The sequence below is a fragment of the Pseudoruegeria sp. SK021 genome, assembly GCF_002119405.1.
Classification (GTDB): domain Bacteria; phylum Pseudomonadota; class Alphaproteobacteria; order Rhodobacterales; family Rhodobacteraceae; genus Meridianimarinicoccus.
In genome coordinates this window covers 54,954-102,635 of sequence record NZ_MTBG01000011.1, presented here as the reverse complement: position 1 = coordinate 102,635, position 47,682 = coordinate 54,954, and the positions used below count along the sequence as shown (strand labels likewise).

50 protein-coding genes (1 of these 50 cut by a window edge) are annotated in these 47,682 nt (G+C 61.3%); 19 read left to right on the top strand and 31 right to left on the bottom strand.

The window, feature by feature from the left end; genetic code table 11:
- Positions 1–281: 281 nt before the first annotated feature.
- Genes BV911_RS09240 through ruvC form a run of 4 tightly spaced genes read right to left on the bottom strand, consistent with a single transcriptional unit; the run spans position 282 to position 3,303 of the window.
- Complete coding sequence (locus BV911_RS09240) at positions 282–1,043, bottom strand: hypothetical protein (RefSeq protein WP_086053318.1); 762 nt, start codon at positions 1,041–1,043, stop codon at positions 282–284.
- Positions 1,044–1,071: 28 nt separating this feature from the next.
- Complete coding sequence (gene ruvB, locus BV911_RS09235; protein WP_086053317.1) at positions 1,072–2,115, bottom strand: Holliday junction branch migration DNA helicase RuvB; 1,044 nt, start codon at positions 2,113–2,115, stop codon at positions 1,072–1,074.
- Between the two features lie 4 nt (positions 2,116–2,119).
- Positions 2,120–2,791: a Holliday junction branch migration protein RuvA gene (gene ruvA / locus BV911_RS09230; protein ID WP_086053316.1), complete on the bottom strand. Its 672-nt coding sequence runs from the start codon at positions 2,789–2,791 to the stop codon at positions 2,120–2,122.
- The gene (ruvC, locus tag BV911_RS09225; RefSeq protein ID WP_086053315.1) at positions 2,788–3,303 is read right to left on the bottom strand and encodes a crossover junction endodeoxyribonuclease RuvC; all 516 of its coding nucleotides are present in this window, start codon (positions 3,301–3,303) and stop codon (positions 2,788–2,790) included. Before ruvC ends, ruvA begins: the two co-directional genes overlap by 4 nt.
- Positions 3,304–3,780: 477 nt before the next feature.
- Here ruvC and BV911_RS09220 point away from each other — a divergent pair, with 477 nt between their 5' ends.
- Positions 3,781–3,987, top strand: a complete 207-nt coding sequence (locus BV911_RS09220) for a DUF1127 domain-containing protein (protein ID WP_086053314.1) — start codon at positions 3,781–3,783, stop codon at positions 3,985–3,987.
- 230 nt (positions 3,988–4,217) lie between these two features.
- Positions 4,218–4,655, top strand: coding sequence for an OsmC family protein (locus BV911_RS09215; RefSeq protein WP_086053313.1), 438 nt, complete (start codon positions 4,218–4,220; stop codon positions 4,653–4,655).
- A 153-nt stretch (positions 4,656–4,808) separates the two neighbouring features.
- Here the strand turns inward: BV911_RS09215 and BV911_RS09210 are convergent, their stop codons facing one another.
- The 3 genes from BV911_RS09210 to BV911_RS09200 form a co-directional block, all read right to left on the bottom strand.
- The gene (locus BV911_RS09210; RefSeq protein WP_086053312.1) at positions 4,809–5,678 is read right to left on the bottom strand and encodes a 50S ribosomal protein L11 methyltransferase; all 870 of its coding nucleotides are present in this window, start codon (positions 5,676–5,678) and stop codon (positions 4,809–4,811) included.
- Positions 5,679–5,913: 235 nt separating this feature from the next.
- On the bottom strand, positions 5,914–6,567 hold the full coding sequence (gene msrA / locus BV911_RS09205) for a peptide-methionine (S)-S-oxide reductase MsrA (RefSeq protein ID WP_086053311.1): 654 nt from the start codon (positions 6,565–6,567) through the stop codon (positions 5,914–5,916).
- Between the two features lie 120 nt (positions 6,568–6,687).
- Positions 6,688–8,883, bottom strand: a complete 2,196-nt coding sequence (locus BV911_RS09200) for a primosomal protein N' (protein ID WP_086053310.1) — start codon at positions 8,881–8,883, stop codon at positions 6,688–6,690.
- Between the two features lie 147 nt (positions 8,884–9,030).
- Here BV911_RS09200 and fsa point away from each other — a divergent pair, with 147 nt between their 5' ends.
- The 4 genes from fsa (at position 9,031) to BV911_RS09180 (ending at position 12,211) form a co-directional block, all read left to right on the top strand.
- Positions 9,031–9,684, top strand: coding sequence for a fructose-6-phosphate aldolase (fsa, locus tag BV911_RS09195; RefSeq protein ID WP_086053309.1), 654 nt, complete (start codon positions 9,031–9,033; stop codon positions 9,682–9,684).
- Between the two features lie 120 nt (positions 9,685–9,804).
- Entirely contained in the window at positions 9,805–10,518 is a 714-nt protein-coding gene (locus tag BV911_RS09190) for a DUF484 family protein (protein WP_086053308.1), read from the top strand.
- On the top strand, positions 10,515–11,435 hold the full coding sequence (locus BV911_RS09185) for a tyrosine recombinase XerC (RefSeq protein WP_086053307.1): 921 nt from the start codon (positions 10,515–10,517) through the stop codon (positions 11,433–11,435). Before BV911_RS09190 ends, BV911_RS09185 begins: the two co-directional genes overlap by 4 nt.
- Positions 11,436–11,500: 65 nt before the next feature.
- Positions 11,501–12,211 (top strand): phosphatidylcholine/phosphatidylserine synthase, encoded by a 711-nt coding sequence (locus BV911_RS09180; RefSeq protein WP_086053306.1) that lies wholly within the window; start codon positions 11,501–11,503, stop codon positions 12,209–12,211.
- Here the strand turns inward: BV911_RS09180 and BV911_RS09175 are convergent.
- From BV911_RS09175 to rpoZ, 4 genes are read right to left on the bottom strand one after another with little or no spacing between them, the layout of a single operon-like run.
- Complete coding sequence (locus BV911_RS09175; RefSeq protein ID WP_086053305.1) at positions 12,208–12,963, bottom strand: pyridoxine 5'-phosphate synthase; 756 nt, start codon at positions 12,961–12,963, stop codon at positions 12,208–12,210. The genes BV911_RS09180 and BV911_RS09175 overlap by 4 nt on opposite strands.
- A gap of 44 nt (positions 12,964–13,007) precedes the next feature.
- On the bottom strand, positions 13,008–13,643 hold the full coding sequence (locus tag BV911_RS09170) for a DUF2062 domain-containing protein (protein ID WP_240512205.1): 636 nt from the start codon (positions 13,641–13,643) through the stop codon (positions 13,008–13,010).
- A gap of 32 nt (positions 13,644–13,675) precedes the next feature.
- On the bottom strand, positions 13,676–15,805 hold the full coding sequence (locus BV911_RS09165) for a bifunctional (p)ppGpp synthetase/guanosine-3',5'-bis(diphosphate) 3'-pyrophosphohydrolase (RefSeq protein ID WP_086053303.1): 2,130 nt from the start codon (positions 15,803–15,805) through the stop codon (positions 13,676–13,678).
- 37 nt (positions 15,806–15,842) lie between these two features.
- The gene (rpoZ, locus tag BV911_RS09160; RefSeq protein ID WP_086053302.1) at positions 15,843–16,196 is read right to left on the bottom strand and encodes a DNA-directed RNA polymerase subunit omega; all 354 of its coding nucleotides are present in this window, start codon (positions 16,194–16,196) and stop codon (positions 15,843–15,845) included.
- A gap of 479 nt (positions 16,197–16,675) precedes the next feature.
- Between rpoZ and BV911_RS09155 the strand changes: the two genes are divergently transcribed.
- The 4 genes from BV911_RS09155 to BV911_RS09140 all read left to right on the top strand — a co-directional run bounded on the left by BV911_RS09155 (position 16,676) and on the right by BV911_RS09140 (position 19,527).
- Positions 16,676–17,245 carry an NYN domain-containing protein gene (locus BV911_RS09155; protein WP_086053301.1) on the top strand — a complete coding sequence of 190 codons (570 nt, stop codon included), beginning with the start codon at positions 16,676–16,678 and terminating at the stop codon, positions 17,243–17,245.
- Positions 17,246–17,385: 140 nt separating this feature from the next.
- Entirely contained in the window at positions 17,386–18,336 is a 951-nt protein-coding gene (gene ispH, locus BV911_RS09150) for a 4-hydroxy-3-methylbut-2-enyl diphosphate reductase (RefSeq protein WP_086053300.1), read from the top strand.
- Between the two features lie 88 nt (positions 18,337–18,424).
- On the top strand, positions 18,425–18,895 hold the full coding sequence (gene rnhA / locus BV911_RS09145) for a ribonuclease HI (protein ID WP_086053299.1): 471 nt from the start codon (positions 18,425–18,427) through the stop codon (positions 18,893–18,895).
- Positions 18,892–19,527: a trimeric intracellular cation channel family protein gene (locus BV911_RS09140; protein WP_086053298.1), complete on the top strand. Its 636-nt coding sequence runs from the start codon at positions 18,892–18,894 to the stop codon at positions 19,525–19,527. The genes rnhA and BV911_RS09140 overlap by 4 nt, the downstream gene beginning before the upstream one ends.
- A gap of 10 nt (positions 19,528–19,537) precedes the next feature.
- Here the strand turns inward: BV911_RS09140 and BV911_RS09135 are convergent, their stop codons facing one another.
- The 4 genes from BV911_RS09135 to def (BV911_RS09120) all read right to left on the bottom strand — a co-directional run bounded on the left by BV911_RS09135 (position 19,538) and on the right by def (BV911_RS09120) (position 22,229).
- Complete coding sequence (locus tag BV911_RS09135; RefSeq protein ID WP_168184026.1) at positions 19,538–20,131, bottom strand: L,D-transpeptidase; 594 nt, start codon at positions 20,129–20,131, stop codon at positions 19,538–19,540.
- 98 nt (positions 20,132–20,229) lie between these two features.
- On the bottom strand, positions 20,230–21,129 hold the full coding sequence (fmt, locus tag BV911_RS09130) for a methionyl-tRNA formyltransferase (RefSeq protein ID WP_086053297.1): 900 nt from the start codon (positions 21,127–21,129) through the stop codon (positions 20,230–20,232).
- Positions 21,130–21,204: 75 nt separating this feature from the next.
- Entirely contained in the window at positions 21,205–21,705 is a 501-nt protein-coding gene (gene def, locus BV911_RS09125) for a peptide deformylase (RefSeq protein WP_086053296.1), read from the bottom strand.
- Positions 21,706–21,707: 2 nt separating this feature from the next.
- Positions 21,708–22,229, bottom strand: a complete 522-nt coding sequence (gene def / locus BV911_RS09120) for a peptide deformylase (protein ID WP_086053295.1) — start codon at positions 22,227–22,229, stop codon at positions 21,708–21,710.
- A gap of 98 nt (positions 22,230–22,327) precedes the next feature.
- On the opposite strand from def (BV911_RS09120), the gene BV911_RS09115 reads away from it, so the two are divergent.
- The gene (locus BV911_RS09115) at positions 22,328–23,500 is read left to right on the top strand and encodes a MalY/PatB family protein (RefSeq protein ID WP_086053294.1); all 1,173 of its coding nucleotides are present in this window, start codon (positions 22,328–22,330) and stop codon (positions 23,498–23,500) included.
- Positions 23,501–23,512: 12 nt separating this feature from the next.
- On the opposite strand, the gene cobM is transcribed toward BV911_RS09115, so the two are convergent.
- The 4 genes from cobM to dgcN all read right to left on the bottom strand — a co-directional run bounded on the left by cobM (position 23,513) and on the right by dgcN (position 27,341).
- Positions 23,513–24,286 carry a precorrin-4 C(11)-methyltransferase gene (gene cobM / locus BV911_RS09110; protein WP_086053293.1) on the bottom strand — a complete coding sequence of 258 codons (774 nt, stop codon included), beginning with the start codon at positions 24,284–24,286 and terminating at the stop codon, positions 23,513–23,515.
- 131 nt (positions 24,287–24,417) lie between these two features.
- The gene (locus BV911_RS09105; protein ID WP_086053292.1) at positions 24,418–25,272 is read right to left on the bottom strand and encodes a D-amino-acid transaminase; all 855 of its coding nucleotides are present in this window, start codon (positions 25,270–25,272) and stop codon (positions 24,418–24,420) included.
- 98 nt (positions 25,273–25,370) lie between these two features.
- Positions 25,371–26,336 (bottom strand): N-acetyl-D-Glu racemase DgcA, encoded by a 966-nt coding sequence (gene dgcA / locus BV911_RS09100; RefSeq protein WP_086053291.1) that lies wholly within the window; start codon positions 26,334–26,336, stop codon positions 25,371–25,373.
- Between the two features lie 3 nt (positions 26,337–26,339).
- Positions 26,340–27,341, bottom strand: coding sequence for an N-acetyltransferase DgcN (gene dgcN, locus BV911_RS09095; protein WP_086053290.1), 1,002 nt, complete (start codon positions 27,339–27,341; stop codon positions 26,340–26,342).
- Positions 27,342–27,523: 182 nt separating this feature from the next.
- On the opposite strand from dgcN, the gene BV911_RS09090 reads away from it, so the two are divergent.
- Complete coding sequence (locus BV911_RS09090) at positions 27,524–28,486, top strand: L-malyl-CoA/beta-methylmalyl-CoA lyase (protein WP_086053289.1); 963 nt, start codon at positions 27,524–27,526, stop codon at positions 28,484–28,486.
- A gap of 54 nt (positions 28,487–28,540) precedes the next feature.
- Here the strand turns inward: BV911_RS09090 and BV911_RS09085 are convergent, their stop codons facing one another.
- Entirely contained in the window at positions 28,541–29,005 is a 465-nt protein-coding gene (locus tag BV911_RS09085) for a GyrI-like domain-containing protein (protein ID WP_086053288.1), read from the bottom strand.
- Between the two features lie 139 nt (positions 29,006–29,144).
- Between BV911_RS09085 and BV911_RS09080 the strand changes: the two genes are divergently transcribed.
- Positions 29,145–30,107, top strand: a complete 963-nt coding sequence (locus BV911_RS09080; protein ID WP_086053287.1) for an acetyl-CoA carboxylase carboxyltransferase subunit alpha — start codon at positions 29,145–29,147, stop codon at positions 30,105–30,107.
- On the opposite strand, the gene BV911_RS09075 is transcribed toward BV911_RS09080, so the two are convergent.
- From BV911_RS09075 to ttcA, 3 genes are all read right to left on the bottom strand, one after another.
- A complete protein-coding gene (locus BV911_RS09075) occupies positions 30,104–30,868 on the bottom strand; it encodes a lysophospholipid acyltransferase family protein (protein ID WP_371588018.1) in 765 nt (254 codons plus the stop codon). The two genes, BV911_RS09080 and BV911_RS09075, sit on opposite strands and share 4 nt — an antisense overlap.
- Before the next feature lie 134 nt (positions 30,869–31,002).
- Complete coding sequence (locus BV911_RS09070) at positions 31,003–31,980, bottom strand: alpha/beta hydrolase (protein WP_086053286.1); 978 nt, start codon at positions 31,978–31,980, stop codon at positions 31,003–31,005.
- Between the two features lie 246 nt (positions 31,981–32,226).
- Positions 32,227–33,090: a tRNA 2-thiocytidine(32) synthetase TtcA gene (ttcA, locus tag BV911_RS09065; protein ID WP_086053323.1), complete on the bottom strand. Its 864-nt coding sequence runs from the start codon at positions 33,088–33,090 to the stop codon at positions 32,227–32,229.
- A gap of 254 nt (positions 33,091–33,344) precedes the next feature.
- On the opposite strand from ttcA, the gene BV911_RS09060 reads away from it, so the two are divergent.
- From BV911_RS09060 to BV911_RS09035, 6 genes are all read left to right on the top strand, one after another.
- The gene (locus BV911_RS09060; protein WP_240512204.1) at positions 33,345–34,889 is read left to right on the top strand and encodes a bifunctional diguanylate cyclase/phosphodiesterase; all 1,545 of its coding nucleotides are present in this window, start codon (positions 33,345–33,347) and stop codon (positions 34,887–34,889) included.
- Between the two features lie 194 nt (positions 34,890–35,083).
- Complete coding sequence (yidC, locus tag BV911_RS09055) at positions 35,084–36,901, top strand: membrane protein insertase YidC (RefSeq protein ID WP_086053285.1); 1,818 nt, start codon at positions 35,084–35,086, stop codon at positions 36,899–36,901.
- Complete coding sequence (locus BV911_RS09050) at positions 36,898–37,647, top strand: MOSC domain-containing protein (protein ID WP_086053284.1); 750 nt, start codon at positions 36,898–36,900, stop codon at positions 37,645–37,647. The genes yidC and BV911_RS09050 overlap by 4 nt, the downstream gene beginning before the upstream one ends.
- On the top strand, positions 37,644–38,300 hold the full coding sequence (gene yihA, locus BV911_RS09045; RefSeq protein WP_086053283.1) for a ribosome biogenesis GTP-binding protein YihA/YsxC: 657 nt from the start codon (positions 37,644–37,646) through the stop codon (positions 38,298–38,300). The genes BV911_RS09050 and yihA overlap by 4 nt, the downstream gene beginning before the upstream one ends.
- Positions 38,301–38,388: 88 nt before the next feature.
- Positions 38,389–39,255: an acetylglutamate kinase gene (argB, locus tag BV911_RS09040; protein WP_205963825.1), complete on the top strand. Its 867-nt coding sequence runs from the start codon at positions 38,389–38,391 to the stop codon at positions 39,253–39,255.
- Positions 39,252–39,761: a histidine phosphatase family protein gene (locus tag BV911_RS09035; RefSeq protein WP_086053281.1), complete on the top strand. Its 510-nt coding sequence runs from the start codon at positions 39,252–39,254 to the stop codon at positions 39,759–39,761. The genes argB and BV911_RS09035 overlap by 4 nt, the downstream gene beginning before the upstream one ends.
- Positions 39,762–39,771: 10 nt before the next feature.
- Here the strand turns inward: BV911_RS09035 and BV911_RS09030 are convergent, their stop codons facing one another.
- The 8 genes from BV911_RS09030 to BV911_RS08995 form a co-directional block, all read right to left on the bottom strand.
- Positions 39,772–40,557, bottom strand: coding sequence for an amino acid ABC transporter ATP-binding protein (locus BV911_RS09030; RefSeq protein WP_086053280.1), 786 nt, complete (start codon positions 40,555–40,557; stop codon positions 39,772–39,774).
- A 14-nt stretch (positions 40,558–40,571) separates the two neighbouring features.
- The gene (locus BV911_RS09025; RefSeq protein ID WP_086053279.1) at positions 40,572–41,876 is read right to left on the bottom strand and encodes an amino acid ABC transporter permease; all 1,305 of its coding nucleotides are present in this window, start codon (positions 41,874–41,876) and stop codon (positions 40,572–40,574) included.
- Between the two features lies 1 nt (position 41,877).
- Entirely contained in the window at positions 41,878–43,092 is a 1,215-nt protein-coding gene (locus BV911_RS09020) for an amino acid ABC transporter permease (protein WP_086053278.1), read from the bottom strand.
- A gap of 167 nt (positions 43,093–43,259) precedes the next feature.
- Positions 43,260–44,276 carry an amino acid ABC transporter substrate-binding protein gene (locus BV911_RS09015; protein WP_086053277.1) on the bottom strand — a complete coding sequence of 339 codons (1,017 nt, stop codon included), beginning with the start codon at positions 44,274–44,276 and terminating at the stop codon, positions 43,260–43,262.
- A gap of 201 nt (positions 44,277–44,477) precedes the next feature.
- Positions 44,478–45,188: an ATP12 family chaperone protein gene (locus BV911_RS09010; protein ID WP_086053276.1), complete on the bottom strand. Its 711-nt coding sequence runs from the start codon at positions 45,186–45,188 to the stop codon at positions 44,478–44,480.
- Positions 45,181–45,870, bottom strand: coding sequence for an HAD-IA family hydrolase (locus BV911_RS09005; RefSeq protein ID WP_086053275.1), 690 nt, complete (start codon positions 45,868–45,870; stop codon positions 45,181–45,183). Before BV911_RS09005 ends, BV911_RS09010 begins: the two co-directional genes overlap by 8 nt.
- Complete coding sequence (locus BV911_RS09000) at positions 45,867–46,913, bottom strand: RluA family pseudouridine synthase (protein WP_086053274.1); 1,047 nt, start codon at positions 46,911–46,913, stop codon at positions 45,867–45,869. The genes BV911_RS09005 and BV911_RS09000 overlap by 4 nt, the downstream gene beginning before the upstream one ends.
- 192 nt (positions 46,914–47,105) lie before the next feature.
- On the bottom strand, positions 47,106–47,682 hold the final stretch of the coding sequence (locus BV911_RS08995; protein ID WP_086053273.1) for a replication-associated recombination protein A. 731 nt of this gene lie beyond the right edge of the window; the window shows 577 of its 1,308 coding nt (coding positions 732–1,308); the start codon falls outside the window, past its right edge; its stop codon occupies positions 47,106–47,108.

The window sequence follows — 47,682 nt, the reverse complement described above, 5'->3', positions numbered from 1 at the left end:
AACAACTGGAGCTATTCGACACCCTGAATCTGCCAAAACCCGCCTGATCATGCTCGTGTAGTTACATTTTGGCCCATTCGGCTATAACGATATCAATTACTTACTCGTTTTGCTGTCGAACTTGGGGGCGCTGCGTCCCGCCGGGTTCGCCGTGCCCATCGCCGCCCGGAGGCCGTCTGTTCGGGGGTAAAGAGGGGGCCAACAAGTTTCGGACTTTTATTGGACTTTGCCAACCCTAAAAGATAGCGGCTCCTATCCAAAAGAAAACAGAAAAACCTACATTATTTATCGAGATCATTAGAGCGCATTCCAAAACCAATATAATCGGAAACGAATGAGTTTCCCTTTAGAGTCGTCAACTCAATCGAAGCACACACACTCAATGTATGAATCATATACACCATACAATCACCACCATACGTTACATACATAGGGTAATCAGAAAGAAAATTCGCTACCGGATGATTGTCGCCATCAAATGTTAGCCCCTTCGAAAAAAGACTATCTTGCACGGCTTGAATTGAGTACGACTCAAATTCATCTTGAAACACCTGCCTACCATTTTCTCTTAATCTTGAATCAAGACTATCGTATGGCACCGCGACATGATCAATAGAATCAAATACGTAGCGGTATGGGTCTCTGACACGCTGCCCCATCTTTGCCTCACGCCACTCCTTGGTGTTGTTCGAATTAAAGTCTCGGATCGCCAAGAATCTGAATGAGAAAATGGCATTCCCATTAATTTCAAATGGTCGTCCGTCCCAGAAATCTCCTTCGATCAAAATTGGAGCCGGAACCAAATTATTAGGCGAAAAGTCGACACGCGTAACAATAACTGGCTCCGAGCCTTCATTGACGACAGTAAACTCAACCTCCTGAGCAACCCCGCGCGGGGTTAAATGAAACCCGCCATACGTTCCTGTCGCAGAAAAAATCGTAAGCTTTTCCGGCAAGTCAAAGAATTGCCAATAGAGCGAAAGACCAGACATAACCAAAGCAGCTACAACGCCAAAAGCCTGAATTTCTTCTCCGAATTTCATTCACTTCCTACCATATATCAAAGCCCCCTCACCCCTCAAACAACTCCCCCTGCCCCGGCTCCCGTGGGGCCTCCAGACCCAGATGTTGCCACGCCTTGCGGGCCAGCATCCGGCCTCTCGGGGTGCGTTGGATCAGGCCTTGTTGCAGCAGGTAGGGCTCGATGACTTCCTCCAGCGCGTCGCGGCTTTCGGACAGGGCGGCGGAGAGGGTCTCGATCCCGACCGGACCGCCGCCATAGTGGTCGGCGATCAGGCCGAGGTAGCGGCGGTCGGCGCTGTCCAGCCCGAGGTGATCGACGCCCATCCGGGTCAGGGCGGAGTCGGCGATGGCGCGGTCGAGCCGCCCGTTGCCCTCGATCAGCGCGAAATCGACGACGCGGCGCAGCAGGCGGCCGGCGATGCGCGGGGTGCCCCGGGCGCGGCGGGCGATCTCGCGGCAGCCATCGGGGTCTGACGGGATGCCCATCAGGCGCGCGCCGCGGGTGACGATCTCGTGCAGTTCATCAATGTCGTAGAATTGCAGCCGGACCGGGATGCCGAAGCGGTCGCGCAGCGGCGTGGTCAGCAGGCCAAGGCGGGTGGTCGCGCCGACAAGGGTGAAGGGTTGCAGTTCGATTCGCACGGTGCGGGCGGCGGGGCCTTCGCCGATCACCAGGTCCAGCTCGTAGTCTTCGAGGGCGGGATAGAGCACCTCTTCGACGGCGGGGTTGAGGCGGTGAATCTCGTCGATGAACAGCACGTCGCGGGCATCAAGGTTGGTCAGGATCGCGGCAAGATCCCCGGCCTTGGCAAGGACGGGCCCAGAGGTCATGCGGAAATTGACGCCCAATTCCCGGGCGATGATCTGCGCGAGGGTGGTTTTGCCCAAGCCGGGCGGGCCGTGGAACAGGGTGTGATCCATGGCTTCGCCGCGCTGGCGGGCCGAGGCGATGAAGACACGGAGGTTGGCGCGGGCTTCGGCCTGACCGATGAATTCCGGCAGGGTTTGTGGGCGCAGGGCACGGTCCCGGTCGCCGGGTTGCAGGTCCGGGCGAAGATCGGGGTCAGGGGTGGACGGGTCTTGGGCGGTCACGGCGTCACTCCTTCGGCGCGAGCAGGCGCAGGGCGGCGCGGATCAGGGCGGGGGTGCCCAGGCCCGGGGTATCAGAGGCGGCTTGCAACACGGCAGTGGCCGCATCCGAGGGCGCGTAGCCAAGATTGGCCAGCGCCGACAGCGCGTCAGCTTGGGCGGTGGCATCGGGGGGCGGGGCAGAGGGGGCCTCGATCACCGCCTCAAGGTCGATGGGTGCCGTGGGTGCGCCGGATGGCAGCGTCAGGTCGGGCGCCTGCCCCGCCATGGCCATCACTGCCGGGGCCTTGTCCTTCAATTCGTTCACGACGCGGAGGGCGATTTTCGGCCCGACCCCGGGGGCGGCCTTGACGGAATTGGTGTCACCCAGCGCAATGGCCCGGCTGACGCCCTCGGGGCCAAGGGCGCCAAGGATGGCCAGCGCGGCTTTCGAGCCGACCCCCTGCACGGTGCAGAGCAGGCGGTACCATTCCTTTTCCGCCATGGTCTGAAAGCCGAAAAGTTGCAGCAGGTCCTCGCGCACCAACAGGTCGGTATAGAGCGAGACAAGACTGCCCTTGGCGGGCAGGTTGGCGAGGGTGCGCGACGAACAGGTCACCAGATAGCCGACACCGCCGACATCAATCAGCACGTGATCCGGGCCGCGAAACGCCAGTTGACCGGTGAGACGCCCGATCATGACGCGGCCCTCGTGGCACGGTGAACTGCGGCCTGCATCCGGCCCGCCGATTGCAGGTGGTGGGCGTGGCAAAGGGCAATGGCAAGGGCGTCGGCAGCGTCGGGGCCGGCGATCTCGACGCCGGGAAAATGGAGGCGCATCATGTATCCGATCTGGGATTTGTCGGCATGGCCCGCACCGACCACTGCCTTCTTGACCGCGTTAGGGGCGTATTCACCGATGGGAAGCCCGGCTTGGGCGGGCACCAACATGGCGATGCCCCGGGCCTGCCCCAGCTTCAGGGTGCCGACAGGGTCACGGTTGACGAAAGTTTGCTCGACCGCGGCATGGGTGGGGGCGTGGGTTTGCAGGACCTGCGTCAGGGCATCATGCAGAACCAGCAGGCGGTCGGCCAGCGTGCCTTTGCCGGACAGACAGGTGCCGTGGGCAATATGGGTGATGCGGTTGCCTGCGACAGCGATCATGCCCCAGCCACAGCGCACCAGTCCCGGGTCGATCCCCATTATCCGCATGGCCTGTCCTGCTCTTTGTTGTTTTGCCAAAGGGATAGCACGAAACGCGAACATCGGGCAATTGCAAAGCAGACAGGGGGTCCTTGCGTCGACCACACGACAACCTATCACGCAAGAACTTGGCCCCAAACCCGCCTCAGTGGTCTTGAACCGCTTGGGGGCGGGGACCAGCCGCGCCACGGCGCGCCACCCGCCATCTGTCAGGCGACCATCAGGTCCGCAAAGGGCATCTCTAGCCATGCAAGGCGCTCCCAGCGCCTTCACATGGTGCTCATCCTTGACGGTCCAAGATTGCCCGCAGCAATCACCGGCAACCTTCTGAAAATTCGCTAGAAATGTCACGGCACCGTTACAAATGCTGCCATGCAGCAATCGCATGGCGAGGTTGCAAAAACGATCATTGAACGGGCACATCTGCCCATATACGTGGCGGTTTATAAACTGCCCAATCATTGATCACGAAAGAAGTGCTCTGCCATGACGAGCTATGCAAACCCCATCCACACCTCTTATGCGCCCGCGCGTCATACCTCGGTTCTGCGCACCATTTATCGCGCTGCCCTGAACTGGCGCGATGTCCGGGAAACCCGCAAGGTTCTCTCGCGCCTGACCGACCGCGAATTGAACGATATTGGCCTCGACCGCAGCCAGATCGACGACGTGGCACAATTCCCCTACCGCTAATGGGATGCCGACCTGTGCAGCCATCCTGCGCCAGTCCACATTACGGCCGCCAGCCTTAGCTGAGCGGCCTTTTTGTTGTCTGGGCTTTACGCCCGTCGCGCCGATCAGATCCAAGGCTGGATGACGGGCGGGGGAACTTTGGCTCTGCAAAGCAGTTGTTCCTGCGACTGGTCCAAGTAAGGTCGCCCCGTGGTGCGCGATCTAAGGCCACAAGTTTGAAAGGAATTAACATGAAACGACACGCTACAGCGATCTGGGAAGGCTCTCTTGTCGAGGGCAAGGGTGTACTGTCGACGCAATCCGGCGCGTTTGACGGCGTTCCGTATTCCTTCAAGGGTCGGTTTCAGGACGAAAGCGGCAAATCGGGCACCAACCCGGAAGAATTGATCGGCGCGGCCCATGCTGGATGCTTTGTCATGCAACTGGCGCATATGTTGGCGGGCAACGACACCCCCGCAGACCAATTGGATGCCACGGCGAACATCGATATGGGCGAAGCGCCCGGCGGCGGCTTTCAGATCAATTCCAGCACCATTACCTTGAAAGCCAAGGTCCCCGGCATTGACGACGCCAAGTTTCAGGAAATCGCGACCAAAGCCAAGGACGGCTGCCCGGTCAGCAAAGCCCTGACCGGCATTGAGATCAAACTGGACGCAACGCTGGTCTAAGCCGGATCAGCCTGCCTTATGCGCACGGCCGCCAGCCCTCTCGGGGTTGCGCGGCCGTTTCGCTGTTTGCGGCGTACTCAACCATTCAAAGCGGACGCCAATCGTTCTGCGGGCGGGCCTCGGCCTGCCCGCGCTCGCCCCCCTCTGTCCGACTTAGGTACGGATCATGGTCAAGGTGGACCAGTCGCCGACGATATCGGCCTGCTCCAGCGTGAACCCGGCGGCGAGATAAGCCGCGGATACGTCCTCGGCCTGATCGTTCAGCAGGCCGGACAGGATGATCCGCCCGCCCGCGCGGGTCGCCCCGGCCATAGAGGGGGCCAGATCAATCAGCGGCCCCTTCAGGATGTTGGCGAAGATCAGGTCATAAGGCGCATTGGCGGCCAAATCCGGGTGATCCAGACCCGTAGCTTCCAGACAGACGACACGATCTTGCAGGCCATTGGCGATGACATTGGCCTCGGCAACTTCGACCGCCACCGGATCAATGTCGGATGCCAGCACCGTGATCGGCCAGCCATGCGCCGCCGCCATGCCCAGAACGGCGGTGCCGCAGCCGATATCGGCGACGGTTTCGGCCTGCATTCCGGCGCTGAGCAACCGGTCCAGCGCATTCAGGCATCCCAGCGTGGTGCCGTGATGACCGGTTCCGAACGCCATTGCGGCTTCGATCAACAGGCCGGTGCGGCCCGCAGGCAGCTTGTCGGCATCATGGCTGCCATAGACGAAAAAGCGCCCGGCCTCGACCGGTGACAGATCGCGGCGGACCTTGGCGACCCAATCGGTCTCGGGCAGTTCGGACACCGCGAAGGGGCGCGCACCATGGGCTGCGGCCAGCAGATCAAGGGCGATCTCATCGGGGCCTTCGGTGAAGTAACAGCCGACCTCCCACAAACCGGAGCCGTCTTCGATTTCGAACACGCCAATACCGGTGGGTTCGGGCGTGATGTCTTCCAGTGCGAGGGCGAGAGCATCAGCCGGGGCGTTGCCCGGCAAGGTGGTCAAAGCGGAATAGGTGGGCATCGGGCGGATCCTTTCGGCGCGAGGCTGTTAGCGGCCTATAGCGACCGGGCGGCCCCTCCTGCAAGCCGGGATCGGCCCGAATGTTGGTGGGGACGACGGGCCCTGCCCCACCCTTGATGGTGACACCGTTTCCGTGGCCCAAGCCGGGCGCACGATCATGGCGCACTTGGCCGGAATTTTCACGTGCAGACGGGCTCCCCTGCGCAATGACATGGCGCAGGGGAGCCCCCCGAGGTTATGCCGTGACGCCGGTGCCGATCGGACAGGTCACGCCGGTCCCGCCAAGACCGCAATAGCCGTCCGGATTCTTGGCGAGGTATTGCTGGTGATAGTCCTCGGCGTAGTAGAAGGTCGGCGCTGGCAGGATCTCGGTCGTGGGGGCGGGCAGACCGGCCGCTTGCAGGCGGGGGGTCATGGCCCCTAGACTGGAGGTGGCCGCAGCCGCCTGCGCGTCCGAAAACGTGTAGATGCCCGAGCGGTACTGGGTGCCGCGATCATTGCCCTGCTGCATGCCTTGGGTCGGGTCATGACCTTCCCAGAACACTTTCAGTAGTGCGTCGTAGCTTGTGACGCTGGGATCATAGATCACCCGGACCACTTCATTATGGCCGGTCTGGCCGCTACACACCTCTTGATAGGTGGGGTTTGGGGTGTGGCCCGCCGCATAGCCCACCATGGTCAACCAGACGCCGGGCTGGGACCAGAACATCCGCTCGACCCCCCAGAAACACCCCATACCAAAGATCGCTTCTTCCATCCCCTCGGGGATGGCGGATTTCAGCGGTCGATCCGACAGGAAATGCCGCTCTGCGGTCGCGATCGCGGTGGTGCGACCCGGCAAAGCCTCGGCCTCTGGGATCATCGTGGTTTTCTTGGACAGTCCGAACATCGTGATAGCCTCCGTCAGTGGGACAGAAAGGATATAGGCAGGCGCAGCGCGTTCGTCTACGGGGCTGGGATCAAAGGATCGTGCGCAAAGCTGCAAGTCAGCAACCGGGGCGCACCCCGATCAAAGAAAGCTCTGCGGGTCAATGTCGATGCTCATTCGCACCCCGCCGGTCAGTTTGAATTGCCCGGCCCATTGCGCCAGCGCCGCTTGCAGCGGGACGGTGCGCGCCGCCTTAACCAACAGCCGGACCCGGTGCCGCCCGCGCACCCGCGCAATCGGAGCGGGCGCCGGACCGTAGACCTCGGCCCCGATGGCGCGCAACGGGCCGGCCTGCTGCGCCATGGCATTGCCCAGATCGAACACCTGCGCCACATCCGGCCCCGACAGAATAACCCCGGCCAACCGCCCATAGGGCGGCATCCCCAGCGCCTGCCGTTCTGCGGCCTCGGCACGCCAGAAGTCTTCTTCTTCGCCCGACAGGATCGCCCGGATCACGCCATGTTCGGGCTGAAAGGTCTGAAGCAGCGCTTGGCCCGGACGTTCGGCCCGCCCGGCCCGGCCTGCCACCTGCCGCATCAGTTGGAACGTCCGTTCGGCGGCGCGCAGATCGGCCCCTTGCAGCCCGAGATCAGCATCGATCACCCCCACAAGGGTCAGCAACGGAAAGTTGTGCCCCTTGGCCACCAGTTGGGTGCCGATGATGATATCGGCGCCGCCCGCCGCAATCGCCTCAATCTGCTCTTTCAACGCCCGGGACGAGCCGTAAAGATCCGACGACAGCACTGCCACCCGAGCCTCAGGAAACGCCGCCGCGGCCTCTTCGGCCAGCCGTTCGACGCCGGGACCGACCGCCGCCAGCTTGCCCGCGACCTGACAGGACGGGCAGGCCTCGGGCATTGGACAGCTTTCGCCGCATTGGTGACACACCAGCCGCTTTTGGAAGCGGTGCTCGACCATACGCGCATCGCATTGGGTGCAGCCGATCTGTTCACCGCAAGCCCGGCACAGGGTCACCGGCGCATAGCCGCGCCGGTTGATGAACAGCAGCGCCTGCTCGCCGCGCTGCATCCGGTCGGACACGGCCCGGCGTAAGGTCGGCGACAGCCAGGTCATCGACGGCAGGGTCTCTGCCCGCATGTCGATCGCCCCCATCTGCGGCAGGTTGGCGGTGCCAAAGCGCGACCGCAGGATCAGCCGGGTGTATTTCCCCGCCTCGGCATTGGCCCAACTTTCCAGACTGGGCGTTGCCGAGGCCAGCACCACATGCGCCCCGCAGATCGAGGCCCGCAGCACCGCCATATCGCGGGCGTTATACAGCACCCCGTCTTCTTGTTTGTACGACGTGTCATGTTCTTCATCGACAACGATCAGGCCGAGATCCTGAAACGGCAAGAACAGGGCCGAGCGCGCGCCGACCACCAAGGACGCCTCTCCGCGCCCGACCATCTTCCAGCAGCGCCGCCGTTCGGTCATGGTCACGCCAGAATGCCATTCGGCTGGACGGGCCCCAAAGCGGGCCTCCACCCTCTTCAGGAACTCACCGGTCAGGGCGATCTCGGGCAACAGCACCAGCACCTGACGCCCGGCTGCAAGGGCGGCGGCGACGGCCTCCATATACACCTCGGTCTTGCCTGATCCGGTCACCCCTTGCAGCAGGGTGGTGCCATAAGTGCCCGCGGTGACCGCGCGGCGCAGGGCCTCGGCGGCAGCGATCTGATCCTCGGCCAAGGGCAAACCCGGCAGGCTTGGGTCCAGCGCCGGAAAGGGCGTGTCGCGCGGCGCTTCGATCTCGTCCACCGCGCCTTGGTTGACCAGCCCCTTGATGACGGGGCCAGACACCCCGGCGGCATCGCTGAGTTCTTTCAGGGTCACGGCAACGCCGTCGAAAGCATCAAGCGCATCCAGCACCCGGCTGCGGGCGTCGGTCATCCGCGACGGTTCGGTCAGGCCGCGGCGATACAGGCGGCTCATTGACGGCGGATCGCCCAAGCCCGGCGCGCGCAGGGCCAGCCGCAACATCGACGACAGCGGCGTCAGGGTATAGTCGGCGGCGCGCGTCAGGAATTGCACCATGCTCGGGGTCATCGCCGGCACATCGATCCGGCGCCCGATCCGGCGCGCCTTTGACAGATCAAAGCCGCCAAGCCCCGGCCCCCAGACCACGCCGGGCACTTTGCGCGGCCCCAGCGGCACCTCGACCAGATCGCCGGTCCGGCACCCGCCCTCCGGGGCGCGATAATCAAGGCAGCGGTCCAGCGGCTGGGTCGTCAGGACCGCCACAAGATCGTCTTCCAGAAACTCTTCCGCGTGCTGCATCCTGCCGGGATACGCGCCACGACCCGGCGGGGAAAGACCCCAAATGCACCGCCCCTTCCCGCAGCCGCGCCCGGCTGTTTCGCTTTGCCTGTGACGCCAGTTCCGGTATGGGAACAGCAACACCCAAATCTTGCTTAGGAGGCACCTATGAAATTCTTCGTCGACACCGCCGACATCGATGCAATCGCCGAACTGAATGACCTTGGAATGGTGGACGGCGTCACCACCAACCCGTCGCTGATCCTGAAATCCGGCCGCGACATTCTGGAAGTCACCAAGGAAATCTGCGCTCTCGTCAGCGGCCCGGTCAGCGCCGAAGTTGTTGCGCTGAAGGCCGAAGACATGATCGCAGAAGGCCGCAAACTGGCCGAGATCGCCCCGAACATCACCGTCAAAGTGCCGCTGACTTGGGACGGTTTGAAGACCTGTAAGGTGCTCTCGGGCGAAGGCAAGATGGTCAACGTCACCTTGTGCTTCTCGGCCAATCAGGCGCTGCTGGCGGCGAAAGCCGGGGCCACCTTCATCTCGCCGTTTGTCGGTCGTTTGGACGACATCAACATCGACGGCATGGACCTGATCGCGGACATCCGCGAGATCTATGACAACTTCGATTTCCAGACCGAAATCCTTGCCGCGTCGATCCGTACCGTCAACCACGTGACCGAAGCTGCCAAGATCGGCGCTGACGTCATCACCGCACCCCCCGCCGTGATCAAAGCGCTGGCGACCCACCCGCTGACCGACAAGGGTCTTGAAACGTTCATGGCCGATTGGGCCAAGACCGGTCAGAAGATCCTGTAAACCGCTTGGCCGGGGTGTTGCGCCTCTGCGGCAGCCCCGGCCATTCCGACCCAAAACCCTGAGACAGCCTGTTGCGGCCTGTGCTAGGGTGCCTCAAAACACTAAATCCGAGGCACAAGAATGAGCAGTCCTTCCGTCGCCAGTGTCCCCGAGACACTGCGCAGCCAGATTCTGGCAGACCCCGACCTGATCCTGCAAGACACCCAAATCATCAAGGCTCTGCTTGGGGCCGAGGATAGCGCCCGTGGCCGCAAGGTTGTCGACTTGCGCGGCGCGGCGATCTCGCGCTTGGAAACCCGGCTGGATCAGCTCGAGAACACCCATCAGAACGTGATCTCTGCCGCCTATGACAATGTCTCGACCACCAGTCAGGTGCATCGTGCGATCCTGACCATGATCGCGCCGATGGAGTTCGACGCGTTTCTGGAAACCCTCGGGACTGCTGTGCCTGACTGCCTGCGCATTCGGGCGGTCCGGTTGGTGCTAGAGGCGGAAGACAGCCAACCCGACATGACCCTGAACCCGGTGTCCGGCACGCTGAGCCTGCTGCCCGCCGGTTTTGTGCATGGCTTTGTCACCGAGGGGCGGCGCGCCCGGTCCAATCCGGTGATTCTGCGCCGGATCGCCCAAGGCAGCGCATTGGTCTATGGCACCGCTGCGGCCGACATCCGATCCGAGGCGGTGGTGCGGCTGGATCTGGGGCCAAAGCGCGCGCCCGGCTTACTGGTGCTGGGGGCCGACAAGCCGGAGCATTTCGCGCCCGGTCAGGCTACCGACCTGCTAGAGCTGTTCTGCCGGGTCTGCGAGCGGCTGGTGCGCAGCTGGCTGAAATGAGCCTGATCAGCCCGGCCATGGCCGACCGGCTGCAGAACTGGCTGATTTCTCTGTCGGCGCTGGACGATGCCTCGCCCCGGACCCTCACCGCTTATCGGGACGACCTGACAGGGTTCTTGTCCTTTATGGGCAGCTATGGCGGCGCACCGGCCAGCCCGGACAGCCTGAAGGCCCTCAGCGTCACCGACATGCGGGCATGGATGGCCCGAGAGCGGGATCGCGGCCTGTCGGCGCGGTCGCTGGCCCGGTCCCTGTCGGCGGTCAAAAGCTTTTATCGTTGGTGGTCGGATCGGGACGACTTTGATCCGACGCCGATCTTGGCAACACGCAGCCCCCGGTTTTCCCGCAAGCTGCCCCGGCCTTTGGACGAGGCGGCGGCGGTTGCGATGCTGGAGACCGTGGAATTGCAGGCCCGGCAAGACTGGGTCGCGGCCCGGGATGTGGCGGTGGTGACCTTGCTCTATGGCTGCGGCCTGCGCATCTCAGAGGCCCTTGGCCTGACCGGAGCCGACGCCCCCCTGCCCGACATGCTGCGGATCAAGGGCAAGGGCGGCAAAGAGCGACAAGTGCCGGTGCTTCCCGTGGCGCGCACCGCCGTCGCCACCTATTGCCGGATGTGCCCGCATGATCTGACCGCCGATGCGCCGCTGTTTCGCGGCGTACGCGGCGGCGCGCTGTCACCCTCGATCTTGCAGCAAGCGGTCCGGCAGGCGCGGCAGCAGCTTGGCCTGCCCGCCACGGCAACCCCGCACGCCCTGCGCCATTCCTTCGCCACGCATCTGCTGAACCGGGGCGGCGATTTGCGCAGCATACAAGAGTTACTCGGCCACGCATCGCTTGGCACGACCGAGGCCTATACCTCGGTCGACGCAGCGCGGTTGATGGAGGTCTACTCGAAGTCCCACCCCCGGGCCTGAGCCACCCGTCAGCGTTGTCCTGCCAAAAGGTTGCCAAGCGCGGCCGCCGCTGGCATGACGGCAATATGACATCTTTGCGCCTGAAAGCCCTTTGCGTTCACCTGCTCACCGCGACCGGTGCGGTCTTTGCCATGCTGGCATTATTGGCCGCCGCCTCATCGGATTGGTCGCTGATGTTCCTCTGGCTGGTGCTGGCCTTTCTGGTCGACGGCATTGATGGTCCGCTGGCGCGGCGCTATGATGTGCAGCGCAATGCAGGCATGCTGGACGGCGTGCTGCTGGACCTGATTATCGACTATCTGACCTATGTGTTCATCCCAGCCTATGCGCTGTTTGCCTCGGGCCTGATGCCGGGCTGGACCGGATGGGTCACCTTGCTGATCCTTACCTATTCAAGCGTGATCTATTTCGCCAAAACCGGGATGAAGACCCGCGACAATTCCTTTGCCGGGTTTCCCGGCTGCTGGAACATGGTTGTGCTGGTGTTCTTCGCGCTGACCCCGCCAGTCTGGGCCATGCTGCTGATCGTCTCAGGATTGGCGGTGGCGATGTTCCTGCCGCTGAAATTCGTCCATCCGGTGCGGACCCAGCGCTGGCGGTGCCTCACCCTACCCATGGCCTTGGCCTGGACCTTTTGCGCAGCGTGGGCAGCATGGGTCCAGTTCGATAGCCAGAGCTGGGCCCATTGGGGCCTGACCCTGACCAGCGTTTACCTGATCCTCGCCGGGATCGCGCAGCAGGTCATCCCGTCCCGCCACGCGCCAGACAACGCTTAGGCCTGCGGCGCGCGGGCCACATCCATCAGACGGCGCATTTCGCGGATCGCCGGATCGAGGCCCAAAAAGATCGCCTCGCCGATCAGGAAATGGCCGATATTCAATTCGCGCAATTCCGGGAAAGCGGCGATCGGCTGCACCGTGTCATAGGTCAGACCATGACCGGCATGCACCTCTAGCCCCAGATCCCGCGCCAAGGTTGCCATCGCGCCCAGACGCGCCAGTTCGGCATCCCGGGCCGCGAACTGTCCCTCGGCGTGAAAATCGCAATAAGCCCCGGTGTGCAGTTCAATGACCTGCGCACCGATGCGATGCGCCGACCGGATCTGCGCCTCGTCTGCCGCAATGAAGATCGACACCCGGCACCCGGCCTCGGCCAGCGGCGCAATAAAATGCGCCAGCCGATTTTCATCGCGCGCAACGTCTAGCCCGCCCTCGGTTGTCCGTTCCTCGCGCTTTTCCGGCACGATGCAGACCGCGTGCGGTTTGTGGCGCAGGGCAATAGCCTGCATTTCCGGCGTCGCGGCCATTTCGAAATTCAGCGGCACCGTCAGACCTTCGATCAGGGCATCAATATCGGCGTCCGAAATATGGCGGCGATCTTCGCGCAAGTGGGCGGTAATGCCATCGGCACCAGCCGCCTCGGCAATCTTCGCGGCACGCAAAGGATCGGGATAGGCACTGCCCCGGGCGTTGCGGACGGTGGCGACGTGATCAATGTTAACGCCGAGGCGCAGAGGAGATAAGGGCATGGCTGCCTCCATGAACGACAGAAATAGGGTCTGATGGCGCGCCGTCAGTCCGACCGAAGCGGCTGATCCGGCTTCGCGTGCAGCTTGGCCTTTAGCCGGGTCTTGCCCGCCCTGCGCTTTTGATAGGCGGCCATGATCGGGCGGGAAATCAGATAGGCCAGCGTCGCCGCCAGAAGCCCGGGAATGATCCCGCCGACAAGATACGGCAAAAAGACCCCGCGAAAGAACACATCCAGCAGGTTCCAATGGGCCACGTCACTGGTCACCAGACTGGTGACGTTGTGCCAAAGCTGGGTCGAGGCGCGCGAAAACGCCTGAAAAACCTGCGACAGCGGCACCGGCGAGTCCACGTGCAGAATGCGTTCGCCGGTTTTGATCGAGATAGCGGCGATGAAGGGAAAAGTCAAAGGGTTGCCAACAAAGGTCGACAAAAGCGCGGCCAGTAAATTGCCCCGGATCACCAGAGCAAACAATCCCGCGGCGATGAAATGCAAGCCAAACAACGGTGTGAAAGACGCGAACACTCCGGCAGCAATGCCCCGGGCGATTTTCGCCGGCGGGTCAGGAAGCCGCTGCAATCGATGCGAGATGTAGCTAACCGCCCGCCCCCATCCGCCGCGCGGGTAAACTATGTTCTGGAGCGTCTCCAGAGAGCTTCGTTTTTCGCGCCGCTTGAACACCACCTGCGGTTTCCTTTATGCCACCTCACCGCTTACGTCTCGTACCCGGCTTTGACCCGGGAAATCGACGCAACGTTGTTGTCAGCCTCAAGGGCCGTCATGATCCTGTGTAGATGCTCGGCATCCCTAAGGTCCACTTCTATTATAAGCCGATAATAGTCCGGCTTTCGATCCACGAAATTCAGGTCAGATATGTTGGCCTTCTGTTCGCCGATCAACGTACACAGACGACCCAACACACCAGCATCATTGCTGATTGTGACATTGAATCCAACCGTATGCACGGCCGAATGGGTGCCGCTATGCCAGTGCAGATCGATCCAGCGATCCATCTGATCTTCAAATTCTGCCAGACACGGGCAATCAATGGCATGCACCACGACACCGCTGCCCGGATCTGTGATGCCGACGATCCGTTCCCCCGGCACTGGACGACAGCATTCGCCGCGATCCCATTTCTGGTCCGAGCTGAGGCCGATCACGGCGCGTCCAGCGTCGATCTCGTCGCCGCGCCGGGCCACCAGTTCGGGATAGAGCACGTCCACCACCGTCCGGGCTGCCAACTGGCTGCTCCCGAGACGGGCCAACAGTTCTTCGGGGTCCTTGCCAAGGCCAAGCTGCTTGGCGGCGGTGGTCAGGGCTTTGTCCGTGGCGCGCTTGTCCACATGCTCAAACGCGTAGCGGGCCAATTCCCGGCCCAATTTGATAAACCGCGACCGGTTCTGTGCCTTCAAGGCCCGGCGAATGGCGGATTTCGCCTTGCCCGTCACGGCGATGTCGATCCACGTCGCTTGCGGGCTTTGGCCTTCGGCTGTCAGGATCTCGACCGATTGGCCGTTGCGCACCTGCGTCCAAAGCGGCACCCGCCGCCCGTCAATCTTGGCACCGACACAGGCCGACCCGATCCGGGTGTGAATGGCAAAGGCGAAGTCCAGCGGAGTCGCCCCGCGCGGCAGTTTGACCACGTCGCCCTTGGGGGTAAAGCAGAACACCTTGTCGGTGTACATTTCTAGCTTCACCGCCTCAAAGAACTCATCGTCATCGGACGAGGCTTCGAAATGCTCGGCCAGACCGGCAATCCACGACGCGGGGTCGACGGCAAAGGGGTTCTCGGACCGCTCACCATCCTTATAGGCCCAGTGTGCCGCCACCCCGGCCTCGGCGACCTCGTCCATCTCACGGGTGCGGATCTGAACCTCGACGCGTTTGCCGTCGCGCCCCAGAACCGCGGTATGGACCGAGCGATAGCCGTTCTGCTTCGGCTGGCTGATATAATCTTTGAACCGGGTCGGCACCGCCCGCCACCGCCGGTGGATCACCCCCAAGGCGCGGTAGCAATCCATCTGGGTGTCGGTGATGATCCGGAAGCCGTAGATGTCGGACAGGCGCGAAAAGGCGATGTCCTTCTGTTCCATCTTGCGCCAGATGGAATAGGGCTTTTTGGCCCGGCCAATCACCCTGCCATGGATGCCTTCGGCAGCCAGTTCTTTCTCAATATCAACTTTGATCCGGCCGATGACGTCGCCCGCTTCGCCCTGCAGCTTGACGAACCGGCGCATGATCGAGGTGCGGCCTTCGGGGTTGAGCACCTGAAAGGACAGGTCCTCCAACTCCTCCCGCATCCATTGCATCCCCATGCGTCCGGCCAGCGGCGCATAGACATCCATGGTTTCCCGGGCTTTGCGCGCCTGCTTTTCGGGCTGCAACGATTTGATCGTGCGCATGTTGTGCAAGCGGTCGAACAGCTTGACCAAAATCACCCGAAGGTCCTTGGACATTGCCATGAACAGCTTGCGAAAGTTTTCGGCCTGTCGGGTTTCAGTATTGCCCAGTTGCAGGTTGGTCAGCTTGGTGACGCCATCCACCAGTTCAGCAATCTCGCGCCCGAACAATTGGGTAATGTCGCCATAGGTCGCTTCGGTATCCTCGACCGTATCATGGAGGATAGCCGTGATCAGCGTCGCGTCATCCAGCCGCTGTTCTGCCAGCAGCGCGGCGACGGCGACGGGATGGGTAAAATACGGCTCGCCGGAACGACGCCGCTGACCGGCGTGCACCTTCTTGGCGTAATCATACGCGAGATGCAGCCGTTCGACATCTGTACGCGGATTATAAACTTGGACCCGGGAAACCAGATCGTTGATCGGAATGAGGTGTTCCATCTGGCGCCCGGAGAATCCTGTAATCTGACTGGCGCGCTTATCGCGGCTCTTGGGCCTGCATCAGTTCGCGCAGCAACCGTTCCTCGGACATGTCGTCTTGCGCAGGACGGTCGGCTTCGACCCCCATCAACAGCGACATCTGATCGTCTTCGGGTTCGTCCACTTCGATCTGGGTCTGGTTCGACTCGATCATCCGCTCCCGCAAGTCGGCGGCCGATTGGGTCTCTTCCGCGATCTCACGCAGACTGACGACCGGGTTCTTATCGTTGTCCCGATCCACCGTCAGCGGCGATCCAGCGGTGATTTCCCGCGCCCGATGCGCGGCCAGCATGACCAGCTCAAACCGGTTGGGGACTTTATCCACGCAATCTTCAACGGTGACACGAGCCATGATTCGAATCCTTAGCAGTATTTGCAGAAACCGACCGCATAGAGTACGCTGAACCGGAACGCAAGGCGCACCGGCGCTGACGGGGCCGAACGACGTCGGCAAACGCAGCCGGTTTCGTGGTCATCAAACCGCCTTTTCCACGCCTTGGTGCGGACAGGACGGCGGGTGAAGAACTGACAGATTAAGACAGACCAAGACTGATTTTTCAGTGCCACTCGGGCAAGAAGCCGCCGATAAAGATAGGGGAACTTCATAATTGTAGAATTTTAATGGATATTTTTCTACACTTCTTCATATGCGGCACTAGTTCATCCCAAAGTCAGACACGTTTCCGAACAGATTATGTAACGTAATTATTTCTGCGAGTTGCCATCTGGGTAGGTATGCAGTACCTCCTTCAGATCGCATTTGTGATCGTTACCAAAAAATGTATTCGGCGTACGTTTTTGTCACTTCGATCGTTTATAGGGGAAGATTATATGTTCTACAAAGACGAACGGCTCGCGCTGTTCATTGATGGTTCGAATCTCTACGCTGCCGCCAAGGCGCTGGGATTCGACATCGACTACAAATTGCTGCGCCAAGAATTTATGCGCCGCGGCAAGCTCTTGCGGGCGTTCTATTATACAGCGCTGCTTGAGAATGATGAATATTCGCCCATCCGTCCGTTGGTAGACTGGCTGAATTATAACGGCTTCACCATGGTGACCAAGCCCGCCAAGGAATACACCGACGCGCAAGGCCGGCGCAAAGTCAAAGGCAACATGGACATCGAACTGACCGTCGATGCGCTGGAACTTGCCCCCCGCCTTGATCATATCGTGTTGTTTTCCGGCGACGGCGATTTCCGCCCATTGGTGGAAAGTCTTCAGCGCAAAGGCGTTCGGGTTTCGGTGGTATCGACGATCCGCTCGCAACCGCCGATGATTTCCGATGATCTGCGCCGTCAGGCCGACAACTTTATCGAATTGGACGAATTGAAAGACGTGATCGGACGCCCGCCGCGCGATCACGACGCGGCACCGTCGACGGCTGACACGCCCACCTAAGGCAACAGCCCCGCTGCCTGCGATCCGATATCTCAGGCAGAAACTGGATAGAATGATGTCGCGGTACCGATGGTGCCGTGACATCGCGCGTTTTTCGACCTATTTGAACAGACGTACTGAAGGTTCCGAAAGAGACGCTTATGTCGCTCCCCCCGCTTACCCTTTACCTTGCCGCACCACGTGGATTTTGCGCCGGAGTCGACCGGGCGATCAAGATCGTCGAAATGGCGCTGGAAAAATGGGGCGCTCCGGTTTTTGTCCGCCATGAAATCGTCCATAACCGTTTTGTGGTGGATGGGTTGCGGGCAAAGGGTGCGGTGTTTGTCGAAGAACTGGATGAATGCCCCACCGACCGCCCCGTGATCTTTTCGGCCCACGGGGTACCGAAATCGGTCCCGAACGAAGCGGCCCGGCGCGAGATGCTGTTCGTGGATGCCACCTGCCCTTTGGTGTCAAAAGTCCATATCGAAGCGGGCCGTCACCATGACGCCGGACTGCAGATCGTGATGATTGGACATGCTGGGCACCCGGAAACCATCGGGACCATGGGCCAGTTGCCCGATGGCGAAGTGCTGCTGGTGGAAACCGCGGCGGATGTGGCCCACCTGACGCCCCGCGATCCTGAGCGGCTGGCCTTTGTCACCCAAACCACCCTGTCGGTGGATGACACCGCCGATATTGTCGTGGCGTTGAAGGCACGGTTCCCCGCGGTGATTGGCCCCCACAAAGAAGACATCTGCTACGCCACCACCAACCGCCAAGAAGCGGTGAAAGCCGTGGCACCCAAGGCAGATGCCCTGCTGGTGGTTGGCGCACCGAACTCGTCCAATTCGAGGCGCTTGGTTGATGTTGGGGCCAAGGCCGGATGTGCCTATGCCCAACTGGTGCAACGTGCCGCCGACATCGATTGGCGGGCGCTGGACGGCATTCGCAGCATCGCGATTACGGCAGGTGCCTCGGCCCCCGAGGTTCTGGTCAACGAAGTCGTGGATGCGTTTCGCAGCCGCTATGATGTGACCATTGAACCGGTGGAAACCGCGCAGGAAAATGTCGAATTCAAAGTGCCGCGCGTGTTGCGGCAACCGGCCTGAGGCCACGCGTCCGTACGGGCGACACACTGATACAACCTGCCGTCGACCCGGATTGTCGGCAGCCTGACCTTGGGACGGGTGCGTTATTATGGCCGATCTTTTTGCTTACACTGATGGCGCTTGCTCGGGAAATCCCGGCCCGGGCGGCTGGGGCGCACTGCTGATCGCGCGCGACGGCGACACCGTGGTCCGCACCCGCGAATTGAACGGCGGCGAAGCCGATACGACGAACAACCGGATGGAGCTGATGGCCGCGATCAGCGCCCTTGAGGCCCTGACCCGCCCCACCAGCCTGACCATCGTCACCGACAGCGCCTATGTGAAGGGCGGCATCACCCAATGGATGGCCGGCTGGAAGCGCAACGGCTGGAAAACCTCCAGCAAGTCCGCGGTCAAGAACGAAGACCTGTGGCGCAGGTTAGATGCAGCCCACGCCCAGCACAAAGTGCGCTGGGAATGGGTCAAAGGCCATGCCGGACATCCCGAAAACGAACGCGCCGATGAACTGGCCCGGACCGGAATGGCCCCCTACAAACCGGCGCGGAACCGGTCGGCGTGAGCCTTGCGGCCTTACCGACCCTGCTGGATTACGCGGCGGTGGTGGTCTTTGCCTGGACCGGCGCGTTGGTCGCCAGTCGGGCACAGCTAGACGTCATCGGCTTCTTGTTTCTGGCGTGCCTGACGGCGGTAGGCGGTGGCACCGTTCGCGACCTTCTGCTAGGTCGCGACCCTGTGTTCTGGATCGACGATCCGCTCTATATCTTATTGGCGTGCATCGCCGCGATCGTGGTGTTTTTCACCGCGCATCTATTAACCGATCGCTATCGCCTGTTGGTCTGGCTGGATGCCCTTGCCCTTGCTATGGCAGCCTCTGTCGGCATCGCTGTCGCGCAGCAAATGGGGCAATCTGCGTTTATTCAAGTGTTGATGGGGGTCATCACCGGCTGTCTTGGCGGCTTGATGCGCGATGTCGTCGCCAACGAAGTGCCCATGATCCTGAAACAGGGTGAGTTCTATGTCACCGCTGCCTTTGCCGGTGCCTTGGCGGAAATCGCGGCGCAAGCCCTGTCCGGCAGCGAAAACATCGGCTTGATCGCCTGTGTCTGCGTCACCTTTGGGCTGCGAGCCGGGTCGCTGCTGCGCGGTTGGCATCTGCCAACCTACAAAGCCTACCCGCCCCGCACCAAATAACGCGCGCCGCTTAGATCAAGCGTACGCGGGTGCCAACTTCGGCCACTTCAAACAATTGCGCGATCTGCTCATTGTAAAGCCCGATGCAGCCATCCGACGACGGCCGGCCGATCTTGCGCGTGTCATGGGTGCCGTGGATGCGGTAATACTGCCACGACAGGTACAAGGCGTGGCTGCCCAAGGGATTGTCGGGACCGGGCAGAACCACGGCGGGCCAGTCCGGATTGCGTTCGCGCATGCTGGGGGTGGGTCGCCAGCTGGGACCATTCACCTTTTGGGTCACTTCAGTATAGCCCAGACGCGTCAGCTCGGGCGAGATTGGCACCGAGGTCGGGAACACCAGCGGCGGCGTGCCGCCACCCTTTTGCCAGAAATGCAGGGTCCGCGATGTGGTGTCCGCGACGATGACACTGGTGCTGAGATCATCGAAATGGTCCTCCCAGCGTTGGGCGCGGAAACCGCCAATGTTGCGACGGGTGGCGGCTTCTTCCATGGAATCGGGGGCGACAACCGGGGCCGCTTGCGCCCAGATTTTCGTGCTGCTCAGGGCCAGCGATGCTGCCCCGCCTGCCAACACGCCGCGACGTGAAAACTTCATGCTCATCAGATTTCCTGACTGTGATTATTGATTGCCTCAATCTTCGAGGTTTGCCGATACACCGCCGCGATGTCAAAGCACAGCGTGGTCACAGATGCGTGTGGTCAGCCCAGCACTGGCGGCAAGGTGATCCCGCGCAGGAAGTCGGCTGCGTCCATCGCCCGCTTACCGGGCCGCTGGGCAAGGGTCACCTCAATGGCCCCGGTCCCGCAGGCCACAGTGAAGCCCGACAGCACTTGGCCGGGGGTGCCCTGCCCGGCACCGATCCGGGCGCGCAGTAGCTTGACCCGCTCGCCCGCGATCTCGCACCACGCACCCGGAAATGCCGACAATCCCCGGATCTGGCGATCCACCTCGGTCGCGGGCTTGGTCCAATCAATCCGCGCTTCGGCCTTATCGATCTTATGGGCATAGGTTGTCCCGGCCGCAGGTTGCGGCGTCGGCACCAGATGGCTGAGCCCGGCAATCGCCGCCACGATCAGGCGAGCGCCCATCCCGGCCAGACGATCATGCAGATCGTCGGTGGTGTCTTCAGCTTCAATAGGAAGCGCCTCGCGCATCAGCACCGGCCCCGTGTCCAAACCGGCCTCCATCTGCATGATGCAGACGCCAGTTTGCGCATCCCCGGCCAGAATGGCCCGATGGATCGGTGCCGCGCCGCGCCAACGGGGCAGCAATGAGGCGTGAATGTTCAAACATCCCTGTGTCGGGGCATCCAGTATGGCTTGCGGTAAGATCAGACCATAGGCGACCACCACGGCCAGATCCGCCTTCAGCGCCGCGAAGTCGGCCTGCGCGTCGGGATGGCGTAGGCTGACCGGATGGCGCACCGGCAGGCCCAAAGCCTCGGCCCGGGCCTGAACCGGCGTGGGTCGATCCTTCTTGCCCCGTCCCGCAGGGCGCGGCGGCTGGCAATAGACGCAGGCGATCTCGTGCCCGGCATCGACCAGCGCCTCTAGCACCGGCACCGAAAATTCGGGGGTCCCCATGAAAATGATGCGCATGTCTGATCTCCGGGCTGGGCTGTTCCGCTCGGATATACCTGAGGCCCGGACCGACTTCCAGCCGGGCGGCGCGCCTCAGCCGCGCTGCAACTTTGCCGCTTTGGCGATCAGCATTGACCGTTTCACCCGGCTCAACCGGTCAAAATACATCCGTCCGGCCAAATGGTCGATCTGGTGCTGAACGCTGGTCGCCCACAGGCCGACGAAATCGCGATCTTCCTGTTCGCCTTCGGCATTCAGGAACCGCACCGTGACGGCGCGCGGGCGGGTGATTCTGGCGGAAACGCCGGGCAGGTTCGGGCTGGCTTCGTCGTGATCGCGCGGCTCGACACTGGCATGCAGCACTTCGGGGTTGGCCATCAGCACCGCTTGCCCCCGGGCATCGGAACAATCGACTACGGCCAGCCGCCGCATCACCCCGATCTGACAGGCCGCCAAACCAACCCCCGGCATCGCCTCCATGGTGTCGATCATATCTGCCCAGATCGCGCGAACAGCGTCATCCACCGCCACCACATCTTCACAGGCTGTCCGCAACCGCCGATCCGGCCACATCACAAATGGGCGCACAGTCATCCTCAGCCCCGCGCCATATCGCGCTTGAGCTTGGTCATGCGCCGGGTGATCAACTGCCGCTTCAGCGGTGTCAGGTAATCGATAAACAGCTTGCCGTTCAGATGGTCGATTTCATGCTGGACACAGGTGGCCCACAGACCCGCAAAATCGCGGCTCTGCTCAGCCCCGTTCGGATCGATCCAGCGCACAGTGACTTCGGCAGGGCGGGTGACCTCGGCATATTGATCCGGGATCGACAAGCAACCCTCTTCATAGACGTTGGTGACGTCCGAGGCGGCCAGTATCTCTGGATTGAACATCGCCAGCGGCTCGGGCGGCGCGCCCTCGTCCTTGACGCAATCCATCACGATCAGGCGGGTTGAAATGCCAATTTGGGGCGCAGCAAGGCCGATGCCGGGCGCGTCATACATGGTTTCAAGCATGTCGTCGGCCAGTTGGCGCAAGTCATCACTGAGGTCAGCCACCGGGGCGGCAACCTTTTTCAGACGCGGGTCGGGATGGATCAGGATCGGGCGCAGGGTCATGCCGACGATTTAGGCGATGCAACGGCGCGGTGCAATCGCCCTTGCGCCTGCCTCTGCAATGAATAGCGTGCGAGACGTAAATTTTGCCGGAGTATCCCATGAATTTCGATGCCATGATCGACCGCCGCCACACGCTCAGTTCCAAATGGTCGCAACTGGAGCCGCTCTATGGCCTGTCCGCCGAGGATGGTCTGGCCATGTGGGTCGCCGACATGGATTTTCGGGCGCCCGACTGCGTGCGCGATGCGCTACGCGCCTTCGCCGATCAGGGCGACTTTGGCTATCAGGCCAAGAACCAGCCCTATCTCGATGCGATCAGCGGCTGGATGGACCGCCGTCATGGCTGGCGCGTCGATCCGGACAGCATCTTCACCACCTCCGGTCTGGTCAACGCGGTCGCCCTTTGCCTCGAGACGTGGACTGCTCCGGGGGATGGCGTAGTCTTGATGACCCCGGTCTACCACGCCTTTGCCCGGGTGATCCGCGCCAACGATCGCACCGTGGTGGAATGCCCACTGGCACAGTCAGATGGCCGCTATGAGATGGATTTCGACGCGTGGGACGCGCAGATGACCGGCACCGAGAAAATGATCATTCTGTGTTCGCCGCATAATCCCGGCGGGCGGGTCTGGACCCGGGAAGAGTTGCAGGGCATCGCGAATTTTGCCAAACGGCACAACCTGATCCTGATCTCGGACGAGATACACCACGATCTGGTGTATCCCGGGCACCAGCATAGTCCTATGGCGTTGGTCGACCCCGACATCTCTGACCGGCTGGTGATGCTCACCGCCGCCAGCAAGACCTTCAGCATCGCCGGCCCCCATGTGGGCAATGTCATCTTACCCGATCCCGACTTGCGCCGCGCCTTTGCGACCCGGCTTGCGGCGGTGGGAAATCCGGCAAGCACCGTGGGCATGGCCATGGTCACCGCCGCCTATTCCACCGACGGTGCCGCGTGGCTGGATGCCTTGTTGGCCTATCTGGATGACAACCGCAAAACCTTTGACGCCGGGATCAACGCCATTCCCGGGCTCAGGTCCATGCCGCTCGAGGCGACCTATCTGTCTTGGGTCGACTTCTCCGGCACCGGGATGAGCGCCGAAGAAATCACCCGCCGCGTCGTTCAGGGCGCCCGCATCGCACCCAATTATGGTCAGACCTTTGGCACCGGCGGCGAAACCTACCTGCGCTTCAATATTGGCACCCAACGGGCCCGGATCACCGAGGCTGTCAGCCGGTTACAGGCCGCCTTCGCCGATCTGCAATAATCGGCCCCACGCCTAATTGGCGGGGCGCACCCGAGGCCGCAGCACATGCGGCACCGCAGGATCATACAGGGCGGAGTCGCGGAAATCGCGGACCTCTCCCAGAACCGGGCCGACCAAGATCAACGCTGTGCGGGTGATCTTCTCGGCCCGGACCTTTTCGCGAATGTCCGACAGGGTGCCGCGCAGGAACATCTGATCCGGCCAGCCCACCCGATAGGCCACCACCACCGGGCATTCGGCACCATAATAGGGCGTCAGAACCCGCTCGATCTCGCGCAAGGCCCGGATCCCCAGATGGATCGCCAAAGTGGCTCCGCTGCGGGCGAAGTTTTCCAGCGTCTCGCCCGACGGCATCGAGGTCGATTTCATCGACACCCGGGTCAGGATGATGGATTGCGCCAGTTCCGGCACCGTCAACTCTTGCCCCAGCGCCGCCGCCGCCGCCGCATAGGCCGGCACGCCGGGGATGATTTCGTACGGGATGCCATCCGCCCGCAACCGGCGGATCTGTTCAGCAATCGCGCCGTAAAGCGACGGATCCCCCGAATGCACCCGCGCCACATCCTGCCCGCGCGCTGTCGCCGCCTGAATCTCGCCGTGGGTGTCGTCCAAGGTCATCGGGGCCGTATCCAGCACCCGGGCTCCATCCGGCGCCCCCGCAACCACCTCAGCCGGGACCAGCGACCCGGCATACAGGCAAACCGGACAGGCCGCGATCAGCCGCTGTGCCTTCAAGGTCAAAAGTTCGGGATCGCCCGGGCCCGCCCCGATAAAATAGACCGTCATGATGTCCTTCCGACGCCCGCCACAAGCACCCGCCCGAGCGCGCCGGCTTTCTTCAAGCCGGGGCGCGAGAGATAGGCGTGGCGCGGGACGCGCCTCAATTTAACAACAGAAATTCGCGATACGCCGGGTCGTTACGACGCCATGGACCGGGTTTCTTCCAGATAGATTTCGCGCAAGCGTTTCGCCACCGGACCCGGGCGTCCATCGCCCAGCGCGGCGCCGTCCACTTCCACCACCGGCATCACGAATGTTGTGGCCGAGGTGATGAACGCTTCCGCCGCGTTTTGCGCTTCGGCAATGGTAAACGGCCGTTCTTCCACCACCATCTGCGCCTCGCGGGCAAACCGTAGTACCGCCGTCCGGGTGATCCCGTTCAAAATTTCAGGGCCGATCTGCCGGGTGACGATCTTGCCATCCTTGGTCACGATATAGGCGTTGTTCGAGGTACCTTCGGTCACGAAACCGTCCTCGACCATCCACGCATCATCCTTGCCAGCGGCTTTTGCCATCATCTTGCCCATCGACGGATACAACAGTTGCACCGTCTTGATGTCCCGGCGGCCCCAGCGCTGATCCTCGATGGCAATCACCTTGATGCCCTGATCCGCCTTGCCCGGACCGGTCAATTTCATCGCCATGGTGAACAGAACCAAAGTCGGCGTAGCGTCGGCGGGGTAGATGAAATCCCGGTCTGCCGCGCCACGCGTCACCTGCAGGTAAATGCCGCCCTCGTGCAGATCATTGCGCGCGATCAATTCATGATGAATGGCGCGCAAGTCCTCGGCTGTCACCGGGTTCGGCATCTCCAGCGCCGCCAGCGACCGCGCCAGCCGCGCCACGTGGCCGTCGAAATCGATCAACTTGCCATCCAGAACCGAGGTCACCTCATAGACCCCATCCGCGAACAGGAACCCCCGATCGAAGATCGAGACCTTGGCCTCTTCCTCGGCAAGATACTCTCCGTTGACAAAGACGGTGCGGGACATGGCGCTCTCCAGAGGTGACAGGTTCGGGTCTGGGACGTAGCTTGCCGGGCGCCAGCCGTCCAGTTTCATTTCTCGCAACGGGGCCGCGCCTGGCGGCGTCAGCCCCACAATTCAGGATCGCTGGGATGGACACCGCGCTCGTTGTACATCAGCGGATGGGCCCGGTCCTCGGCCAACAGCAACGGGCCATCAAGGTCAACCACCATCGCCCCCTGCGCCACCAGAACCGCTGGCGCCATCGCCAGTGACGAGCCGACCATGCAGCCGACCATCACCCCAAATCCCTCGGCCCGCGCCGCATCACGCAGCGCCAGCGCCTCGGTCAGGCCTCCGGTCTTATCGAGCTTGATGTTGATCACATCATACTTGCCCCGCAATTCTGCCAGCGAGGCCCGGTCATGGCACGACTCGTCGGCGCAGACCGGCACCGGCCGCTCCATTCCGATCAGGGCGTCGTCTGCGCCCGCAGGCAGCGGCTGCTCCACCAAAACCACGCCCAATCGCAACAGATGCGGCACCAGATCGGCATAGATGTCCGCGCTCCAGCCCTCGTTCGCATCAATGATGATCCGGGATTTCGGCGCACCGGCCCGAACCGCCTCAAGCCGGGGCATGTCGTCTGGGGTGCCTAGCTTGATTTTCAACAGTGGCCGATGCTTGTGCCGGTCAGCCGCGTCCCGCATGTTGATCGGGGTATCAAGCGACAGGGTGAAGGCGGTGATCTGTGGCCCGGGGGCGGTAAGCCCGGCCAGTTCCCACACCCGGCGTCCGGCCTGCCGCGCCTCCAGATCCCATAGCGCGCAATCCACGGCATTGCGGGCCGCGCCTGCGGGCAACAGGCCGGGCAGATCAGCGCGGCGCACCCCCTCTGGCAGGCCCTTGATCTGCGCCTTGACCGATGCCCGGCTTTCGCCATAGCGCGCGTAAGGCACGCATTCGCCGTTGCCGGTCAGCGCGCCCGAGCGCACCGTGGCGGTGACCACCTCGGCCGCAGTTTTGGTCCCGCGCGAGATGGTAAAGGCCTCGGCCAGTTGAAAATCGTCATAGTGAACGGCAATCGACATGGCTTAGATCCCGGCCAGCGCGTCAACCAACCGGTCCGCGCCCTGCCGGAACGGATCAACCGTTGGCAGCCCCATCCGGTCTTCGACCGCCGCCAGATGGGCCAGCGCATCGGTTTCGTTGAAATGCTGGGTGTTGACCGAAATGCCCACCACCTGACAGGCGGGATTGGCCACCCGGGCCATCGCCAGCGTGGTCTCGCGCAGCACCTCTAGCGACGGGGCCTTGTAGTCCGGCAAGCCACGCATATGCGGGCGGGTCGGCTCGTCGCACAGCACCAGCGCATCGGGCTGGCCGCCATGGATCAGCGCCAAGGTCACCCCGGAATAGCTGACATGGAACAGACTGCCCTGCCCTTCGATCAGATCCCAGTGATCCGGGTCATTATCCGGGGTCAGCCACTCCACCGAGCCGGCCATGAAATCGGCGATCACCGCATCCAGCGGCACCCCCCCGCCAGTGATCAGAATGCCGGTCTGCCCGGTGGGCCGGAACGTGGCCTTCATCCCGCGGGCCCGCATGGTCGCATCCATCGCCAGCGCGGTGTACATCTTGCCGACGGAACAGTCGGTGCCTACCGCCAGACAGCGCTTGCCGGTGCGCGGCACCCCATTGGCAATTGGGTAATTGACCGTGGGCACCCGCACATCATGCAGCACCCGGCCATGCGACTGGGCCACCTCGACCAGATCGGGATAGCTGCGCAGCAACGTGTGCAACCCCGAGGCCAGATCGAACCCCGCCACCAGCGCCTCAAGCAAGCAATCCCGCCACAGGTCGGACAGAACCCCGCCGCGATTGGCAACCCCGATCACCAGCGTCTCGGCCCCAGCGGCGCGGGCTTCCTCAAGCGTCATGTCCGGCAGACCCATATCCGCCTTGCATCCGGCCAACCGCAGCTGACCGATGGCATTTTCAGGACGCCAGTCCTTGATACCTTGGGCCACCTTCGCCGCCAGCGCATCGGGCGCGTCACCGAGAAACAAAAGATAGGGGGTCTTGATCATGACTGATACTCCGTCGCGTTGCCGCCCTGTGGCGGACCGTCCTGATCCCCCGAGCCTAGGGGATCCGCCGTCCAGCGACAACACATCCCACACCGGGTCCGGCTTTTCGCTTGCGCAGCATTTCGCAACTATATACCGATTAATAGACGAATTTTGGAATATTATAACCGCAAGGATCCCAGATGAGCTTTCGCCTTCAGCCCGCGCCCGTCGCCCGCCCGAACCGATGCCAATTGTTTGGTCCCGGTTCTAACACCAAACTCTTCGCTAAGATGGCCGCCAGCGCGGCGGATGTGATCAATCTTGATCTGGAGGATTCGGTTGCGCCTTCGGATAAGGATGCGGCCCGCGCCAATGTGATTGCGGCGATTGATGCGGTCGATTGGAACACCAAGACCCTGAGCGTGCGGATCAACGGCCTCGACACCCCCTATTGGTATCGCGACGTGGTCGACCTGCTGGAACAGGCCGGCGACCGGCTGGACCAGATCATGATCCCCAAGGTCGGCTGTGCCGCAGATGTATATGCCGTCGACGCCTTGGTGACAGCCATTGAGCGCGCCAAAGGCCGGACCAAGCCGATCGCCTTTGAGGTCATCATCGAAAGCGCCGCCGGGATTGCCCATGTGGAAGAGATCGCCGCCGCCTCGCCGCGCCTGCAAGCCATGAGCCTTGGCGCCGCCGATTTCGCGGCCTCCATGGGCATGCAAACCACTGGCATCGGTGGGACGCAAGACAACTATTACATGCTGCAAAACGGTGCAAAGCACTGGTCCGACCCGTGGCACTGGGCACAGGCCGCGATTGTCGCCGCCTGCCGCACCCACGGGGTGCTGCCGGTTGACGGCCCGTTCGGCGATTTCAGCGATGATGACGGCTATCGGGCGCAGGCATGGCGCTCGGCCACACTGGGTATGGTCGGCAAATGGGCGATCCACCCCAAGCAAATCGCATTGGCCAACGAGGTCTTCACGCCATCAGAGGCCGCCGTGGCCGAGGCGCGCGCGATCCTTGCCGCCATGGAAGCCGCCAAGGCCAATGGCGAAGGGGCCACGGTCTACAAGGGCCGTCTGGTGGACATTGCCAGCATCAAACAGGCCGAAGTGGTGGTCCGCCAATCCGACATGATCGCCTCCAGCGCCTGAGCCATGACCAAAGCCTGCCTCGGACGATCCGCGCCCGGCGCAGGCTGCCCCGCCTTAAGCCAGTGGCACACAAATCTCTGTCACCAGATCCTTGGCCGGCGTTTTCATCGGGCTGTTGAGATAGACCTCGAACGGATCGCCCCGCCCCGGATGCTCGCCCGATGCCGGAAACCATTTGTCGAATAAAACCCGGTAGCAATCTGCTAACGCATCATAGGGCCCGACGTGGCGCAGGACAGCGTGCCGACCACCGGGCAACAGCATCTCGTCCAGCGGCGGTTGTATCGGCAAATCCTCGGGGACCACGAACCCGGCCACGCTGCGCCGTGCGCCCTCAGGAACCAGATCGGGATTGTCCAGAAACACCCCCACCATCGGCCCTGCCAAGCCCAAATCGCCCCACTTTTCCAAGGTCGCCGCCGCCAGCGCGAAAGCAGATTTGATCTCTGGATAGGCACCTTGATGGTGGATCGCAGCCAGCCGGCGCGCGGGTTCCGTTCGTATGGTCACACGGTGCATGCGGCGTTCCTATCCCGTCCAAGATGACCTATCCTAGCATGAAACGCCGCGACCGGACGACCCGAACACACGCAAGCGAAGTTGCATCTTGCCGCAAGCCCCGCCATATAGCCCGCAGACACGACCGCCGGAGAGGCATATGACCCATTACCTTGAATTCGAGAAACCCCTTGCGGAAATCGAGGGAAAATCCGAGGAACTGCGCGCCATGGCCCGGAAAACCGAGGGCATGGATATCGAGCGCGAAGCCCGTGCCCTTGAGAAAAAGGCCACCGAGCTTCTGAAGACGCTCTATTCTGATCTGTCCCCTTGGCGGAAATGCCAAGTCGCGCGGCACCCCGAACGCCCCCATTGCTCAGATTACATCGACGCGCTGTTCACCGATTACACCCCGCTATCCGGCGACCGGGTATTCGGCGAAGACCATGCGGTGCTGGGCGGGCTTGCTCGGTTCAATGACCGTCCCGTGGTGGTGATCGGCCATGAACGCGGCAACGATACCGCGAGCCGTCTGGATCACAATTTCGGAATGGCCCGGCCCGAGGGCTATCGTAAGGCCGTGCGCCTGATGGATTTGGCGGACCGGTTCAATCTGCCGGTGATCACCCTTGTGGATACGCCCGGCGCCTATCCCGGCAAGGGCGCCGAAGAACGCGGCCAATCCGAAGCCATCGCCCGCGCAACCGAGAAATCCTTGCAGATTAAGGTGCCGGTCGTGACAGTGATCATCGGCGAAGGCGGCTCAGGCGGCGCGGTTGCCTTTGCCACCGCCAACCGGTTGGCAATGCTGGAACATTCGGTCTATTCGGTGATTTCACCGGAAGGCTGCGCGTCAATCCTGTGGAAAAACAGTGAAAAGATGCGTGAGGCCGCCGAGGCCCTGCGTCTGACCGCACAAGACCTGCTGCAACTTGGGGTCGCCGACCAGATCATCCCGGAACCGACTGGTGGCGCCCAGCGTGACCCACAAGGCACCATCGCCCGAGTTGGCAAGGCGATTTCCGTGATGCTGAAGGATCTTGCCCCGCTCTCGCGCGATGCCCTTCTCGATCAGCGTCGCCGCAAGTTTCTGGACATTGGACAGAGAAAACTGGCGGGTTAAACGCTGCGCACCGGGGGGTGGGGCAACCGCTCTGGCGGCAAACCACCCTCGGCCATCAATGCGTTGGACGCGGTTTCAATCGTCGTTTCCAGCCGCTCCATGAATGCATCGGTCTCCAGGCCGGGACGGATCGGGGTCAGAAACGCCACCACCGCCGTGCCGGGCTTGCGATAAATCCCGCGACGCGGCCAAAACACCCCAACATTCGTCGCTGCGGGCACACAATCCTGTCTTGATTCGCCGTAAATCAAGGCGGTTCCAACTTTGTAGGGCACCCATGCCTCAGGCGCGACGCGGGTGCCTTGCGGATAGATGATCAACTGACCCGGCCCGCTGACACCGGCCTTCACATCCGCCAGCATCTTAATGATGGCCTGCCCGCGCTTACCCCGATCCACCGGCACACAGCCAATCCGCAAGGCATACCAGCCGAGGATCGGCGCGCGGATCAATTCACGTTTCATGATGAATTTTGGCCGTGGCAGAACCGAGCAGATCAAGATGATGTCGAAAAAGCTTTGATGTTTCGACGCGACAAGGACTTCGCCATGTGGGATCGGGCCGCGGATCTCACTGCGCAAACCCACCATCCAATCGGCGGTCCAACGCACCCAACGGCAATAGGTGCGGATACCGGCAAACGCCCCGCGCCTGTCCACGATGGCCCATGGCGTGAATACCACCCCCAGCACGACCATCATCAGATACATCTGCAGGACGAATGCCAAAGACCGGATCCACTGCCAGATAAACCCAATCATACTGTGCCTCCGGCCGTGCCACCCGTCATGTCTTTTAGTCTCCTGCGCCCGCAAAATTATTGGTCCTGTACCATCAGGAAAAAATCCTTAAGCATCATGCCACCCGGCAGGCTGGCAGATGTCAAGTCCGCCCCTTATCCCTGCCCCGTTCCCACAACCGGCGCAACCAGCGACAGATTGCTGTCGCGTCCCAGCCGAGTTGGAAGCCTGTTGCGATCCGTGCTGCCAAGAATTGTCAGATACGCATCCTGCAAGAAAACGTCATCATCGAAATACCAGCGGTGCCCGGCGAAGTGACTGTCTTCAAATTTGTGACGCGGCGCGGTGTAATGGGCGCCGCAGTCAACATTGACCGCCTTGGCCGGAACATGCGCGGGCAGCCCCACCCGCCCGGCCCGGGGCGATACCCCAATCCGCTTGACGTTGGACAGCGACAGCGCCGCATCAAATGGGTTGAAGTAATTGGTTAATCGGTTGCAATGGCGGTAGAGTGACGATGATTTGGCGCTTTCGGCAGCCAATGATCCGACCGAGACGTCCGCGCCGAATAGCAAGATCTGACTGACCGACCAGCTGACCGCAGCAATCGACCGCCGGTCATCGGCGTCATCGAACGCCTCGCGCACCACATAACAGCCCATGGAATGGGCCATCAAATGCAGATTAACCTCGCAATCCGGAGTCTGCAGTTTCACGAAACTTGCAATGCCTTCCTTGACCAGTTGATTGGCGGTCTGCTTGGCATCCCAGCGATCCTCCAGATAATTCAGGCTGGTATCGGCTGCGGGCCAATCAAAACTGACCACCACCCCCTGAAACCCCTGCCGGGCGAAGGACGCCTTGATTTTGCGGTGCCGCGACAGCAATTTTTCGGTCGAATTGTTAAAACCATGCACGTAGATGACAATATCGCCAACCCGTTGGCCGGTGTCTGGATCGATGCGCCGGGTGCCTTCTGCCAGCACGTCCTGAAACCACGCACCTTTGCGGATCTGATGGTGCGGCGCAGTGGTCAGGTCCGTTTCCGGCACGCGCAAAAACCGTGTCATCCCCGCATCCGAGCCAAAAACCTCGCCCCGCTTGTTCCGTACGGTAAAAACATAGTCGGGCATGGGCGATCCTCCTCCGGTTTCACGACGGCTAGCAGAGGGCGGTCTGGCCCATTTTGCAGCCTTGCCTTCACCGGCGCACGGAACATCCGCGCAGGGATCACGCCGTACGCGCCCCCAAGCCTTGCCGGTCAGGCGGCAAGGCCAGTCATATCATGCAAGCGGCTGACCATAAATTGAATTGGCGCGACCTGGCCCTCACGCCGACGCGGCGGCGCGGCTCTGAGGGCATCTGCGGGCTTATTGGGCTTACTGGTCCGGCGCGGCAGCCGTGTCCGGCGGCCCATCCGTGTTCAGGGTCAGCCCCGGAAAGTCCCAGAGTTTGGGATCCAGAAGATGCGAGGGGCGCGCATTCATCAAGGCCCGGAACATCACCTGTCGGCGACCGGGACTGTTCTTTTCCCATCCATCAAGGATCTGCTTGACCTGCTGACGCTGCAATCCGTCTTGGCTGCCGCACAGATCGCAGGGAATGATCGGATATTTCATCGCCCGGGCAAACTGGTCGCAATCCTGTTCGGCCACATGCGCAAGCGGGCGATACAAAAAGAGATCGCCCTCTTCGTTCACCAATTTTGGCGGCATCGTCGCAAGCCGCCCGCCGTGGAAGAGGTTCATCATGAACGTTTCAAGCATATCGTCCCGGTGATGCCCCAGCACCACCGCCGAACACCCCTCTTCGCGCGCAATTCGGTACAGATTGCCCCGCCGCAGCCGGGAACACAGCGCACAGAAGGTCCGGCCCTGAGGGGTTTTATCCATGACGATGGAATAAGTATCCTGATACTCAATCCGGTGCGGCACACCGCGCGCGGCCAAGAACTCTGGCAAGACCGTGGCCGGAAAACCGGGCTGACCTTGATCAAGATTGCAGGCCAGCAAATCCACTGGCAACAAGCCGCGCCACTTCAACTCATACAGAATAGCCAGCAGGGTATAGGAATCCTTGCCCCCCGACAGGCAGACCAACCATCGGGCGTCGCGCTGGATCATGCCATATTGCTCAATGGCCTCTCGCACATTCCGCACGATTCGCTTGCGCAACTTCTTGAACTCGGTCGTGCTGGGCGCGCCGTTGAACAAGGGGTGAATGTCATCAAGGTCATGGGTCATGGTCATAAACGAGGGCATAGGGCAAAGCCTGCGCCGCGAAAAGAGGCCACGCAGCGCGGACTCGCTATGTCGCGCAGAAATGCACGTTTGAAAGGCCCGCAGACCCTGCCGCACTGTTTCGACGCCCAGATACGCCGATCCGAACGGATGCGTTTTTAGTCAAATCACCGACAGTCTGCCGGCTGGATTAACCTGCCACTCAGACTATCGAGGATAGGGTTCAAGAGATTGAAACGACCGAATAGGCGACTGGCGTGCGCATCCGATCTTCCTTGGCGACAGCCCTGACCTCACTGCGCCACCTCGGCCCTAAGGCTGTTTGGTACCCGCTGTTGCTTGCGGTGTTTCCGGCGATGACCCTCGCCATCTATCGCGCATCCGGCGAAACCGGCCTTTATCTGCTGGCCGTCACCATCCCGGTTCTGGTCGCCCTCGCCGCCCTTATGGCCGGCTGGCAAATCGATCCGCCCTCGGCAGACAAGACCCTGTCACGGCGCGACGTTCTGGAAACCGCCCTCGACCTGTCACTTGGCCAAACGGCGGAAAGCGGACGCGTGCCCGCATGCGTCGTGCTGCGCATTGACGATTTCGATGCGCTGGTCGCCCGAATGGGAAGCCGCGGTTGCGCCCCCATTTTGGATCAGTTCCAGTCCCGATTAAGCACCGCACTCAGGTCGGCAGACACATTGGCCCGCATCGACGACGCCAGCTTCGCAATCGCCTTGGCTCCGGCGGCCCGGTACGACTTGGAAACCCTGCTTCAGATTTCAGCCCGGCTGCAAGCCCATATCGCCGAAGCGGTTCGTCTGGATCACACCAGCCTCCGACTCAGTGCCTCTGTCGGATTCTGCGTTGCCGATCGCCTTCCGGCGCCAACCGGACAACGCCTTTTGGACGCGGCCGAAATGGCCGCAGTCGAAGCACGTCGCCATGGCGGGGGATCAATCCGGGCCTATTCGCGCGAATTGCATCAGCGGCGCGAGACCAGTCTGGCATTGATTGACGACGTGACCGACGCGTTGGACCGGGGCGAGATTTACCCATGGTTCCAACCGCAGATTTCAACCGATACCGGCAAGGTCACCGGCTTCGAAGCCTTGGCCCGCTGGCATCACCCTAAGCGCGGCCTGATCTCACCGGCGGAGTTTCTGCCAGCAATTGAACAGGCCGGCCTGATGGGGCGTCTGGGCGAAGTGATCTTGTCAGGTGCGCTTGCCGCGGTTGTCGACTGGGATAAGGCAGGTCTGAACGTACCCCATGTCGGGGTGAATTTCTCGGGCGAAGAACTGGCCGATCCCGCCCTAGTCGACCGCATCTCTTGGACGCTCGACCGGCACGATCTGACCCCCGACCGGCTGGCCATCGAAATCTTAGAGACCGTGATATCGGAAACGCCCGAAGATACAGTCTGCCGCAACATCAGCGGATTGGCCAATCTTGGCTGCCTTATCGATCTGGATGATTTTGGCACCGGCCATGCCTCAATCACCAGTATCCGCCGCTTTGCGATCGGGCGCCTGAAAATCGACCGGTCGTTCGTCTCAAAGGTCGATCAGGATCCCGAACAACAGCGGATGGTCGGCGCCATCCTGACCATGGCAGAACGGTTGGGGCTGGATTGTCTGGCCGAAGGGGTCGAGACCTCGGGCGAGCACGCGATGCTGTCACAATTGGGCTGCGGCCATGTTCAAGGCTTTGGGTTGGCCCTCCCCATGCCCTTGGAGGACACTCCCGACTGGCTGCGGCGACACGCAGCAGCCATCGCCCGTCCGCCGGATCTGACCCGCCGGATCGGCTAGCCGTTCGGGCGCGTCCCCGCCACCGCCACGGCTTAGAACTGCACCCGCCCAGCCACGCCTCAGACCGGCTTTTGCCTCTCGGATCGGCTCGACAAGGTCGGGCACAACCGGCCCCTTCCCGTAAAACCGCTTGACCTTTCATCTGGCGGCCTGTTGAACCGGCGCGAAACTTACCTTGGGCGCGGCGGATCAAAATGGACGATCAAAACAAGAACCTCATCCTGGCATCAGCGCTCAGTCTGATCGTAATTTTGGTCTGGTTCGTCTTGTTTCCACCGGAGTCCTCACCGACGCCAGAGCCAGTAACGATCTCGGAAGGCATCGCGCCCACGTCCGATGGCATCGCGGCTGCGCCGCCAGCGGCCATCGTTGACGGCGTGGCCCAATCATTGGTTCAGACCCGCGACACCGCGCTGGCAACCGGCGAGCGCATCACAATCGCGTCGGGCAATCTTTCCGGATCCGTCTCGCTGACCGGCGGCCGCCTCGACGATCTGTCACTGCGCGCCTATCGCGAAACTGTCGATCCGGACAGCCCGATCGTGACGCTGCTCTCGCCCGTCGGCGGCCCCGGCGCCTATTACGCGCTGTACGGATGGGCCCCGGGCGGCGACCTGAGCTACGATCAGGTTCCCGGCGCGAACACCCAATGGATCATAGAATCTGGCGACGAACTGACCCCCGAAACCCCGATCACCCTGAAGTGGGACAATGAACAGGGGCTGATCTTCCGCCGCACGATGACCGTTGATGAACACTTCATGTTCACGGTCACCCAAAGCGTCGAGAACACGTCCGGCACCGCGCAACGCATGGCCCCTTACGGGATTGTCGCGCGTCACGGCAAACCAGACACGGTGAACTTCTACATCCTTCATGAAGGCGTCGTCCGGATGTCGGACAGCAACCTGCAGGAAATTAAGTACAAAAACCTGCCTGACATGGACTTTATTGAGCGCGAAGGTGCTTATGCCGAAGTCCAAGACGTCACCGAAAACGGTTGGCTGGGATTTACCGACAAGTATTGGATGACCACACTGATCCCGGCTCCGGGTCAGGCGTTTACGTCGGTCGCCAAGTATCTTCCCAGCGCCGACATCTATCAGACCGAAGCGCGGCTTCCGACCATGACTGTCGCCCCCGGTGAGATTGCCGAGGCCACGACCCTGCTCTTCGCCGGCGCGAAGGAATGGCAGACCATCAGAGACTATCAAAATGACCTTGGAATTCAGGGCTTTATCGACAGCATCGACTGGGGATGGTTCTTCTTCCTGACCAAGCCGATCTTCTGGCTGCTGCACAACCTCAATCTGCTGATTGGCAACATGGGATGGTCGATCATCGCCCTGACGCTGATCCTGAAAGCTCTGCTTCTGCCGCTGGCTTGGAAATCTTATGCCTCGATGGCGAAGATGAAAGAGCTTCAGCCAGAGATGGAAAAGCTAAAGGAAAAGGCAGGCGACGACCGTCAGAAGATGCAGCAAGGCATGATGGAGCTGTACAAGAAGGAAAAGGTCAATCCGGCGGCCGGCTGCTTGCCGATCCTGCTGCAAATCCCGATCTTCTTCTCGCTCTACAAGGTGATCTTCGTCACGCTGGAACTGCGCCAAGCCCCTTGGTTCGGCTGGATTCGTGACCTGTCCGCCCCGGACCCGTCCTCGATCCTCAATCTGTTCGGCCTGTTGCCCTTCGCTGCACCCGAAGCCGGATCGATGTTTGCGATCATCTCGCTGGGCGTGCTGCCGATCTTCTTGGGCATCACCATGTGGATGCAGCAAAAGCTGAACCCCGCTCCCACCGATCCGACGCAGGCGATGATTTTCGCGTGGATGCCGTGGGTCTTCATGTTCATGCTCGGTAGCTTTGCCAGCGGCTTGGTGCTGTACTGGATCGCCAACAACACGATCACCTTTGCGCAACAGTACCTCATCATGCGGAGCCACGGGTATCACCCGAACGTCTTCGGCAACATTAAGAGCGGCTTCAAACGGAAGCGATCCGAGGGAAAATGACCGCGACCCTTGCGGCAATCTGGCGTCACCCGATCAAGGCCCATGGCAGCGAAGCGCTGACCGAAGCGGCCTTGGTCTCGGGTGAGGCGCTGCCGTGGGATCGGGTCTGGGCCGTGGCGCATGAAGCCGCCAAGGTGACCGATGGTTCTTGGGTGCCGTGCGCGAATTTCTCGCGCGGTGCCAAGGCGCCACAGTTGATGGCCATCACTGCACGTTTGAACGACGCGACCGGGCAGATCACCCTGACCCACCCGGCACGACCCGACCTGACCTTTGACCCGGATCGGGACAGCCAAGAGTTTCTCGAGTGGGTCGCCCCGCTGATGCCTGCAGATCGCGCCGCGTCGGTGCGGATCGTGCGCGCCACCGGTCAGGCGATGACCGATTCCCGGTTTCCTTCGATTAGCATTACCAGCCTTGCCTCGCTCGAAGCGCTGTCCGAACGGGTCGGCACCCCACTGGCGCAAACCCGGTTTCGCGGAAATCTGTGGCTCGCCGGGCTTGCCCCATGGCAAGAATTCGACTTGGTTGGACGCACACTCGAAATTGGAGGCGCCCGCGTGGACATCCGCGAACGTATCGGCCGCTGCCTTGCCACGACGGCAAACCCCACCACCGGAGAGCGCGACGCAGACACCCTTGCGGCGCTGAAATCGGGCTGGGGTCACACAGACTTTGGCGTCTACGGGGTCGTGACCCGTGGCGGCACCGTTCGGTTGAACGACCCAGTCAGGATCCTGTCATGAATATGTCTTTCCCCCTTGCCCAAGAACCTGATGCCTTCGCGCGCGAGCGTGGGCGGATGCTGTTTGCCGCAGAAACCACCTTCCTGAAAGGGGTGGTGGCAATGTCTGGTCTGCCCCCCGCGGACCGCTTAGAGATCTGTTTCGCAGGCCGTTCAAATGTCGGGAAATCGACGCTGATCAATGCGTTGACCGGTCGCAAAGCGCTGGCCAGAGCCTCGAACACACCGGGTCGCACCCAAGAAATCAACTTCTTTTCCCGCGGCGAGATGTATCTTGTCGACCTTCCGGGCTATGGCTTCGCCAATGCGCCGGTCGCGGTGGTAGCCAAGTGGCAGCAACTGCTGAAGTCTTATTTGTCCGGGCGTCCGACCCTACGCCGCGCCTTCGTTCTGATTGATTCCCGCCACGGCATCAAAGCGGTCGACAATGAGATTATGGCCCTGCTGGACCGGTCGGCTGTGCCGTTCCAATGCGTCCTGACCAAAGCAGACAAGGTCAAGGGCCTCGATCGGGACACCATGTTGGCACAGGTCCGGGCCGAATTGGCGCGCCATCCAGCAGCCTATCCCGAAATCGTGTTGACCTCATCCGAAACCGGCGATGGGATCGAATCCCTCCGCAGCATCATCGCCGAACTGGCCACCACCGGTTAAGATCCGCCGCCCCGACCGCCGGTGACGGATAGACTTGGAACTTCGCGCACAACTCGCTAACACGGCGCGAAACCCGGGGATAACCGCGATGAAAATACAGACCGCCATGAACCAAGACTGGATTGCCACAGCTCGGACCCTGTCCGAAGCCCTGCCCTATCTCAAACGCTATGAGGGCGCGATTGTCGTCATCAAGCTGGGCGGCCATGCCATGGGCAGCGATGAAGGCCTCGACATATTCGCGCGCGATGTGGCGCTGATGAGTCAGGTGGGCGTCAAGCCGGTGATCGTTCACGGTGGCGGTCCGATGATCAACGACATGCTGGCGCGGTTGAACATCAAATCTGAATTTGTCCGCGGCAAGCGGGTGACGGACGCCGCGACCATGGAAGTGGTCGAAATGGTGCTGTCGGGCCTGATCAATAAGCGGGTTGTCGCCGCGATCAACACCCAAGGCGGCCGCGCCATCGGCCTGTCCGGCAAGGACGCCAATCTGATGGTGTGCAAGCAGACCGACCCGGCGCTTGGGTTTGTCGGAACCCCCGACCGGATGAATACCGACGTGCTGCGGACCCTGTTCGACGCCAACATCATCCCGGTGATCGCACCATTGGGCATCGGCGACGACGGCGAGACCTTTAACGTCAACGGCGACACCGCTGCAGGCGCGATTGCCGGGGCGCTGAAGGCGCGGCGACTGCTGCTGCTGACCGACGTACCCGGCGTCAAGGATGCCTCCGGCGAGGTTCTGACTGAACTCACCTCGGGCCAAATTCGCAAGATGACCGATGACGGGATTATCGCTGGCGGGATGATCCCCAAGACCGAAACCGCGCTGATGGCTTTGCGCCAAGGGGTGCGGGCTGCGGTGATTCTGGATGGCCGGGCGCCGAATGCCTGTTTGTTGGAACTCTTTACCGACCACGGTGCCGGCTCGATCATTCGCAACACATGACCCGTCGCCTTGTCCTTCTACGCCACGCCAAATCCAGTTGGGGCGATCTTGATCTCAAGGACCATGATCGCCCGCTGAATGCCCGCGGACGGGCCTCGTGCGAGGCGATTGGGGGCTGGCTGGCGGCACAAGGTCATCTGCCGGATCAGGTGCTGTGTTCCAGCGCCGTGCGGACCCGTGAGACGTGGAACCGGATCGCAGGGTTGCTGCCCTCTGGCCCACAGGTGCAGATGGAAGACCGGCTGTACTTGGCCAATCCAGAGACCTTGGCCGACTGCCTGAGCCGATGCACGGGCCAGACTGTTGCCCTGCTGGCCCATAACCCCGGGATCGGCGAATTTGCCCAGCAGCTGGTGGCAACGCCGCCCGCACACCCGGGCTTCGCCCCCTACCCCACTTTAGCCACGCTGGTGGTCACGTTTCCGATTGACGATTGGTCGGACCTGGCCTTGGGCAGCGGCCAGGTTGTTGACTTCATCGTGCCGCGCGACCTGACGGATCTCTGACCCGGGGCGCTTAGTGCCCGAGAATCTGGCTTAGGAACAGTTTCGTGCGCTCGCTTTGTGGGTTCAGGAAGAAGCTTTCAGGTTCATTCTGCTCGACGATCTGACCCTGATCCATAAAGATCACCCGGTTCGCCACCTGCCGCGCAAAGCCCATTTCATGGGTCACGCAAATCATCGTCATGCCGTCTTGCGCCAGTTCGATCATGGTATCGAGCACCTCTTTGATCATCTCTGGATCCAGCGCCGAGGTCGGTTCGTCAAACAGCATGATCCGCGGCTTCATACAGAGCGACCGCGCAATCGCAACGCGCTGTTGCTGCCCCCCGGACAATTGTCCGGGATATTTATTGGCTTGATCCGGGATCTTCACCTTTTTCAGGAAGTGCATCGCGATTTCTTCTGCCTCGCGTTTCGGCGTCTTGCGCACCCAAATCGGGGCCAGCGTGCAGTTTTCCAAAATGGTCAGATGCGGGAACAGGTTGAAATGCTGAAAACACATCCCAACCTCGGATCGGATTCGATCAATGTTTTTCAGGTCGGATGACAGCAAGGTGCCGTCGACAGAAATCGATCCATCTTGGTGTTCTTCCAGCGCGTTGATACAGCGGATTAGGGTCGATTTCCCCGAACCGGACGGTCCGCACACCACGATTCGTTCGCCGCGATAAACGGTCAGGTCAATATCCCGCAGAACATGGAATTGGCCGTACCACTTATTCATCTTCTGTATTTCAATCGCCACCTCATCCGAGACGGTCAGGGTGGGTGCTGCGGCTGCGTGTGTCGCATCGGTCATTAGGGGCAACCCTTTCAACGGTGAGCTGTGTTGAGCTTACGTTCAAGATACTGAGAATACTTCGAGATTCCGAAGCAAAAGACAAAGAACATCAGGCCGGCAAAGGCATAGAGTTCCCAATAGACACCGAACCAGTCGGTCGAGGACAAGATCGGGCCACCGATCATTCCCAGCACGTCGAACATCGAAATGATCGACACCAGCGTCGTGTCCTTGAACAATCCAATCGCGATATTGACGATAGACGGGATGGAGATTTTCAGCGCCTGCGGCAGGATGATCAGGCGCATGGATTGCCAATAATCCAGACCAAGGCTGCTGCCGGCCTCGTACTGGCCTTTGGGCAAGGCGGCCAGCCCGCCCCGGATCGCTTCGGCCATATAGGCCGAGGCAAACAAGGTGATCATGATGATGACGCGCAGAATCAGATCAAAATTGGTCCCCGGCGGCAGGAAATAGGCCAGCATGACCGAGGCGACGAACAGCAAGGTGATCAGCGGCACGCCGCGGATAAACTCGATGAACATCACGCAGATCGCCTTGATGATCGGCAGGTCCGATTGCCGTCCGAGGGCCAGTGCGATCCCGATGGGCAACGACAAGGCCATGCAGGTGGTGCCCAGAATGAAGTTGATCATGAAGCCGCCGATCTCGCGGCTTTGAACCGGCTCAAGGCGCAGCGGCACCAGACTGGCCAAACCGGAGGCGATTGGGCCGACCAACAGCCCCCAGAACAAGGCCATCGCGAGAAGCCCGGCCATCAACGCCCCGAAAAAGGATTGCCGTTCCAAGCGCACGAACACCAAATAGCCGACCACGATTCCAACCAAGGCAAGGATCGGCACCCAGATGGTGCCGCCCCAGATCAGCCAATAGCCGATGAAGGGGAACACCCCGGTGAACCAAAGCAGTTTTCGCGGCAATTCGATAAACAACAGCGGCGCGAGGGCTGCAAACAGCAACACAAACGCCAGCATCGCCCGGCCATACTGCGCTTTTGGATAGTTGCCGAACACCAGTTGTGGCCAGCGCTCGGCGATTACGGCAAAACATCCGCCGATTTTGCCGTCCAATTGGGCGCGACAATCGCGGATCGATGAGGCATCCCAGACCCCGTTGACCACCCACGGCACGATTGCCGATACCAGCAGATAGATCGCATACAACGCAGCAATCGTCATGATCGAGTTGCCGACGGAGCTGAACAGGTTGTGGCGAACCCGATGTACCGGGCCGCGATACGCCATCGGCGGGGGCGCTGGCGGCAGAGGCTCGTGGCGGACGAAGGACAGGGCAGCTTCAGCTTGGGTATCGGACATCTCAGCGCTCCTTCAACTTGACGGTGGCGTTGTAGATGTTCATCACCCCGGCGATGCACAGCGAAATCACCAGATAGAAGGCCATCAACAGCAGCACCGCTTCGAAGCTACGGCCGGTCTGGTTTAAGGTGATGCCGCCCAAGGTGCCGGTAATATCCATGTACCCCACCGCAGCGGCCAGAGATGAGTTTTTGGTCAAGTTCAGGTATTGCGAAATCAGCGGCGGAATGATGATGCGCAACGCCTGCGGCAGAACCACCAGACTCATGATCCGTCGGGGCCGCAACCCAAGCGATTCGGCGGCTTCGGTCTGGCCCCGGCTGACCGCCTGAATCCCGCCGCGCACGCTTTCCGCGATAAACGCCCCGGTATAAAGTGACAGCGCGACCCACAACCCAATCAGCGACCCATAAACCTGAATACCGCCCTGAAAGTTAAAGCCTTTCAGCGCCGGGTATTCCAATCCAACCGGGCTTCCCATCAAGAAATAAGCCAGCACAGTCGGCACGATTAGCAGCCCGATTGACAGCGGCAACACCGGCAGAGTTCGGCCTTGGGTGAACAGCAAGTGAATGGCATAGCGGCGCAGAGCGTAAATCGCGATCAGCGACAGCAGGAAGACACCGACAACGATCGCCGACCCTTCCAGCCAAAGGGGGCGCGGCACATAGATGCCACGATTGGTGAGGGCGATGGAATCCAGCACCATCCGCGCTTCGGGCGACTCACCTCGAAAGGCACTGGGCGCCGGCAAGGCATTCGACATGATCGAAAAGATGATCAGGATCCAGATCAGCAGCGGCACATTGCGGAAGACCTCGACATAGACCGACATCAGCTTGGCGACGATCCAGTTATTGGACAGCCGAAGAATGCCGACCAAAACGCCGATAATCGTCGCCGTGATGCAGCCCAGAAATGCCACCAGCAACGTGTTCAATACCCCGACGATGGCCGCCCTGAAATGGGTGTCGGTGCTGGTGAAGGGGATCAGCTTTTGGTTGATGTCATAGCCGGCCTGTCCGCCTAAGAAGCCAAACGAGATGTCCTGCCCCAAGGCGGCAAGGTTCTGGACCGCGTTCCAGATCATCCAACCGAAGAAAAAGATGATGGCGAAGAAGGCAATGAACTGAAAGGTGTAGCCGCGATACCGGGTATCGTTCACCAACATGCCCAGCGTGAACCCTGATTTTGGCTGGTCGCTGACTGCGCTCATTTTTGAGTGTCCTGTTTTCGGGCCTGCGGGCAGGCTTTCGGTCTGCGATCAGACTGCCGGGCGATCACTCTGGGCTATTTGGCACCAGTTTAGCACGGACCATCGCCAGATCGTCCCACGAAATGAAACAGGGCGGACCAATGGCCCGCCCTGTCTGTCAACGTGGATTACCGGAAGGGCGGCGCGTACAGCAGACCACCATCGGTCCATTGCGCATTCAGACCGCGCGCCAGACCGATCGGAGTTTCCGGACCGATATAGGTGTCGAAAATCTCGGCATAGTTGCCGCCCGCGAGGATCGCATTCTTCGCCCAATCCGGCGACAGACCGAGCATCGCGCCAAGATCGCCTTCCGAGCCGAGCAGACGATTGACTTCAGGGTTATCCGTCCCTGCCGACAGTTCCTCGGCATTGGTCGAGGTCACACCAAGCTCTTCCGCCGCGATCAGGGCATTCAGGGTCCAGCGGATCACATCGCCCCATTCGTTATCGCCGTGCCGGGCCAACGGACCGAGAGGCTCTTTCGAAATGATTTCAGGCAGAATGATATGCGCCGACGGATCCGCAAATGAGGCGCGGGTCGCGGCAAGACCGGACGCGTCCGTCGTGTAGACGTCGCAGGCACCGGCAAGATACTGCTGGGTGGCTTCGGCTGCGGTCGTGATCGGCACTGGCTCATAGCTGATGCCGTTGATGCGGAAGAAGTCAGCAAGGTTCAATTCGGTGGTCGTGCCAGACTGGATGCACACCGTCGCGCCATCCAACTGCCCAGCCGAGGTCACATCCAGCGCCTTGGGCACGAGGAAGCCTTGACCATCGTAATAGTTCACCCCGCCGAATTCCAGCTTCAGGTCAACGTCGCGCGAATACGTCCAAGTGGTGTTCCGCGACAGCATGTCGATTTCGCCCGAGTTCAGAACCTCGAAGCGGACTTTGTTGGTAACCGGGCTGAATTGAACCGCGGTTGGATCACCGAAAATCGCCGCAGCGACGGCCCGGCAGATGGCAACGTCGAAACCTTCCCAGTCGCCATTGGCATCTTGCGTGGCAAAGCCGACAAGCCCGGTTGAAATTCCGCAGTTCAATTGGCCGCGGGCTTTGACGTCGTCAAGTGTATTGGCAAGCGCGCCGGATGCATAAAATGATGCAACAGCAGCAGCGCCCAAAGCAAATTTGCTTATCATGTTTTCCCCTTGATCTCGTTACCCCGTACAGCACCAACCATTAAGGCCAGAGGTCATGCGCGGGCTCAGACTTACGCCTGACGATCACTTTTGTGCGCAATGGCATCACGTTCCGTCAACTCTTGCGGTGAAAATTGACTTAACGTCAGGCATAAACGCCGGGAAAAGATGGAAAATATGCCCAAAAATTAGGCGGTATTGCTATATTTGGACAAATTCGAAGAACCTGTAAGCATCTTGAAACGCCGTAGCTTTGATTGCCGCGGAGGCAAGAGCCAGCGTGTCCTCGCCCCAGACCTCGGTTTGATAGTGTTCGTCCAGACAGGACAAATCCCAAAGTTCGGACACCGGCCTAACCTTGTCGATTGCCGCCAACGCGATCACAAGCGAACCACTGAGCGCGACCAAATCATGGAAGGCCACCAGTTCCCAATATGACATGGCGTGCACACGTGCCGCCAGTTTACTGACGCTGGCTGGCGGTTGATCGACATAAACAATCCCCGCCGCCGCGTTCAGAGGCGCGCCTTGAACGGTGGCAGACCAGTCCAGAAGCGGATCCCACGCCTGCTGCTGACGCGCACAAAGTTCCTCGGGCCCCTCAGCCCGATAACACAGCAGATCACAGCCGCCATATTCGGCAACCACCTCGGCCACTTCCGGCATCCGCAAGCGGACCTTGTCGATCGCAGTATTGGCCATCCGGGTCATTGGCATAGCGCCGGGATCAATGCGATCTTGCTGCGCGTCCCATTCGGCCGCGATTGCAACGCCCAAGGATTCTGTCGGCACCACCAAAGGCATCTTGCCCGGCGTCTTGACCGGACGCTCGTCCAGAAAAATACCAAAGCCCGTCGATTCAGGGCGCGCCGAAGCCGCCGTCCAGAATCGTTTCCGTTTCGCGTCAAACATCCGTACCTGCCAGAATTCGAAGAACCGCCTGCTCCAGTTCCGCCATAGTGTCGACCACCGCATCCGGCCCGCAAGCCCGCAACGCATCAGCCGAATGATAGCCCCACGTGACGGCAATGGTCTTAGTGCCCGCCGCCAGTCCCATCTCAAGATCAAAGACGGTATCGCCAATCATTACCGTATCGGCGGCGGCGCAATCTGCCGCGTAACAGGCCGTTTCCAACATTGCCGGATGCGGCTTGGACGGATGCAGGTCCGCCACTTGGGTATTGTCAAACAACGCGGTCAGTCCATGCATCTGAAGCACGTGATCCAAGCCGCGTCGCGATTTTCCGGTGGCCACGGCCAAAAGCAAATCGTCTCGCGCGGCCAGGGACATCAGCATCTCGCGCGCGCCGGGGAACAGCGGGGAAGACCCATCGCCATCGGCTTCGCGCATGCCAACATAGGCATCTTTATACAACGTAAGCACGTCTTCTAGTGCTGCATTGGACAGACCCGGTGCCAAGCACGCGATCGCGGTCGGCAGCGACAGGCCAATGATCTGATGCACCGCTTCGCGCTGTGGGATGGCCAGCCCGCTGGCATCAAACGCAGCGCAGACGGCGGCATAGATATGCGCCTGACTGTCGACCAAGGAGCCATCCACGTCGAAAACCGCCAATTTAACGGCAGCACTCATGCCAGATCCTCAAACGGGTCCGCTGGAACGTCGGCGGCCCGCCAATCGAAATAGGACCACGTCCGCGCCATGTGATCCGGCAATGGCGCAGTCAGGTTCAGCCGGGCGCCAGTGGCCGGGTGGGTCAGGCTCAGGCTGCGGGCGTGAAGATGCAGCTTGCGCGAGATCTCTCCGCCCAGTTGCGCTCCCCAGCCGTCGCCTTGGTTCTCTTGCCCCGAGCCGCCATATTTGCCGTCCCCGATAATCGGATGGCCCAGTTCTGCCATATGCGCCCGCAATTGGTGCGTCCGGCCGGTCACAGGCACCAGCGCGACCCAAGCCAGCCGCTTTGCCAGCGCCGACAACACCGCATAATCGGTCTGTGCGTGCTTGGCGTCCGGCGTGTTCGCAACGTCATCGGGATGCAGGCAAAGCATTTTTTCGCCCTCACCGCGTGAGCCATGCCCCGGTGCCTTGACCAGACCATAACGGATCGTGCCCATACGGCGCGGCGGCACACCAGCCACGGCGGCCCAGTACAGCTTGCGCGTGTCCCGCGCCCGGAACGCCCGGGTCAATTCGGACGCCATGCGCTGTGTGCGTGCCAGCAACAGGATGCCGGACGTGTCCTTGTCCAACCGGTGCACCAAGCGCGGCTTGTCCTCCAGCCCAAAGCGCAGAGCTTCGGCAAGGCCGTCAACGTGCCGGGTCTGTTTGCTGCCGCCCTGACTGGGCAGTCCCGGCGGCTTGTTGATCGCGATCAGATGGTCATCCCGGTAGATGACAGAGTCCAGCATCATCTGGGCGTCGTCATCCGAGATGGTCTTGCGCACGTATAGCGGCGCGGCGGCGCGTTCATCCGGCAAGGGCGGCACACGCACGCTTTGCCCCGGCACGATCCGCGAGGCCGCTTTGACACGACCGCCATCGACTCGGATTTCGCCCTTTCGACAGTATTTCTCGATCTGTCCCTGCGAAATTTGCGGGAAATGCCGACGGAACCAGCGATCCAGCCGCTGGTCGGCTTCGTCGGCGCCGACGATCAGGGTTTGCACGCCACTCATGCCATCACACTCCGGCTTAGAGACAGGCCAGCGCGACGCGCCAGCAATAAAATTGGGATTGAACTTAGAGCATACAGCCGCGCGGTCGTCACACAGGACGAATCGCGCCCAAAAGCGCCGACAGCCCCACCACGGGCTATTTGCAGTACCGTCCAGATCATGGGCCGTGTCTTTCCTTGTCGTGGTGCAATGTCAACAACCCTGCCGCTTTGCTCTTAATTTAGCAAAATAAGCTACCCGCTTGGCCAGATCCCGCTCAAATCCGCGTTCCACGGGCTGATACAGGTCCAAACGGCCCACCGCCTCGGGGAAGAAATCCTGACCGGAAAATCCATCTTCCGCATCATGGTCATAGGCATAGCCATCACCGTAGCCTTGCGCCTTCATCAACCCTGTCGGGGCGTTGAGAATATGTTTTGGCGGCGGGGTCGAGCCGGTCTGTTTTGCGGCAGCCCGTGCCGCCTTGTAGGCCACATAGCCAGCGTTGGATTTCGGGGCCAAGGCCAGATAGATCACCGCCTGCGCCAAGGCCAACTCGCCCTCGGGGCTGCCCAACCGTTCATAGGTATCCCACGCCGACAGACAAAAGGCCTGCGCCTGCGGATCGGCGAGGGCGATATCCTCTACCGCCATTCGGGTCAGACGCCGAGCCAAATAACGCGGGTCCTCGCCGCCCTCCAGCATTCGCGCGAACCAGTACAACGCCGCATCCGGGTCGGAGCCACGCACAGATTTATGCAGTGCCGAGATCAGGTTGTAATGGGCATCG

What these genes read in the sequence shown, in the direction of transcription:
- dgcA (WP_086053291.1), bottom strand. Translation starts at nt 26,336, where the DNA reads ATGTCGATTGCCGTTCACTATGACGATTTTCAACTGGCCGAGGCCTTT.
- BV911_RS09240 (WP_086053318.1), bottom strand. Translation starts at nt 1,043, where the DNA reads ATGAAATTCGGAGAAGAAATTCAGGCTTTTGGCGTTGTAGCTGCTTTG.
- fsa (WP_086053309.1), top strand. Translation starts at nt 9,031, where the DNA reads ATGAAATTCTTCGTCGACACCGCCGACATCGATGCAATCGCCGAACTG.
- ispH (WP_086053300.1), top strand. Translation starts at nt 17,386, where the DNA reads ATGTCGCTCCCCCCGCTTACCCTTTACCTTGCCGCACCACGTGGATTT.
- ruvA (WP_086053316.1), bottom strand. Translation starts at nt 2,791, where the DNA reads ATGATCGGGCGTCTCACCGGTCAACTGGCGTTTCGCGGCCCGGATCAC.
- BV911_RS09000 (WP_086053274.1), bottom strand. Translation starts at nt 46,913, where the DNA reads ATGAGTGGCGTGCAAACCCTGATCGTCGGCGCCGACGAAGCCGACCAG.
- BV911_RS09200 (WP_086053310.1), bottom strand. Translation starts at nt 8,883, where the DNA reads ATGCAGCACGCGGAAGAGTTTCTGGAAGACGATCTTGTGGCGGTCCTG.
- BV911_RS09220 (WP_086053314.1), top strand. Translation starts at nt 3,781, where the DNA reads ATGACGAGCTATGCAAACCCCATCCACACCTCTTATGCGCCCGCGCGT.
- def (WP_086053295.1), bottom strand. Translation starts at nt 22,229, where the DNA reads ATGACCCTGCGCCCGATCCTGATCCATCCCGACCCGCGTCTGAAAAAG.
- BV911_RS09020 (WP_086053278.1), bottom strand. Translation starts at nt 43,092, where the DNA reads ATGAGCGCAGTCAGCGACCAGCCAAAATCAGGGTTCACGCTGGGCATG.
- argB (WP_205963825.1), top strand. Translation starts at nt 38,389, where the DNA reads ATGAAAATACAGACCGCCATGAACCAAGACTGGATTGCCACAGCTCGG.
- BV911_RS09090 (WP_086053289.1), top strand. Translation starts at nt 27,524, where the DNA reads ATGAGCTTTCGCCTTCAGCCCGCGCCCGTCGCCCGCCCGAACCGATGC.
- BV911_RS09035 (WP_086053281.1), top strand. Translation starts at nt 39,252, where the DNA reads ATGACCCGTCGCCTTGTCCTTCTACGCCACGCCAAATCCAGTTGGGGC.
- BV911_RS09030 (WP_086053280.1), bottom strand. Translation starts at nt 40,557, where the DNA reads ATGACCGATGCGACACACGCAGCCGCAGCACCCACCCTGACCGTCTCG.
- BV911_RS09115 (WP_086053294.1), top strand. Translation starts at nt 22,328, where the DNA reads ATGAATTTCGATGCCATGATCGACCGCCGCCACACGCTCAGTTCCAAA.
- BV911_RS09155 (WP_086053301.1), top strand. Translation starts at nt 16,676, where the DNA reads ATGTTCTACAAAGACGAACGGCTCGCGCTGTTCATTGATGGTTCGAAT.
- BV911_RS09215 (WP_086053313.1), top strand. Translation starts at nt 4,218, where the DNA reads ATGAAACGACACGCTACAGCGATCTGGGAAGGCTCTCTTGTCGAGGGC.
- BV911_RS09050 (WP_086053284.1), top strand. Translation starts at nt 36,898, where the DNA reads ATGACCGCGACCCTTGCGGCAATCTGGCGTCACCCGATCAAGGCCCAT.
- BV911_RS09175 (WP_086053305.1), bottom strand. Translation starts at nt 12,963, where the DNA reads ATGCCCTTATCTCCTCTGCGCCTCGGCGTTAACATTGATCACGTCGCC.
- dgcN (WP_086053290.1), bottom strand. Translation starts at nt 27,341, where the DNA reads ATGATCAAGACCCCCTATCTTTTGTTTCTCGGTGACGCGCCCGATGCG.
- ttcA (WP_086053323.1), bottom strand. Translation starts at nt 33,090, where the DNA reads ATGACCCATGACCTTGATGACATTCACCCCTTGTTCAACGGCGCGCCC.
- BV911_RS09070 (WP_086053286.1), bottom strand. Translation starts at nt 31,980, where the DNA reads ATGCCCGACTATGTTTTTACCGTACGGAACAAGCGGGGCGAGGTTTTT.
- yidC (WP_086053285.1), top strand. Translation starts at nt 35,084, where the DNA reads ATGGACGATCAAAACAAGAACCTCATCCTGGCATCAGCGCTCAGTCTG.
- BV911_RS09025 (WP_086053279.1), bottom strand. Translation starts at nt 41,876, where the DNA reads ATGTCCGATACCCAAGCTGAAGCTGCCCTGTCCTTCGTCCGCCACGAG.
- ruvC (WP_086053315.1), bottom strand. Translation starts at nt 3,303, where the DNA reads ATGCGGATAATGGGGATCGACCCGGGACTGGTGCGCTGTGGCTGGGGC.
- BV911_RS09135 (WP_168184026.1), bottom strand. Translation starts at nt 20,131, where the DNA reads ATGAGCATGAAGTTTTCACGTCGCGGCGTGTTGGCAGGCGGGGCAGCA.
- msrA (WP_086053311.1), bottom strand. Translation starts at nt 6,567, where the DNA reads ATGTTCGGACTGTCCAAGAAAACCACGATGATCCCAGAGGCCGAGGCT.
- BV911_RS09005 (WP_086053275.1), bottom strand. Translation starts at nt 45,870, where the DNA reads ATGAGTGCTGCCGTTAAATTGGCGGTTTTCGACGTGGATGGCTCCTTG.
- rnhA (WP_086053299.1), top strand. Translation starts at nt 18,425, where the DNA reads ATGGCCGATCTTTTTGCTTACACTGATGGCGCTTGCTCGGGAAATCCC.
- BV911_RS09075 (WP_371588018.1), bottom strand. Translation starts at nt 30,868, where the DNA reads ATGATTGGGTTTATCTGGCAGTGGATCCGGTCTTTGGCATTCGTCCTG.
- BV911_RS09180 (WP_086053306.1), top strand. Translation starts at nt 11,501, where the DNA reads ATGACATCTTTGCGCCTGAAAGCCCTTTGCGTTCACCTGCTCACCGCG.
- cobM (WP_086053293.1), bottom strand. Translation starts at nt 24,286, where the DNA reads ATGACGGTCTATTTTATCGGGGCGGGCCCGGGCGATCCCGAACTTTTG.
- BV911_RS09015 (WP_086053277.1), bottom strand. Translation starts at nt 44,276, where the DNA reads ATGATAAGCAAATTTGCTTTGGGCGCTGCTGCTGTTGCATCATTTTAT.
- BV911_RS09080 (WP_086053287.1), top strand. Translation starts at nt 29,145, where the DNA reads ATGACCCATTACCTTGAATTCGAGAAACCCCTTGCGGAAATCGAGGGA.
- fmt (WP_086053297.1), bottom strand. Translation starts at nt 21,129, where the DNA reads ATGCGCATCATTTTCATGGGGACCCCCGAATTTTCGGTGCCGGTGCTA.
- BV911_RS09105 (WP_086053292.1), bottom strand. Translation starts at nt 25,272, where the DNA reads ATGTCCCGCACCGTCTTTGTCAACGGAGAGTATCTTGCCGAGGAAGAG.
- BV911_RS09210 (WP_086053312.1), bottom strand. Translation starts at nt 5,678, where the DNA reads ATGCCCACCTATTCCGCTTTGACCACCTTGCCGGGCAACGCCCCGGCT.
- BV911_RS09010 (WP_086053276.1), bottom strand. Translation starts at nt 45,188, where the DNA reads ATGTTTGACGCGAAACGGAAACGATTCTGGACGGCGGCTTCGGCGCGC.
- BV911_RS09190 (WP_086053308.1), top strand. Translation starts at nt 9,805, where the DNA reads ATGAGCAGTCCTTCCGTCGCCAGTGTCCCCGAGACACTGCGCAGCCAG.
- rpoZ (WP_086053302.1), bottom strand. Translation starts at nt 16,196, where the DNA reads ATGGCTCGTGTCACCGTTGAAGATTGCGTGGATAAAGTCCCCAACCGG.
- BV911_RS09165 (WP_086053303.1), bottom strand. Translation starts at nt 15,805, where the DNA reads ATGGAACACCTCATTCCGATCAACGATCTGGTTTCCCGGGTCCAAGTT.
- BV911_RS09185 (WP_086053307.1), top strand. Translation starts at nt 10,515, where the DNA reads ATGAGCCTGATCAGCCCGGCCATGGCCGACCGGCTGCAGAACTGGCTG.
- yihA (WP_086053283.1), top strand. Translation starts at nt 37,644, where the DNA reads ATGAATATGTCTTTCCCCCTTGCCCAAGAACCTGATGCCTTCGCGCGC.
- BV911_RS09085 (WP_086053288.1), bottom strand. Translation starts at nt 29,005, where the DNA reads ATGCACCGTGTGACCATACGAACGGAACCCGCGCGCCGGCTGGCTGCG.
- def (WP_086053296.1), bottom strand. Translation starts at nt 21,705, where the DNA reads ATGACTGTGCGCCCATTTGTGATGTGGCCGGATCGGCGGTTGCGGACA.